Raw genomic sequence first — 51,297 nt, 5'->3', positions numbered from 1 at the left:
AAGGTCACACCCGTTCCCATACCGAACACGGAAGTTAAGCTTCTCAGCGCCGATGGTAGTTGGGGCAGGCGCCCCTGTGAGAGTAGGACGCTGCCGGGCTGTTTTTTTAAACTAAATGTAACAGGAAAATCACGTTGCATTTTGTCTTTAAAGTCATTTTGGCGGTGTAGCTCAGCTGGCTAGAGCGTACGGTTCATACCCGTAAGGTCGGGGGTTCGATCCCCTCCGCCGCTACCAAAATTAGTTTATGATCTTTTTTAAAATATTGGAGGAATACCCAAGTTTGGCTGAAGGGATCGGTCTTGAAAACCGACAGGCGGGTAACACCGCGCGGGGGTTCGAATCCCTCTTCCTCCTCCAGTTTTATTTTATTATATGTGGAGGGGTAGCGAAGTGGCTAAACGCGGCGGACTGTAAATCCGCTCCCTCCGGGTTCGGCGGTTCGAATCCGTCCCCCTCCACCACTTTAGGGGCATAGTTTAAAGGTAGAACTAAGGTCTCCAAAACCTTCAGTGTGGGTTCGATTCCTACTGCCCCTGCCAAATATACGCAAATTTTGATTTCATAGTTCACGCTATGGGATTTTTTTGTTTTGAGGACCAACTTCAGGAAAATTTCATTTTCAAATATCTAAGGAATATCCCGCCATTGCATGCGGGATTTTTTTTTTGCATAGGAATTTCTAAAATAGTTTGCTAATTTGTCAAAAAAAATAAAAGTAATTGTTTCGGATTTCACTTGAATGTAATATACTATATACTAATAAGTATAGCACATTTGTTTAAAACCTGATAAATATAGCACATTAAACGAAAAATGTGGGGGTGATAATGATTAAACATACAGAACGGCAGGATAAAATCCTCCAAATTGTCAAACAAAATGGACCTATTACCGGCCAAGAAATTGCGGAAAAGCTGTCTTTAACAAGGGCTGCATTAAGACCGGACCTCGCGATTTTAACCATGTCTGGCAAATTAGATGCGAGGCCGCGGGTGGGTTATTTTTTCAATGAAAATTATGAAGTAAAGCGTCAAGCTGAAAAGTTTCTCCATCAAAAAGTTATCGATTATAAGGCACATCCAATTGTCGTCGATAAATCAACCGCCGTTTATGATGCGATTGTCCAGTTGTTTTTAGAGGATGTCGGTACGCTATACGCAGTGGATTCTAGAGGTCATTTAGCCGGGGTAGTCTCACGTAAGGATTTGCTCAGGGCAACACTAGGAAATAAAAATCTCCATGAATTACCTGTTAGTGTCATTATGACGAGGATGCCTAATATTTTCACCATCCATCCTGATGCAACCTTGCTCGAAGCAGCGAAGAAAATGATTGATAATCATATTGACTCCCTGCCTGTTGTCAAGGAAGTAGAGGAGCAGAGGAATACATATTTGCTGTTAGGGCGGATCACGAAAACCACGATCACACGCGCCTATTTAGAAATTATGGAAAGATGAGACGAAGAGGAGCTGCTGCCATTTTGGTACAAAAAGAGGTTGTTTATGTTATATCTGATTCGGTTGGGGAAACCGCTGAGTTTGTTGTAAAAGCAGTCGCCACTCAGTTTAACGGCGGCCACGTTGACATCCGCCGAAATTCATATGTGGAAGACATTGAAGATATTGAAGATGTCATTCTATTGGCAAAAAAGGAGCACTCAATCATTGCCTATACAATTGTTATTCCCGCTTTAAAGGACTACTTAGATAGAAGGGCACTAGAAGAAGGAATATTAGCTGTCGACCTGCTAAGTCCATTAATGAATGCTTTCGTCACTAGGTTTAACAAATCGCCCCATCATCGTCCAGGGTTAATGAGAAAGCTAGATGAAGAATATTTTCGTAAAATCGAAGCAATCGAGTTTGCTGTTAAATATGATGATGGCCGCGATCCAAGAGGAGTTACAATGGCAGATATTGTTTTAGTAGGTGTATCAAGGACGTCTAAAACACCGTTATCAATGTACTTAGCACATAAGCGCTTTAAGGTAGCTAATGTCCCGTTGGTTCCAGAAGTCCCACCGCCAGATGAATTGTTCGAAATACCAAGGAAAAATTGTATTGGATTAATCATTTCGCCTGATAAATTAAACGAAATTCGCAAGGAACGCTTAAAGGCATTAGGGTTAGCTTCCAAGGCAAATTATGCAAGTTTTGAGCGCATTCTTGAGGAACTTGACCATGCTGAAAAAATTATGAAGCGCGTTGGCTGTCCAGTCATTGATGTCTCAAATAAGGCAATAGAAGAGACGGCTGGTTTAATTTTAGACATATTGAAAAAAGAGAGGAGTTTTTGATAATGGATAAATTGGTATATTTATTTCACGAAGGTCATGGCGATATGAAAGAACTGCTAGGGGGAAAGGGTGCTAACCTAGCCGAAATGACACGAATCGGCCTCCCGGTCCCTTATGGATTTACAATCACTACACAGGCTTGCAATGCATACTATGAAGCTAGCAAAACGATACCAGCTTTAGTAGAAAAACAGACATTAGAAGCGCTTACCTGTTTAGAAGAAAAAATGGGCAAGAAACTAGGTGACCCGCTAAATCCATTGCTTGTCTCTGTCCGTTCCGGTTCTGTGTTCTCCATGCCTGGAATGATGGATACGATTTTAAACCTTGGCATGAATGATGAGACTGTACTTGGCATGGCTAAATTGACAAATAATCCGCGGTTTGCTTATGATTCTTACCGCCGTTTTATTCAAATGTTCAGTAATGTCGTGCTTGAAATTGATACCTATTATTTTGAGCAATTTTTAGAAGAAACACGCGAACAAAAAGGTTATTCCTCTGACCCGGAAATGAGCGCGACGGATTGGCAAGAGTTGATCATTGGCTACAAAGGAATTGTTAAAAAGCATACTAGAAAAGAGTTTCCACAGAATCCGAACGAACAGCTATTTCTTGCGATTAATGCCGTCTTTAATTCTTGGAATAACCAGCGTGCGATTGTTTACCGCCGCCTGAATAAAATTCCGGACCACCTAGGTACTGCCGTTAACATTCAAAGCATGGTATTCGGAAACATGGGGGATGATTCCGGCACGGGCGTTGCCTTCACACGAAATCCTTCGACGGGCGAGCACGTTCTTTACGGTGAATACTTAATCAATGCCCAAGGAGAAGATGTCGTTGCAGGGATTCGCACGCCACAGCCAATTGCCGCTTTGAAGAATGAAATGCCGGAAGTTTACAAGCAATTTACCGATACTTGCAAACGGCTCGAACAGCATTACCTAGAAATGCAGGACATTGAGTTTACGGTGGAACGCGGACAGTTGTTCATCCTGCAAACTCGGAACGGCAAACGCACAGCGCAAGCGGCCATCCGTATTGCTGTTGAAATGGTTGAAGAAGGAATAATTGATAAGAAAACCGCACTGTTACGTGTGGACCCGGATCAACTAAATCAATTGCTGCACCGCCGCATTGATGACACGTTTGAAAAGAGAATTTTAGCAAAAGGCTTGCCGGCATCACCGGGGGCAGCGACAGGTCAAGTCGTCTTTGACGCCGATGAAGCGGAGCTTTTGGGCAACGAAGGCAAAAAGGTGATTCTTGTTAGACCGGAAACAACACCGGATGATATTCACGGCATCGTTGCTTCGCAAGCAATTTTGACAAGCCGCGGCGGCATGACCAGCCATGCAGCTGTGGTCGCACGCGGGATGGGGAAAGCATGTATTTGTGGATGTGAAGCCGTTAAAATTGATTTGAAAGCAAAACAATTTACGGTTGGTGACACGGTTGTTAACTATGGTGACATCATCACACTAGATGGTTCTACTGGCGAAATCATGCTAGGGGAAATTCCGATGATTGATCCAGAGCTATCGGATGAGTTCCAGCTATTGCTTGCATGGGCGGACCAAGAACGGAAATTAGGTGTCCGCGCCAATGCGGATAATCCGGAAGATGCTAAGAAGGCCTTTGAATTTGGTGCCGGCGGAGTCGGGTTGTGCCGGACTGAACATATGTTTATGGATTTAAAACGGATTCCAATTGTCCAAAAAATGATCCTTGCGGAAAATTATTCGGAAAGAATGGAAGCACTTGGAGAGCTTTTACCAATGCAGCAGGGTGATTTTGAAGGGATTTTTGAAGCAATGGAAGGATTACCGGTTACAATCCGATTACTAGACCCGCCGCTTCATGAATTTATGCCAGATAAAGAAGAACTGTTAGTGGACGTAACGAAACTGCAAATCTTAGATCCGGGATCAGCGGAATTGAAGAAAAAAGAGCAATTGCTGAAAAAGGTCCGCCAATTAGATGAGTTCAATCCTATGCTCGGGCACCGGGGCTGCCGTCTCGGGATGATTTACCCGGAAATCTACGAAATGCAGGCGAAAGCGATTTTCTATGCCGCGGCAAAATTAGCGGAAAAAGGAATAGAAGTGCAGCCGGAGATCATGATTCCTCTTGTTGGCCATGTAAATGAATTAAAACAAATGCGTCAGCTGGTTATTGATGCAGCTGTTCTTGTTCAGGAAGAAACGGGTAAGAATATCGAGTATACAATCGGAACCATGATTGAAATACCGCGTGCCGCCTTAACTGCTGATCAAATTGCCGAGGAAGCCGATTTCTTCTCATTTGGAACGAACGATTTAACGCAAACGACTTTTGGCTACAGCCGTGATGATGCAGAGGGCAAATTCCTGCAAGCATATATCGAAAATAAAGTGCTTCCTGAAAATCCATTTGCGGTACTTGATCAAGAGGGCGTTGGTAAGCTAGTAGAAACAGGCGTGAAACTTGGCCGCACGGCAAAGCCTTCCTTAAAAACTGGTATCTGCGGCGAACATGGCGGGGAAAAGAGTTCAATTGATTTCTGCTACAGAACGGGCTTAGACTATGTCAGCTGCTCTCCATACCGCGTGCCGCTTGCTCGTTTGGCGGCAGCGCAGGCAACGATTCGCCATGAGCAGAAGAAAGAAGAGGTTTTTACGACAGCATAATTTCTTAGTTGGGGACGGTACTAAAGAAGTGCCGTCCTCTATTTTTAATGGTAAATATCGATTCGCAAATAAAACGGTTTAATTCACAAATAAAAAGGTTGGAATCGCAAATAAGACATGAAAGTTCGCAAATAAAACAATTTTCCGCCGAATTTTTCGCGATAAAGGTAAATCTCGTCTAGCATTTCGTCGGATTAGCTTCCAACTTTCTGCTTATACTATAAAAAAATGAAAAAGGGGACTTAAAATGGGGGCTATTGAACGCAGCGGTTATCGGTTTGTACCGGAATACAGTGTCATTCAACAAAATGGAGCCGTCCACGTTTATAATAAAGATCAATTTATCGAAGAAATAAAATTTCAGTTTTCAGGAAAATTTCCGGAACTAGACCAAATCGAAGACCTGGTTGATCAATATTGTATTCAACATGATATTTAAGACCGAATACTCGTTCGGTCTTTTGTTTTGTGTTAGAATAAAATCAAGATAATTTGAAAAGGAGGGACATTCATGAGCAAATTAATAACCATTTACCCTCAAGCGATTGAACATACAAAAACGAAAATATATGAAGATATTGATCGCTATTTAGAAGCGAAAGAAACGCTGCCATCCTTTGAACAATACCTAGCCGACAGGAGCCATTACATTGAACAAATTTGGGTGAATGTTTGGTTGAATAAAGCGACCAACGATGTTCCCAAAAATGAAAAAAAGCAATTCTTAAGCGAAAAAGGGTTTGAAGTACAAGGGGTGGACCGAAAGTTACTGAATAAGCTTTTCCGTTATGAAATGCGGACGTATCAGCCTTTCGATGCAATGGGGTGGATTAACGAAACTTTCGCTGGATATGAAGAAAATTGGGAAAAACGTTATCTGGATGCAAAGGAACAATTTTTAAAGCACGTAGAACAGAAACAGGTTGAAGAACAGAAGCAAGCAATTAGGAGAGAAATTGAAGATACTGCCGTTGGTATATTGGAAGAACAATATGAACTTTTCTACTTATATGTCCGTCACTTCGTTGCCCAACAACTAGCGGCCGACCTGAGAAATAATGTAAAGTTTCAAGCTGTCGATCCTTTTGCCCTTGAGGAAAAATTAGTCGATCAGGGTGCGTTTAATCCGTCCGCTTATATAACGGTTGCTGCTTTTTTTGAAGAATTGACAGGTGGTATTCATAAAACACTAAACTGGGGCCGGAGCACCTATGAATATCAAACCTATTTCTTTGTCTATGAAAGCTTAATTTCTGATTACCTGTCAGAACTTATACCAGAAAAAGTATTAGCGGAACTTCCTTCTGAGCTTAAAGATGAGTTTGTAAAAACCTTTAAGGAAAAGTTATCGGCCTCTTTTGTGAAGGGCAGTATTGCCCAGCTTCTTTACGATGTTGAGGGTTACATGATAGAGGATGTTCAAGCGGAATACCTTTCTGACTTAGTTGGTTTGGCGGAAATTCCATTTGACCCAATGGTGCACAAAGCTAGGTTCGAAAAGGATTTACAGGAGCGGGAAAGAAAACAAAGAGAAGAGCAAGCTGAAATTAAGCGGAAAAAGGAAGCAGAAGAAAGGATGATGAAAGACATCTTTGGTGCGGAGTACGACCCTTCCTTACAACGCCATGTTCGCTATGTCCTTCACATCGGCGAGACAAATACAGGGAAAACGCACCATGCTCTCGAAAAAATGAAGGCTGCAGCTAGCGGCTTATATTTGGCGCCGCTGCGGCTATTAGCCCTTGAAGTTTATGATAAATTAAATGCAGAAGGTACACCCTGCTCGTTGAAAACGGGTGAAGAGGAAAAAATCGTCCCTCATGCTGCCCATATCTCCTCTACAGTAGAAATGTTCCATGAAAAAGAGGTTTATGATGTGGTTGTCATTGATGAAGCGCAAATGATCACCGATAAGGACCGCGGCTTTTCCTGGTATAAGGCAATCACGAAGGCGAGTGCGGAAGAAGTACATATCATTGGCAGCAAAAATTCGAAAACGATGCTGCTCGAGCTATTAGGAGATGCAAATATTGAAATTCATGAGTACAGCCGCGACACTCCGCTCGAGGTCGAAACGAAGGAATTTCATATTAAGCATATTAAAAAAGGGGATGCCCTGATTTGTTTTTCAAGGAGGCGTGTGCTTGAGACCGCCTCACGGCTGCAAAATGACGGTCATTCTGTCAGCATGATTTACGGCAGCATGCCCCCGGAAACACGGAAAAAGCAGATTGAGCAGTTTAATAAAGGAAAAACAAAGGTCATTGTCGCAACGGATGCGATTGGAATGGGCTTAAACTTGCCGATTCACCGGATTGTTTTTCTTGAAAATGAAAAGTTCGATGGAACGCGCAGGCGCCTCTTAACCTCGCAAGAAGTGAAGCAAATTGCCGGCCGTGCTGGGCGTAAAGGGATTTATGATATCGGAAAGGTTGCTTTTACCAGTGATATCAAAAAAATGCGGAATTTGCTGCTTCAGATAGATGAGCCTGTTCACACGTTTTCGATTGCCCCGACCAATTCTGTTTTTGAACGGTTTCAGCGCTATTACCGCGATTTAGGAACCTTTTTTGAGTTATGGGGAAAATTTGAAAGTCCCAAGGGTACAAAAAAAGCCTCGCTTTCAGAAGAAAAGTCTCTTTATCAAGTGATTGCCGGAACAGAGATTGAAGCACGGCTGCCGTTAATGGATTTATATGGCTTTTTACACCTGCCTTTTTCGAAAAATGAGCCCGTCTTAACGAGACAATGGGAAGAAACGATGTATAGCATTATACAAGGAGAAGAGCTGCCTGAACCAATTGTAAAAGACCGGAGCTTGGAAGAACTTGAACTCAGCTATAAAGCCGTTGGACTCCATCTCTTATTTTTGTACCGATTAGGAGAACGAACGGAAGCGATTTATTGGGAACGGCTTCGGGAGAAAATTAGCGACCAAGTTCAGGAACGGTTAAAAACGGATATAAAAAAATTCGTTAAGAAATGCAAGACCTGCGGCAAAAAACTGCCATGGGATCATTCATTTCCAACCTGTGACTCGTGCTATCGGGAGAAATATAGAAGGTATCGGTATGATGAGTATGAATTTTAAAGGACATCATGGACGCGGATGTTCTTAACATCCAAATTCATGTAATTATGGTAAAATAGGACGTAATAATTTTTCCCAATGAAAGTGAAGTGAAAACGATGCAGCTATCATTAACGGTTAGAGGACCTGGAGCCGAAGCGGTTTCCTATTTAGCCGCTAAAAACCCCAACAATTTATATGAACGCAATGAAAAGGGATTAACAGTCCGTCTTGTATATACCGCTTTTTCAAGCGAAGAAGTCCAGTTTCTACTTTATGTAAAAACTGACCCAATTAACTTAGTAAAAAATTCGCCAGATTATTTTGATATTACCCATTATATCAATGACCGGGAGTTTGCAGCCAGCAGCCTCTTTGTTTCTGCAATTCGGAAGGCTTTAGGGACCGCATTGAATGGAAAACCGAATGAAGAATATGCGGCTTGGATCGGGCATCCGTTTGAAATGGAACTTGCCTTTGGCCCGATTGCCTCTGATTTACGGGACCCGGAGCTTGAAGCATTATTCACCCCAATGAGATATAGCGTGGAAATTGAGCGCGGGAAGAGCTTTATTCGGGAAAAGAGCACGGCTAGATTCATTACCATAAAGGGGAACCAAACAGTTCAAAATGCCCTAAAGCATGTTTCTATCTTGATTCCAGTAATCGACAACTATAAACATTATTTTATCGATGAAAGAGAAATTGAGAAGTTTGACCGTTACGGGGAAGGATGGCTGGAGAATCACCCCTTAAAAGCGCTGATCGTAAAACGGTCTTTACGTTTCCAAAACATGATTTCACAATCAAAATTCTTTGAAAAAGTGCCAAAACTTGACGAGAAGGATGTCGTACCAAAGGTGCGGTTAAATGACCTGCGCTATGAAGCGATTTTAAACTATGTCAAGGGATTACCAAAGAGAGAAACCATTGTCGATCTTGGCGCAGGTGAAGGGAAATTATCGGTTCAGCTCGGCTTTGTTGAAGGGGTAAAAGAGATTCTTTCCGTGGAACCGGCTAATAAGTCGCGATTGCGGGCTATGGAGAGATTCGAGCAAGCAAAAGGAAAACGTGGTTTCATCGAGCCAAAGTCTATAGCAGGTTCGTTATTCTATTATGATGAACGGCTAAATAACAAGGATGTCATGATTTTATGTGAGGTGATTGAACACATCGATGAATACCGGTTAGCGCCAATATTCGAAACTATTTTTAAAGATTATCGGCCCAGGGTGCTGATTGTAACCACTCCAAACCAAGAATACAATGTTGTCTATGAAATGGATGATGTGATGCGCCACAAGGATCATCGGTTTGAGTGGACAAGGGATGAATTTCTCCAAAAAGTACAAGAATGGACAAAGGATAATCCCTATCAAGTGAGCATTCAGGGAATTGGTGAAGAATATCAACCATACGGACATCCTACGCAAATGGCCATTTACAGAAGGGAGCAGGAATGATGGTGACCATAAATTTGCCTCATGCGGGTATCGTATTACTCGTGGGCCCTTCCAATTCTGGTAAAACGACATTATTAAATCAATTAATTCAAGAAAAACAAATTCTTGCATCGGAAGTGGTAAGCTCTGACCAATTTCGAATTCTCGTTAGTGATGTTGAATTTATTAACTGGAATCAGCGTCCAAAGGTAGAAGCGGATGCCCTTTTTGATGAATACCAACAAATTTCGAAGGAAGCGTTTGAAGCGATGGATTATTTAGTCGCTAAACGCTGTCGCCTCAATAAATTAACCTTCATTGATGCTACTCATTTACGCGAGGATGAACGTGAGAAATATTTGCAAATGGCAAAGAAGTATCATGTTCCGGCGATCGCGATTGTGCTTAATTTGCCAGAAACTGAATTACTTAGACGCGACTTAGCACGGGATTTCCCGCGGGGTAAAAACCGAATCAAGCAGCAATACCAACATTTCAAAAAGACGCTTCGCTTCATTAAAAAGGAAGCTTTTCGCCGCTGCTACGTTTTTGGGGAAGATGAACTGCAGGTATTAAATGTGAACCGTCTTGAAAATCCATTAGTAATGGACGTTGGCAATGGCATCGATTTTATCGGTGATATTCACGGCTGCTTTGATGAGTTTATCGAACTATTGAGTAAGCTTGGATATGGTGAAAACGAAGAGGGTTATTTTGTCCATCCTGAAGGGCGGAAAATTCTTTCACTTGGTGACGTGATGAGCCGGGGACCGCAATCTCTGGAGACGCTGAAATTTTTCCAAAAGCATGTAGCTGCAGGAAATGCCTATATGATTGACAGCAATCATGGCTGGAAAATTGCCCGCTGGCTTGATGGCAGGAATGTTAAACTTGCCCATGGTGATGAAAATGTCGCGGCTGAGTTTGACGAGTACGAAATAACATTTGGTAAAGAGGAAACACAGCGTTTCAAGGATCAGGTAAAAGACATGCTGCTAGAGGCGAAATCACATTACATTATCCAGCAAAACGGTGTCAACGCTGCTGTTGCTGTTCATGCGGGAATAAAGGACTATTATATTGGCAAGCAATCGCCGCGTATTTCCGACTTTTGCCGCTACGGGGATTCAGATGGCCTCGACGAAAACGGAAAACCAATCCGCAAAGATTGGACGCTCGCACATAAATCTAATGCACTTATTCTTTGGGGACATGATCCGAAACCGCAGCCATTATTGGTAAACAATACGCTTAATATTGACCAAGGCATTGTTTTTGGCGGCAGTTTAACAGCATATCGTTTCCCGGAAAGGCAATTTATTTCGGTTAAAGCGAAAGCGGATTATGCAAATGTGCCCGATAATCCTTTGACGGAATGGGAACGAAAAAGGCTCTCGGCGCCTAATCTTGCAAAATTCATCGAGGGTTATTCCGTGTTAACGGAACAGTATGGGGAGATTTCCATTTATGCTGATGGCGCGAAATCAGCATTGGATGATCTTTCCCATTTCACGCTGCCGCTTGAGGAAATTGTTTATCTGCCGCCGACGATGAGTCCGACCCCGAAATCTTCTAGATTGGAGGGGTACCTGGAGCATCCGTTTGAAGCGTTTGAATATTATCAGGCAAATGGCGTGGAGAGGATGGTTGTTGAGAAAAAGCATATGGGCAGCCGCGGGATTTTGTTCCTTTTTAAAAACAAGGAAGCAGCAAAACAGTATATTGGAAGGGAAACATTAGGGGCCATATATACACGGACTGGCCGGGCCTTTTTTCAAAAAGAACTAGAGGAACGTATATTACAAGTATTAAATGCAGACCTCAGCGGTTATTTTGAAAAATACAACACCGATTTTGTCCTGCTGGATGCGGAAATACTTCCGTGGAATTTGAAAGCAAAAGAGCTAATCTTAAATCAATATGCCCATGTCGGTGAGATGTCGCTGCTTGATCGGCGCAAATTACGAGATCTACTGCAAAAAGCTAGCGAAAATGGAAAAGATGTGGGAAGCTGGCTAGAGGAAACGGATGAAAAGATTAACAACGCCACGGTTTTTAATGAAGTGTACCAAAAATATTGTTGGGAAACGGAAGGGCTGGAAGGAATTCAAATTGCCCCTTTCCATACTTTAGCCCACAGTACGGAGACATTTTTCAATCAACAGCATACATGGCATATGGAGAAAAATAAAGAGTTTAGCGGATTATCGGAATTGTTTGTCGAAACGGAATACCGGGTTGTGGATGATGAGGAATCGATGAATGCCGCTATCAAGTGGTGGGAAGAAATGACCGAAGACGGCCATGAAGGCTTTGTTGTGAAACCTGAAACCTATGTGGCACGGCATAAAGGCAAGCTTCTTCAGCCGGCGATTAAAGTGAGAGGCCGGAAGTATTTGCATATTATCTATGGAATGGATTATTTACAACCGGAGAACTTGTCTAGGTTGAAGCAGCGAAATGCCGGCAAGAAACAGCGTAATGCCTTGAAGGAGTTTTCCTTAGGGGTTGAAGCGGTGAATCGCTTTGTTCGACGAGAGTCGTTGGAGCGGTACCATGAATGTGTGCTCGGGGTTTTGGCGTTAGAAGCCGAACCGATTGATCCTCGACTATAGATAGTTTTAAAAACGAACTTGTCAGGTGGCAAGTTCGTTTTTTTTTACCTCAAGGTCCAAGTATATTAACTTCGTTCGCCCATATGATGGATAGAAAGGAGTGTGAGAGGTTTATGGCAGTTCATGTGGTTAAGAAGGGCGAGACCTTGGGGACGATTTCCACGATTTACGGGGTTTCAATTCAAACGATTGTAGAGATGAATGGATTATTATCAGCAAATACCCTCGTTCCAGGTCTTGCATTATACCTTCCTGGCACCCTGCCGCCAATCCGTCCTTATCAAATAAAAGCCGGCGATCACATTTGGCAGTTGGCACAACAATTCAATATTGATATTCCAACAATCTTAGAGGCAAATCCCGGCATTGACCCGAACAAACTTTATATCGGCCAAATCATCAATATTCCTTCGCCATTAAAATTAGAAATAGCCACACTCGGGTTTTTAGTGCCCTCGTCTGAAAGTGCAAACCTCGAAACGATAGAGAGTCTAGCGGGACAGCTGACGTTTTTAGCAGTTGTTGCTTATTCGTTTACTGAGGAAGGATTTGCGTTTAATGTGATAGAGGATGCAGCCCTTGTTTCAAGATGCAATCAACTGAACATCACTCCGTTATTAATGATACGGAATATTGCCGGAAATGATTTTAGTGCGGAATTGGCAGGGCGGGTGCTCCAAAATCCAACCTATCGTGGAAATTTGATAGCTAGTTTGGTGAATTTAACAAGAAATAGGGGCTTTGGCGGTGTCAGTATCGACCTTGAATTTATTCCGCCGGCCCAACGCCATGATTTTATTACCTTTCTAACAGATTTAAAGAACGCATTAGGCGGGCTTACCCTGCATGTGAATGTTCATGCGAAAACAGCGGATATTCCAACTAATCGAATCATTGGTGCTTATGATTATGCCGCGATTGGCAGTGTGGTCGATCTCGTTGCCGTGATGACAATGGATTACGGCTACCCCGGAGGTCCGCCTGATCCGATTGCCCCAATTACGTGGATGGAACAAGTTATCCGGTACTCAATCACCCAAATCAAATCGCAAAAGCTGCAAATCGCAATGCCGCTTTATGGGTATGATAAGGTTGTTCCTACGAATGCTGCTCATGCCCTATCGGTACTTGGTGCCCAAAATCAGGCTATTTCCACCGGTTCGGCGATTGAATTCGACAATACCGTTAAATCGCCGTGGTATCGGTATTGGCATGGAGTGGAGGAGCACGTTGTCTGGTTTGAAGATATTCGTAGTTTTATAGAAAAATATCGGCTCATCGATCTCTACCAATTGGCAGGCACAACCTTTTGGCAAATCAGCCTCCCAGCACCACAAAATTGGGCTTACCTTAATAAAAATATTCAAGTGGTCAAGAATAGAATTTAGAAATTGCATTCTATTTTTCAAATAGGAAGTGGAAAAGTTCTAAGGAAGGCTGGATATAGATTGATTAAAAAGGTTAAATTTTTCGTGCTTTTTTTATTAATGGTTATCGTCCCCTGCAGTCAAGTTACTGCAAAGAATGATTCTGAAAAATTGGTTCAGCAGCTAAATCAATTGATTAAGAATGACCCGGATTTACAAGGGGCGATCGCAGGTGTGAGTATTCGCTCTGCCGCAAGCGGGGAAATCATTTATGATCACCAAGGTGATGTCCGTTTACGGCCCGCTTCAAATATGAAGCTGCTAACGGCTGCAGCTGCCCTTAATGTTTTAGGAGAAGACTACAGCTTCCCAACTGAAATACTTACGGATGGAGCAGTAAAAAAGAACATACTTCAGGGAAATCTTTTTATAAAAGGAAAAGGCGATCCAACGCTATTAAAATCCGATTTTGATAAAATGGCAGCAGAATTACAGAGGCTGGGCATCAAAAAAATAACCGGGAATCTCGTTGGTGATGATTCCTGGTATGATGACGTCCGCTATTCCCTCGACTTACCATGGAGTGATGAAACGACTCATTATGGGGCGCAGATTTCCGCACTTACCGCTTCACCCACAACAGACTATGATGCGGGTTCAGTCATGGTTGTGGTGAAACCGGGAACAAAAACGGGGGACAAACCCATTGTAGAAATTACCCCTAAAACGGACTATGTAAAAATAGTAAATCATGCTGAAACGGTTTCTGCAGAAGGTAAAAAGGTAATCACCATCGAGCGAGCACATGCTATAAACACGATAACAATAGAAGGAACGATTCCGCTTAAGGCAAATGGTGAAAAAGACTGGATCAGTGTCTGGGACCCAACCCGATTTGCCCTATCCCTAATGAAACAGTCATTATCAGAACAGGGGATTACAGTTATGGGAAAAATTAAAACAGGACTGGTGCCTGACACCGCAGAAATATTGGCGACTCACCGCTCAATGCCATTATCAGAGTTACTGGTGCCATTTATGAAGTTGAGTAATAATGGCCATGCTGAAATCTTGATTAAGGAAATGGGCAAGGTGGTAAAAGGGGAGGGCAGCTGGGAAAAAGGAATCGAAGTGTTGGAAACTGAGATGGCAAAATGGGGGGTCAACACGAAAACAATGGTTATCCGTGATGGATCAGGTGTTGCCCATGTTGAATTAATTCCAGCCAATCAAGTATCACAGCTGTTATTTGCGGTACAAAAGGAAAAATGGTTTCCCAGCTATCTTTATTCCTTACCTGTAGGAGGTTCACGGGAAAAAATGGTCGGCGGAACACTTAGAAATCGCTTGAAAGACCCAGAAGTCCAAGGAAAAGTGAAAGCGAAAACGGGAACCATTTCCACTGTCAGTTCGTTATCAGGCTATCTCGAAACAAAAAGTGGGCAAACATTTATTTTTTCGATTTTATTAAATAATTTGTTGGACGACGAAAAAGGAAAAAAGATTGAAGACCGAATTGTTCGGCTGTTAGCTAATTCATGATTTCCCTCGTATTAAAGGGTTTTAGTATTGATATTTTAGGTTAATAGGTAAAATCGATTGGAAGCGTTTTACCACTTATGAACATTAAGATCATCTGGTACATGACATTTGTCATACCCTGCATATGACACCTGCTACTAACAAGTCCAACTCCCTTCCTTTATAATTCGAATTAACAACAGAAATAAGGAAGGGAATTCGAATAAAATGACCTTACAAAACACGAAAACGTTAAAAAAACAAATTGCACCTTTTGAAAAATCAACGACAAAAGAAAGTATATGGCAGATTATTAATACGGTCGTGCCATTTATAACTTTATGGTTTCTGGCATATTTAAGCCTGTCTGTTTCCTATTGGTTAGCTTTAGTACCGATTGTGTTAGCTGGAGGATTTTTGACAAGAATTTTCATCATTTTTCATGATTGTACCCATCATTCCTTTTTCAAAAGCCGCCGTATCAATCGTATCGTTGGGACAGCCATGGGGGTTTTTACCCTCTTCCCGTTTGATCAATGGGGGCATGAGCATTCCGTTCATCACGCAACAAGTGGGAATTTAGATAAGCGTGGTACAGGTGATATATGGACGCTTACAGTGGACGAATATTTAGCAGCACCACTGAGACTTCGTTTAGCCTATCGTTTTTATCGCAATCCATTGGTGATGTTTGGATTAGGTCCGATTTATGTTTTCCTTTTAAAAAATAGATTTAACCGCAAAGGTGCCAAAAAGAAAGAACGCATGAACACCTATTTAACGAATGTTCTTATCGTTGCTTTGGTTGGCTTGCTTGTGTGGGCAGTCGGCTGGCAGGCATTCCTTTTAGTTCAAGGGTCAATTTTCTTACTATCTGGTTCAGTTGGTATTTGGCTGTTCTACGTGCAGCACACTTTTGAAGATTCTTACTTTGAAGAGGATAAAGAATGGGAATATGTGAAAGCCGCAGTGGAAGGAAGTTCGTTCTATAAGCTTCCAAAACTAATGCAATTCCTAACTGGAAATATTGGTTATCACCATGTGCATCATTTAAGTCCAAGGGTGCCTAACTATAAACTTGAAGAGGCACACTCTAATACGCCACCATTACAAAACGTGCCAACGATTACCCTTGCAACTAGTTTGAAGTCACTGCGTTTTCGCCTATGGGATGAGGAACGAAAGAACTTTGTCACCTTTAAAGACGTTAAAGCTTTAGCGAAAACGAGTATTTCCATTCAAGCCAAACCCGAGTTATAAGTACACTGTTATTGCTGACTCCCTTTTAAAGGGAGTTTCAACTTTGAAAGAAACTGCCAGATAAGGAGAGAACTGGGATGATTCGAATTGTTATTGCTGATGATCAGGAAATGCTGCTAGAGGCAATCGGTTCCCTCCTCAATTTGGAAGATGATATGGAAGTGGTTGGTCAGGCAAGAAATGGAGAAGAGGCCCTTACTCTTGTGTGCCGTTTGCAGCCAGATGTATGTATCATGGATATAGAGATGCCGGAAATGAGCGGACTTGAGGCAGCAAAAGCCTTAAAGCAATTTGGCTGCAAAGTGATCATTTTAACCACCTTTGCAAGGACTGGTTATTTTGCTCGGGTATTACAAGCGGATGTAAGAGGTTATTTGTTGAAGGACAGCCCAAGCGAGAAGCTAGCTTGTTCGATTCGAAGCATTATGAATGGCAAGCGAATTTACTCACCCGAATTAATCGACGAAGAATCCAATCCCACCGACCAGGTCCCGGGTGATGCTCAAGGCCAAAATGAACGCACAAATCAGCAAAGTACCATAAATGGAACCGTAAAAAGTTATTTATCAACCATTATCGATAAAATAAAGTTGCCAACCGGATGAATTTTCATACCATACAAAGGACTGTCCTATTTAAAAGGGCGGTCCTTTCTATTTTTTAGTATACTTTTTTAATTTTTTTAGTATTGATTTTTCTATCGAAATAGTGATTAGATAATATTAAGGAAGAAAAGCACTGTAATAGGAGAGCAAAATGATATGAATAAAAAACAGGGACCATTACTGTCGGAACGGTTTGAGGTAGCTTACAACCAAGTACATGATGCTTTGAAGGATATTGTGCAAATTAATGATGAAAGATTTGTAGTTTTGGTGAAGATTGGGGCAAAAAAATATCAAATCATTGAAACGTATAAAAAAGATCTTGAGCAATATGCTCGACTGCGAAATGCAATCGTTCATGAAAAAATGGAGGTAGGCTTTTATATTGCAGAGCCAAATGCAAAAGTGGTTTCCCATATTGAAAAAATCGCTAATGTGTTTAGCCGCCCTAATTATGCACTTTCCATCGCCACGAAAAATGTGGTTTATTTTGATTATCATGACAGCATTTTGAAAGTGACGGCAGCGATAAAAGAGCATGGTTATTCAAAATTTCCAATCTATAAAAATAAAAAATGTATTGGGCTTCTGACAGCAGGTTCGATTGTTAAATGGATGGCGCAAAATATGGAGAGCGGTCATGTGAATCTATCCGATATCCATGTTTGGGATATCATGAATTATCAAAAAGAACTTCTGATTGAAATCGTTCCAAAAGAGATTAATATTTTTGAGGTTGAAAATATTTTTGAAAAAGCACATAAAAAGAAACGGAAATTAGAAGGCGTCATCATAACCCAAAATGGAAAAAACGAAGAGGTACCGCTAGGGATCGTCACCGCTTGGGATTTGATTGAAATTGATTATACGGTTGATTAAGGAAAGGGAGCATCCAAATGGCATGCTCCCTTGTTTATTATGGACTATTGTCAAAATCAAACTCGCTTAATTGGTCCATGTGGCTGGCAATCATCGCGATAATGGTACTAGCTTCTTCTTTGCTAAAAATAAAATGGGATTCATCCCTAATCAACTCGTCTTCGGTTGTCCAGATTCGGTTGATCCGTTTGAGAACGCCGTCTCCTGTAGCCTGAACAACGCCAAATTGATAGGTAACCTCTACTTCATCGGCATGCTTAAAGGCAGTAACTTCAGGAGTAGACCAGTCAACATCAATTTCTTCAAAAATGTCGTCACTGTTGAGTTGTTCAGCTTGATAATATTCCCCTTCATCATCATCGGCTTCAAAAACCTCCACTTCGTCGAACATTTCATTTGACTGGAGGCAGTCGTCATCATCTGAATAATCATCATCGCCGTTCATGTAATCATGCAGACTCCCATGGACTTCCTCGATAATGTCTTCAATGTCTGAAAGGATGACTTTCGCCGTATGTCCGCTGTCAACATCAAAGGTATCGATATAAAATTCCTCGTTTTGCGGGTCGAAGAACAGCGAGCAGAAATAATCACGGTCAAGTTCTTCGGTATCAACATCTGCTGTATCAACGAAAAACTCAATCCTTGGATGTTTAGCCGCTCTTTCAATTGTCATTTGTCCAACCTGATCATATTCGTCACAAATAGACTCCAGGTGCTCCTGCAATTCTCCACATACTCTGTCAAACCATTCTAACGACATCAAACATCCCATCCTTTCAATGTTAATCGAGGTTATTATTACCAATATTTAAAAATTTATGTTATTCATTGGTTTAAATAATGTAAATACTTGGATACATCTGGTAGGAAGAAATGATATACTCGGGATAAGATTATCGAGATGATAGGAGGTTAAGCGTTTGCTTTTTCTAGTAGATGAACTAAGTCAAATCTGCACTAAATTTCCTCTAAAAGAAAAACTCGTTATCGTTGATTCCCATGCCATCGGGGAACAAATCAATGAGGCATTTGTTAAGGAAGGCCATCTGGCAATTCATTTGAAGTATAAGACTGTCCATGATCTTGCACAAAACCTAGTGGAGCTCCATACGGACCAACCACTAAATATTATCGATCATACCGTCGGGGTCCATTTTACTTCTACATTGCTTACAGAATTGAAGGAACAAGGCAGACTTCGTTACTTCGCGGGAATGGAGATTACGCCTTCCTTTAGCCATGCCATTTATACAACGATTCAAACCTTGCGGCTAGCTGGATTTAGAAGTGACACGTTGAAAAAGGATGCTTTCATAACAGGAGATAAGGCGGAAGATATATATGAAATACTGTCTGAGTATGAAAAGGTCTTAAACAGCCATCACTTTACCGACAAAGCAGCTCTTCTATCGAAAGCACTGGAATTCGCGCAAATCGATGAAAAGGTTATTTTTATTTTACAATCCGGCCTAAATCTCTCACAACTAGAAGAACAACTCCTTGGTAAAATTGTACCTGAGTCTGGATATAAATTGCCGCTCGCACCCGTTTATGGCATCAACACACCGGAGGGGACTAGCATTGGTTCGATTCGCACGGGAGAACCTACTCCGCTAAGTTTTCTCTATCAACAGGAACATGCAAGCGGCGAGCAGGACTTACGTATTTTTACCGCAAAAACAGAGGAAATGGAAGTTAAACAAATCTTAGAAAGGATTAAAACAACAGAGGCTCCATTTGATGATAGCGTTGTTTATTACACCAACGCTGAATCCTACATAACCCTTTTTTATCACCTGTCACAAAAGCTGGATATCCCGATTACCTTTGGAGAGGGACTGCCAGTTTCTTTCAGCCGCCCGGGGCGGTTAGTTTCCGGGTTAATCAGCTGGATTCAGTCCAATTATAGTGTTCAAGCCTTTCTTGATTTGTTGAATGAGGGTTTGATTGAGCTTGGAGATGACGCCCCTTCTAAATCAAAAATCGCTCGAGTGCTTCGGGATTTACAGATTGGCTGGTCGCAGGAACGCTATCTTACACACCTCGATATGGAAATCGAACGGTTGTCTGAAAAGCTATTGCAAGCGGAAGAAATTACTTTTTATGAAAACCGCCTGAAAGATCTTTCCTGGTTAAAGCATTGGTTTGCATCTCTTTTTAAAAAGTTTCAGCCCTTGGATACAACGATGAACTATAAGAAATGCTTAACGGGAACAGCCTATCTTCTGAAAAATAATTGCCTACCGAGTTCATCCCTTGATGAAATTTCAAAAGTTTCCTTGCTGGATGAAATCGATAAGATTCTCCCGTATGCGGATGAATCGTTATCAAGCTACGATTTGTTTGAAAAGGTCAAGGACTTACTGCTATCTGTCCGGATCAATCAGTCGCGTCCAAAGCCAGGTCATCTGCATGTCTCTTCCTATCGAGATGGGATTTACAATAGCCGGTCAACTGTCTTTATCGCGGGCTTAGATAATAAAAAGTTCCCTGGTAATTCCAGTGAAGACCCGTTGCTGCTGGACATGGAGCGGGTTCAGTTAGGAAACAGGCTGCCATTGCTGCGGGAAAAAGGGCAGATAAACTTGTATACGCTATTACAGGTTTTGGCTCAATCAACAGGAACGGTAACATTCAGCTACTGTAATTTTGATATTAATAATAATCGTGTCGTTAACCCGGCGTTTGTTTTTTTGCAATGTTACCGATTAATCACGGGCAATAAAGACGCGGAATTCAAAGAGTTAACATCCTTGCCTTCCGCCATCATTGCTAATGATATTTTTGAAGATAAAGACTATTGGAATGAAAAATTAACCAGTGATGATTCTATCCAACTAGATGAAGAGATTTTAGACCATTTTCAAAATGTTAAATATGGTATCGAAGCAGAAACGGCTCGTAATACGAACAGTTTTTCGGAATTCGACGGACTCGTGCAAATAGATGCTAGGCAATATGATCCGCGTCTTAATCCGGAAAAAACAATGAGTGCCGGCAAACTTGAAACACTCGCGAAATGTTCCTATTCCTATTTTTTAAAAGAAGTGCTGCGAGTAAGGCCGATTGAGGATGTCTCATTTGATGCCAACAAATGGCTTAATCCTGCTGCACGAGGCAGCTTGCTCCACAGCATTTTTGAAAATTTCTATAAGCAATTAAAAGAGACTAAGACTAAGCCTGTTTATGCCTTGCATGAGGACAAAATCTTAGCGATTGCAGCAAAGCTAATCGAACAGCAAAAAGAAATCCAGCCGCCGCCAAATGACAGAGTCTATCTTCGTGAATTAAACAATATTTTGGCCTGCTGCAAAATTTTTCTGAAAGAAGAGGAGCGTCACAGCGAAAATTACGACGCACTTCATTTTGAATATTCTTTTGGTATCGGTGAAAAAGACGCGGCAATCATTACCCTTCCATCTGGGAAAGTGAAAATCTCGGGAATTATTGACCGTATCGATCAAGCAAGCGATGGCAGCTATCACATTATCGATTATAAGACAGGGAGTACCTACAGTTATAAGCAACACGGAGCTTTTAATGGCGGACGTCAACTCCAGCATCTAATATACGCCTTGGCGATTGAACAGCACTTAAATCTTGGCGCCGGCTCAGTAGCGGAAAGCTCGTATTATTTTCCAACTGTGAAAGGGATGGCCGAGCGGTTTACCCGCAAGCAGGATAGCTCCCTTAGAACAAATGGGTTAGACATTCTTGAAAAATTAATAGATGTCATTAAACACGGTCATTTTGAAATGACTGATGATGAAAATGATTGTAAGTTCTGCGAGCTTAAGCTAGTCTGCCGCCGGCATTTTTATGATAAAGATATGCTGAAATTGAAACAATCCAATCGGAAGCTAAAGGGGGTTAGAGCCTATGACTAAGGTCATTCAGGACCAGGGCGCACGTGGTAAGATTAAATCCCAGCTCGGCACCAATTTTTTAGTAGAAGCAGGTGCAGGTTCAGGAAAAACAACGAGCCTAGTCGAGCGAATGGTGAATCTCATCCATACCGGAACCGCCGAAATCCAAGAAATTGTCGCCATCACCTTTACAAGAAAAGCGGCAGACGAACTAAAGGTCCGCTTTCAAGCAAAATTAGAGGAGGCCTGGAAAAAGGAAACGGATCTTGACGCCGAATATCGTTTAGGAGATGCGCTGCAAAACATGGAACGAGGCTTTTTAGGAACGGTTCATGCCTTTTGCGCGAAGCTCCTCCGCGAGCGTCCGATTGAAGCCCAGTTAGATTTGACCTTTAAGGAACTTGAAGAAGCCGATGATTTGGATATTTTAGTTGAAGCATGGCAGCACTATCTGCAGGATTTAATGGATCAGGATTCACCACATTTTCGGGAAATCGCCGAATTAGGGATTAACGTGGATGATATTTTTCCATGGCTGAAGGATTTAAAGGAGTATTCCGATGTTGAATGGGTGACGGAAACAGTTTCGAAACCAGAGCTGCATGAGGATTATAATTACTTCATGCTGCACATCCAGGAAGCGAAAAAGTTCGTTCCAGATGCGGAGCCGCTAAGGGGCTATGACGCCCTCCAGAAAGCGATCGTAACGGCATGTCAAAAGGATAGGTTCATCGACTCAATGGAAGATAAGGACATTATCGGGATTTTTAGTTTATTTGCTAAAAATCTCAAGCCAACCTTTAACCGCTGGGCTTCAAAAGAAGACGCTCAATATTACGAAGAGAAAATCACCACTGCCTTTGAAGAAAATATTAAGCCGCTGATCCAGGCATGGAAAGAATACTGTCATCCGAAGATTGTCAGTTTCCTAATAGGGGCAGTACATTCCTATGAGCAACTGAAAAAGGAACGATCTCTGTTAAATTTTCAAGATTTAATGATGCATACTTCAAAACTGTTAAAAGAAAATCGTGAAGTCCGCAGTTACTTCCAGGGCAAATATCGCTTCCTGCTAGTCGATGAATTTCAAGATACCGACCCGCTTCAAGCGGAAATCATGTTCTATTTAACGAGTGAAGATATAGAGGAAAAAACCTGGACAAGCTGTAGACCGAAACCGGGTTCGCTGTTTGTGGTTGGTGACCCAAAGCAGGCGATTTATCGTTTCCGCCGGGCGGATATTGATACATACAACCGAGTGAAGCAGCTAATGGAAGACCATGGAGGAGAGGTATTGCAGCTGACAACGAATTTCCGCAGCCTCGACACCGTGACGAAACCATTAAATACCGTTTTTGAACAGCAGTTACCGGGAGTAGAAACCGTTTATCAAGCAGCGTACCGTCCGCTGATTTCCCATCATGAGGATGGGGGTGCTGGCTTTTCGGGAGTTAAATTATTATCAGTACCCGCTGATGTTAAAAAGAAAGAAGAGGTTATTGTAAAGGATGCCGAGAACATTGCATTGACGATTCACAATCTTATGGAGCAAGGATATCGAGCTAAAGATTTCATGGTGCTGACAAGGTACAACGACGGAGTCGCTATCTATGCAAAAATGATAGAAGATATCGGGATTCCGGTCAGTATCAGCGGCGAAGTCATCCTTGGGGAGACACGGGAGTTCCAGGATTTGTGGATTCTCTTAAAATCGTTCTTGGACCCGACGGATGAAGTCGGCTTTGTGGCCGTTTTACGCGGGATTTTCTTTGGCATTAGTGATGAGGAATTGTATCAGTGGAAGCAAGCAAAGGGTAGATTTTCGGTTTATGCAGATATACCGGACGACCTAACTGAAAAAGTAAAAGCTAAATTTACACTCGCCCTAAGCAAATTACAGCTCTGCCAAAAGCTGATTCGCACGCTTAGACCAACCGCTGCCATCGAATTTATCATTGAAGAAATAGGATTCTATCCATTACTGTTAAAAAATGGCCGCGGTAAACGAACGTATAAAAGCTTGCTGCAAGTAATTGAAGCCCTTAGGAAGCAGGAGGCCGCAGGAAATACATCCTATAAACAGGTTGTAGAAACCCTTACAGAGATGATTTTTGAAAAAACGGTCGTGGCAAACCTCGAGGAAGAGGCCGATGCGGTTCGCATCATGAATGTCCATAAAGCCAAAGGCCTTGAAGCACCAATTGTCTTTTTGGCCCACCCGGCAAAAGCGGTTAGTCCCGAATCCTTTTTATCGAAGCATATTAAACGGGAAGACTTGTCTTCGAAAGGATTCTTCACGTTTACAGTCGATTCCGGCTTCCAATCAAAAGAAATGGCGATACCGCTTAAATGGGCAGACCATAAAGCGGAGGAATTAATGTACTTAAGCGAAGAAGAGCTGCGGATTGTTTACGTCGCCTCCACCCGGGCCGAGAAGGCATTGATTATCAGCGCAAACGGCGGTAACAAGAAAAACCCTTGGAACATTCTTTTTGAAATGGATACGATTGAAGAACTGGAAATTCCAGAGGTAGATTCATTTGAAAGGAAAATTCTTCAAGGGGAAATAACTTTAAATGAATTTCAATCCAAAACCATTCGTAAACACGAATGGATTGAAGCCGGCAGTGAAAAGAGCTATGATCATTGGACGCCGACAAAGGACAAGAATTATCGTGAAATCACTATAGAACGGGAATCCGGCGGCGGAAAAGACTGGGGGACGCTCATTCATGATGTGTTCGAAAAAGCGGTTCAAGGATACGACCTGACCCATTATCTGAAGATCGCTTTGAACAAATTTAATCTACCGGCAGCGAAAGAAGCGGAGGTTGAAACCTATCTGCAAAATCTTAAGAGGTCGAAGCTTTGGGAGCATTTACAAACAGCAGAGGAAGTGCTGACAGAGGTACCGTTCACGTTGAAGGTCGAAAAGGGTCACAATCTTTATACACTAATCACAAAGAATCCTGAGGATAAGTATCCATTCTTGGTCAAAGGAACGATTGACCTAATCTATAAGAAGAATGGCTCCTGGACTATTGTGGATTACAAAACAGACCGGGCGAAACATGAGGGAGACTATGATAAGCTTCAGGCATTCTATTGCAGCCAGCTGGCGTTCTATAAAGGTGCTTGGGAAGCGGTGACAGGGGAGAAAGTATCGGAAGGATTACTCTATTTCCTATTGCCGGATAGATTGGCGGCTGTTTAAAGCAGCTAAGCATTTGGAAAGAAATAATAATAGTTGGACTAATAGAAGTCATAAATTAGCCCTTAAATAATAGAATTAATTATATAAGCGAATAGAAATCTGTAATACTGCCTTGGTTATAGTCTAGTACTGTCATCAGGGCATCTTTTATTTAGGAGGTGAAGATAGGATGGAAGTCAAACGAATTCCGGCTTTTACCCTGGCAAGTCAAATCATTCCCAACATTGATGATGGTTTAAGAGAGGCCTTTAAGGTACCCGCCAATGTTAAAAGCTTAGGTCTCGTAACTAGCACGAGCGATGATGTCGGCTATACCGCATTAGATGAGGCAACGAAGATGGCAGCGGTGGAGGTCGTTTATGCGAAGTCCTTTTATGCCGGAGCGGCACATGCTTCGGGTCCATTATCGGGGGAGTTCTTAGGTATTTTAGGCGGGGCAACACCTTCTGAGGTAAAAAGCGGTCTTGAGGCGGCGGTTCACCTCATTAATGAGGGACCGGCGTTTTATGCAGTGGACAAGGCAGGGGATCATGCCTATTTTGCCCACACAATTTCACGGACGGGAACATATTTGTCAAAAATGGCAGGCATTAATCCGGGCGAGCCGTTAGCCTATTTGATAGCACCGCCGCTTGAAGCAATGGTTGGCTTGGATGCTGCCTTGAAGGCAGCGGATGTAAGGCTGTGTGTTTTTTATGGACCGCCGACGGAAACAAACTTCGGCGGCGGGCTGCTAACCGGAAGTCAATCGTCCTGTGCCGCGGCGGCAGAAGCGTTTGCTGAAACCGTTAAGAAAATTGCGCTTTCCCCCCATAGTTCATTTTAGCTTTTTAAAAAGGTGTTGAGAAAATTGACGGAGAAAAAGCAGCGCGTCATTCAAGAGTATGTTCCCGGGAAACAGCTGACATTAGCCCATATCATCGCCAATCCCGATGAAGCATTGTACACAAAACTTGGAATCGGGCAGGCCGGTGCGATTGGGATTTTAACGTTAACGCCGACGGAAACCGCGATAATCGCCGCCGATATAGCTACAAAAGCCGCCGCTATCGAAATAGGCTACCTTGACCGATTTACCGGTTCCTTGGTCATTTGCGGAACGGTATCTGACGTGGACATGGCCATCCAAGCCATTAATCAATTTTTAAGCAGGCATTTAAAATTTGAACCAGCAGAGATTACCCGCTCATGAAAACAGGCAAAGTTATGATGATTGGTCCGATTGGATCCGGGAAATCGACGTTAACGAAGTGTCTATTGGAGGATTCGTCGCCTGTGCTAAAAACACAAGCACTTAGTTACAACGAGTGGATTATCGACACGCCCGGTGAATATAGCGAAAACCCGCTGTTTTACCGCTCGCTGCTGGCGACATCGCTTGAAGCGAGGGCAGTGCTGGTGGTCCAAGATGCCACAAGGCTTCAACAGATTCTGCCTCCTAATTTTGCCCAGGGCTTTCCAATCGTGCCTTTAGGGGTGATTACAAAAATAGACCATCCAGATGCGAATTTGGCTAAGGCGGAGAAAATTTTAAGACAGGTTCTCCCACAAAATGAGATTTTTCATGTATCGTCTGTCACTTTAAAAGGGATTTCAGAGCTGCGGACAGCAATCGAGAAATATCTGTAGCGGTATTGTTCAGCACCCTATCATCCATTCTTAGCGAATATTATTTGAATAGTTCGAATAACATGGTACAAACTTCACTACAACAGGTGGGACAAATTTGCGGAAAAAATTTAGACACTGCGATCGGGAGTGAGGTGCGTTGAGCTCGGTGGTAATTAAAAGTGTTGGCATTGATATTGGTACAAGTACCTCCAAATTTATGATGAGTGAATTGACGCTGGGCCGGGTATCGAGCCATTTTTCCCTGCCGCAGTTCGATATCATTGAACGGAAGGTCACATATGTTAGTGAGATTATTTCCACCCCGTTAAAAAATGAAGAGGAAATTGATCTGCCTCTGCTCGTTTCCTGGCTTGAGAAGGAGTATCAGCAAGTGGGTCTAACACTTTCAGATATTAAATCAGGGGCCGTCATCATTACCGGGGAAACGGCAATTAAAAAGAATGCCGACGAGCTGATTCATTATTTAGCAGAACGGTCCGGAGACTTTGTGGTCGCAATAGCAGGTGCTAGTTTGGAAGCGGTGTTAGCAGGAAAAGGTTCAGGGGCGGCCAGGCACTCGCAATCGTCGAGAGCGGCAATTGCGAACATTGATATTGGCGGCGGTACGGCAAATGTTGTCGTTTTTCAGCAGGGGAAAGTGCTTGAAACGATCACTTTTCATGTTGGCGGCCGATTGATCGAGATGAATTCACTAGGCGAGATCTTATCGGTATCACCGTCTTTAAAACCATGGCTTTTTTTTAAAAAGTTTCAAGTAGAAAAAGGGATGCGCATGTCGTTTGCGGAGCTGGTCGAAATCACTTCAGCGCTATGCGGCGATTTGCTTGATGTGTTAGCAGGGGAAAAATCAATTTCCTCACTTGAAAGCTTGGTCCATAGCACATCCTGTGAGGTCTTACCGAGAATTCAGGAGGTAATGGTTTCTGGGGGAGTCGGGCGGCTTGCATTGGAAGCACCCCCTGCGACGTTAGCAGATGTGGCAAAATTTAACGACATCGGTCCGCTGCTGGCGAGTGAGTTAATGAAGGTGGTAAAAAGGTACCATTTTACTGTGGTGGAGGCGGCACAGACATCCAGCGCAACCGTTATTGGGGCTGGAACCCAAACGACAAAGCTAAGCGGAGCGACCATTTCCATTCAACCTGAGCTCCTGCCCTTACGGAATGTTCCTGTAGTGAAGGTGGCCTTTACGGAAATGGATTTTGAAGAGCAGATAGAGCAAGCTTTTTTAAAGGGAAAGGAATGGTTTGGGGGAAATGACCGCTTACCATTTGCAATTGGTTTAGGCGGTACACTCTACTTATCATACGTAAAGCTTAAGGAATTTGCAGATATTATTGGCAATCTGTATTCGAAGCATTTCCCGCGTGCGGAGGTTCTCGTCGTCGTCTGTGAAAATGACATGGCTAAGGCCCTAGGGCAGGCGTTGCGGCTGCAAACTAAGTATCAAGTGATTTGCATTGATCAAATTGGGATAGGACATGGTGATTATATTGATATTGGCGCGCCATTGAATGATACATTGGTGCCGGTAGTCGTCAAAACTTTGGCGTTTTCTTAGGGTGTTTAAATAGGAGGTGATAATTTGAAATCATCGATAACTTTACTTAATAAAACCTATCAATTCCGTGATTTGAAAGACATTCTTGCGAAAGCGAATGAGGAAAAGTCTGGCGACCAGCTTGCTGGTATTGCCGCAAATGATGCCCAGGAGCGGCTCGCCGCACGGCACCTGTTATCCGAATTAACCCTTAGCGATATTCGCAACAACCCTGTGCTGGCACCAGAAGAGGACGAGGTTTCACGCTTGATAGAGGAATCCATCAATGAAAAAATCTTTCAATCTATCGCCAATTGGACCGTAAGTGAGCTCCGTGAAACCCTACTCTCTGATAACACGACAAACATTGAAATCAGCCGTATCCGCAGAGGGCTGACAAGTGAGATGGCCGCTGCCGCCGCCAAAATTATGTCCAACCTCGATTTAATTCAGGCAGCTTCAAAAATAGAAGTCGTTACCCAGTGCAATTACCCAATTGGCCACAAAGGAACTCTTGCTGGCAGGGCACAGCCGAACCATCCAACAGACAGCATCCAAGGAATCAAAGCCTCCCTCTATGAAGCCTTAAGCTACGGAATCGGCGATGCTGTTATTGGTATCAACCCGGTTATTGACACGGCTGAAAGTGTGAAGCAAATTTTACAAATGACAAGAGAGGAAATAGACAGATTCCAAATCCCGACGCAAAACTGTGTATTAGCCCATGTGACGACACAGATGCGGGCGATAAAAAATGGCGCTCCCTCTGATTTGCTTTTTCAAAGCTTAGCGGGCACGGAGGCTGGGAATAAGGCATTTGGAATTAGCATCGATCTCCTAGATGAAGCAAATGAGTTAATTCAAAAAGAAGGCACCTCCCATGGGCCGAATCTTTGGTATTTTGAAACCGGACAGGGCTCAGAGCTGTCCTCCGATGCCCATCACGGCATTGACCAAGTGACGCTCGAATCGAGATGCTATGGCCTCGCGAAAAAATATAAACCATTTATTGTGAACACGGTTGTTGGTTTCATTGGACCAGAGTACCTATACAACAGCAAACAGGTCATTAGGGCGGGGCTCGAGGATCATTTTATGGGGAAGCTCCAGGGGATTCCGATGGGGGTTGATGTTTGTTATACGAACCATATGAAAGCGGATCAAAATGATATGGAAAACCTCGCTATCTTACTAGGTTCTGCCGGGGTAAATTTCCTCATTGGCGTGCCGATGGCGGATGACTGCATGCTTAATTATCAGTCTACGAGTTTTCATGATATTGCCTCAGTACGCAGTGTTCTCGGCCTCAGACCGGCGCCTTATTTTGAAAAATGGCTCGAAAAAATGGGGATTATCGAGGGCGGGAGATTAACAGGACGGGCAGGGGACCCGACCATATTTATGTAGATTGAGAAGTGGTATTGGTGGCTTTACTGTCGGAAAGAATGCCCCAACTGTCGCAAAGGATGCTCCAACTGTCGAGAAGGGTGCCGTAACTGTCGCAAAGGGTGATCCAACTGTCGCGAAGGGTCTTTCAACTGTCGATATAGATGTCCAACTGTCGCAAAGGGTGCGCCAACTGTCGCGAAGAGTGCCCCAACTGTCGCGAAGAGTGCTCCAACTGTCGCAAAGAGATGTCCACCAATAAGATAAGCCACTATTACTGTCGAACAAGGCATAATTATCGAAAGGAGGCGAGCATTTTTGAAGGAAAAACAAATTGAATTGATTGTTCAAAAGGTAATGGAGCAGCTGCAAGCGAAATTTCCAATAGAGAATAGAGCAGATCCAGATGACAAAGGACTCATATTTACCGAACAAGACTGGAAAACCTCGATTCCGAAGCCTGATTTTCAGGAAGGAGTCGCGGAATTGACTGCTTCCACCCCGGCCCGGATTGGCGTCTGGAGAACAGGCACCCGCCCGCTTACGAAAACGATGTTAAAGCTGCAATTCGACCATGCGGCCGCTATCGATGCAGTCGGCGGCGAGGTGCTCGAAAACTACCTGGAGGAGTTCGCTTTATTCACGGTGGAGACATGCTATGAGACCAAGGAAGTTTATTTGAAAAGGCCGGATAAGGGAAGGGTGCTAACAGATGCGGCCGTCCAAACGATAAAGGAGCGGTGCCGGCATCGACCGCAGGTGCAAATTGTCGTCTCAGATGGGCTTAGCGCCAGTGCCGTAGAAACCAATTTGAAGGATGTATACCCCGCCTTACTAGATTCATTGAAACTTAACAATCTGAACTACGGAACGCCTTTTTTTGTGAAAGGGGGCAGGGTCGCGTGTATGGACCATATCGGCGAAATTCTTGAGCCAGAGGTACTTGTTCTCCTAATCGGCGAACGGCCCGGGCTTGTTTCGGCAAGTTCAATGAGTGCCTATATGTGTTATCGGCCCCGAAAAGGGGTTGTCGAATCGGACCGCAATGTCATCTCGAATATTCACCCGCTGGGCACTCCGCCCGTTGAAGCGGGTGCCCATATCGGCACCGTTTTACAAAAAATGATGGACCAAAAAGTAAGCGGTGTGAAACTGGAATTATAGAAAAAACAATAGGAAGGGGGTTAGTTAAATGGAGGTATTTATCGGTTTTGCTTTAGTAGTGATTACGCTTTGCGTCGGAACGGCGATTGGCTTGAATGCCAATAAAAACGTCCGTGCCTTTAAAGAGGAGGAACATGAAATTTTTGTTGATAAGGATGTCAGAAATTAAACAGGAGAGGGGAGAAAGGAATGAAAAATAAAGACCAACAAATGTTGGAGGATCGAAAGCAGCTAAACCGGTATGGCTATGCCCAAGAGCTGCTGCGTGACATGGGCGGATTTTCAAACTTTGCCATCTCGTTTTCGATTATTTCTATTTTAACTGGCGCCGTTTCATTATATGGCCATGGATTAACCTACGGCGGACCTGGAATGATGGGCTTTGGCTGGACGATTGTCGCCTTTTTCGTGCTACTGGTTGCCGCCTCACTTGCTGAACTTGCGTCAGCGATTCCCACCGCTGGTGCCCTATACCACTGGGCTGCCACTCTAAAAGGGAGAAGGATTGGCTGGTATACCGCTTGGATTAATCTTATTGGTCAAATCGGAATTGTCGCGGGAATTGATTACTCATGCGCCTTATTCGCCGACCCACTCTTAGCAACAGTCTTTGGTTATACTTCCACCGATACTACCATTCTAATTGTCTTTGGCGTAATTCTTCTATTACACGGAATCCTCAACCACGTCGGAATTAAAATCGTTGCCAAATTAAATGACTTTTCAGCCTGGTATCATATGCTTGTCGTCGCTATTTTGGTTGTCAGTTTGGCTTTTTTTACAAAAAACGGTTTGCAGCCAATTGATTACTTATTCCAGGTCGGGCAAACTTTTTCCGATAAGCCCTATTTCTTGGCCTTTTTAATTGGTTTATTGCAGGCGCAATGGACCTTTACCGGCTATGACGCTTCGGCACATACGATTGAAGAAACCGTTCATCCGCGTGTCAGGGCACCGTGGGGGATCTACAATTCAGTGGCTTTTTCCTTCGTCTTTGGGTTTATCATGCTTGCCTTCGTGACCCTTTCGATTCACGATGCGGCTGGTGCAGTGAACTCTGACAATGCCTTTATCTATGTCATTAGCCAAGCGTTGGGCGGTACGTTTGGATCGATCGTTCTCTGGCTCGTCACTTTTGCGATGTTCTTCTGCGGTCTCTCATCGATTACCTCATTCTCACGGATGATGTATGCGTTTTCGCGTGATAAGGGCATGCCTTTCAGCCGTCATTGGGCAGAAATCAGCCGCAAATTCCGGACACCGGCAAAGGCGATTTGGCTGGCCGTAATTCTTTCCTTTGCCTTAGCATTAATTGATTATTTCACAAAAATTCTAAATCCAAATGCCGGTTATTCAACCATTGCATTCTTAACCGGGGTAAGTGTTGTTGGCTTGTATGTTGCTTATGGGATTCCAATCTATCTTAAATTAGAAGCCGAAGCGAAAGGAATCTTTTTACGAAAGCATTACGGTCCTTGGAGTCTTGGAAAATGGAGCAAGCCGATTAATATTCTCAGCATCATCTGGATTCTCTTCATTTCGATTATGATGGTGATTCCGCCAAACCAAATGGCCGCCTATGCCTTGGGCGGGATGTTTATTATCTTGATAATCATGGACTTAAGCTATTACAAGAAACATTTCAAAGGTCCGCAAGCAGCCCTTGAAAAATCAATCGAAGAGATACAAAGGTTGGAAGATGAGTTTGAACATGAAAAGCAATAGCAGGTAAAAATCATAAAAGTGCCCGTAAGAATCGTACAGGGCACTTTTTAGCGTTTTTTCTTTAGGCAACTTTTCATGTTTTTTAAGCACCTTGTGGTACTATAATAGCTAAACGTAGAAAAATGAGGTGTGTTGAGTTGAAAATTGAAGTTTGGTCAGATTATGTTTGTCCATTTTGTTATATCGGGAAAAGAAGGTTGGAAGAGGCGTTAAGTCAATTTCCAGATAAGGATCAAGTTGAGGTTGAATTCAAGAGTTTTGAGCTCGATCCAAATTCGCCAAAGAATAGTGGAGAAAATATTCACGAAGTATTAGCCAAAAAATATCGCATGAGTCTTGAGCAAGCTAAACAAGCGAACCAAGGTGTTGGGACTCAGGCTGCAACAGTGGGCTTAACCTTCAATTTTGATGAAATGAAGCCTACCAATACCTTTGATGCTCATCGTTTGGCCAAGTTTGCAATAACGTTGGGGAAAGAAGCAGTGGTCTCTGAAAAACTCCTTCATGCCTACTTTACAGATGGAAAGGATCTTGGCGATTTGGAAACGTTGGCGGACATTGCCGAGGATGCAGGTTTAAACCGGCAAGATGTAGTAACGCTCCTTCATGATAAAAATGCCTTTGCCGCTGATGTCCGTCAAGATGAATCCCTGGCACAGCAATACGGCGTTCGCGGTGTTCCCTATTTTGTGCTAAATCAAAAATATGCAATTTCCGGTGCCCAGCCAACGGAAACCTTTATCGGAGCCCTTCAAAAAGTATGGCAGGAAGAATCTGCTTCTCCCATGTTCCAGGATCTTTCCACTACCGATGATGCCAGCTGTGCCGATGGGAACTGTGTGATTCCAGAGAAAAAATAAAATTCCAGAATTCATAAATTTGAAGAATTTAAATGGGTGAATAAACCGAGAACAATAAAAATGGGAAAGGATTCTCGTGTCCTTTCCCATTTTTGTCTGAATAATTAAGATGTTATCTGCTTTTCATCCTAAAGTAGGACTGGTTACTGTCATCCCAACATCTTTCAATTTGCCAATTGCCTTGAAAAGTGGTTTTGCAGTTTCTGCGCCTGATTGTATTCCTTCTTGTCGTCCTGCGTCTAGAAGTTTTACGTCTAGAAGTGTTCTTTCTTGATGTGTTACGTTGTCCGGATGTATTGCGTCTTGAAGTATTCTTTCGTGAAGTCGTTCCACGACTAGAAGTTCGTTGTTTGGTTGTTCTCCTCCGTGAAGCACCACGGTTAAAGCCAGGATCTCTAAACATGAAATCCCCAAAACCACCGCGTCTTGCCTCATCTGCTGCACTTTGAATCTTCTCCGGTGTAATTTCCTCCATTTTAGCACCTCCTTTAAATATAGAAAAGGGAGTACGAAAACTTAATTGACCATTTGTCTATAAAACTCACTCTTCTTTTACCAATTTACGTATCCAGGTCTGTTTTTGTATGGGACATAAGCCTAGTAGCAGAAAAAATGCTTTTTCAACGTGACATCCTTCTTTTTTCTTTCATACGAATAAAGGAGGAGGGATTGAAAATGGACGAGGCTGAGAAATTACCACACTATAAGCTGTTTATAAAACCCAATGATGTAAGAGAGCTGAGAAGAGATATTTGGATTGATGATCCGATTCCAGCTCAGTTAACGTTGGATGGGAAAAGGCTTGAAATTGATTTAAGCTACCGCGGCTCCCATATCCGTGATTTTTCGAAAAAGTCTTATCAAATTTCTTTTTATAAACCGGCAAAATTCAAAGGATCGAAACAAATTCATTTAAACGCCGAATTCAAGGACCCATCTTTGATACGGAATAAATTATCATTTGATTTCTTTGCGGAAATAGGTGTATTAGCACCACAATCACATCATATTTTTTTAACGCAAAACGGAAAAGCAGAAGGGGTCTATCTGGAAATCGAATCGGTGGATGAAAACTTTTTAAAAAGAAGAAGCCTCCCCGATGGAAGTATTTTTTATGCAGTCGATGGGGATGCCAATTTTTCATTAATGAGCGATTTGGATAAGGAAACAAAAAAATCGCTGGAATTAGGGTATGAAAGAAAATGTGGAGCCGCAACAGAGGATTTTTATTTACAGGAATTTATTTATAAAATCAATACAATCCCCCAAAATGAATTTGAAAAGGAAATTTTGAATTTTGTCGATGTCGACAAATACCTTCGCTGGATAGCGGGAATTATTTTCACCTCAAACTACGATGGGTTCGTCCATAACTATGCGCTTTACAGGAATGGAGATACTGGTCTGTTTGAAGTCATCCCGTGGGATTATGATGCCACCTGGGGCCGTGATGTAAACGGAAAGGTAATGGAAGCGAATTATGTCCCGATAGACGGCTTTAATACCTTAACGGCTCGGCTCCTAGATGTGGAGAGTTTTCGCAAGCAATATCGAACCCTGCTTGAAGCCATCATGAATCATCAATTTACGGTTGACTTTATGATCCCTAAGGTCGAAAATCTGCTTCAATTGGTGCGCCCCTATGTATTACAGGATCCCTATAAAAAACAAACGATTTGCGACTTTGACAAGGAGGCAGCGGTTATCGCGAAATATATTGAAGAAAGAAGAAGGTATCTGCAGCGGAAATTAGCAAAATTAGAGTAGAATTTAATAGTTGGAAGAAATCTGAAAGGACATCTAGTCCTTTTTATTTTTCAATAACAATGGTGAAGTTTTGCTATTTCTGGTATTTTTGTAATATAGAAAAGATTTGCCGCAGCCAAATAACTACGTTTGTTTCATCATCATCGGCATTATTATGGCTATCACAGTAGGTGCTATCTAATCGTTAGATGGGCCTTTCTTTTTTAATTGGAAGAAGTAGGGTTTTTTGTGTGAATGTCGAAATTCTACATAATAGGAAATTTTATAAAAAAATAGGTAAGAGGGAGAGCATACTTAAGTGGCTAAATTTTGTACGAATTGTGGAAATGAATTAAAGGATGGACAAATTTTTTGCACTGGCTGTGGAACAAAGATGAGGGTTCAAAGGACTGAGTATCCCGGGAATTTTTCGGCAACAGAGAGAACAACCTACGTTAAACAAATTAAAAACAAACAGAATCGCAATCTATTAATAACTGTATTATCAATTGTCGGCGGGTTAGCAGTATTGGTTGGTGCCTATTTTATTGTAACAGGATTAAAAGAAACGAAGCCACAAGCGGTTTCTCATAATATGACATCTGGAGCAAAAGCTGGGGGAAGCGACTCAGTAAAGGCCGGCACTAAGGAAGAAAAGGCAGGAGAAAATGATGAGGAAACGATTATTAAAAACTATGCGGGAAAATTGAACAATTTGAAAATCAATGCCTCGGGGGCGGCTATTTCGCTAGGTAAGTGGGACATTACGAACCGGAATGGTACTTTATTTTTGGAAGCCAATAATATCCCTTCGAGAAATTTGACTCGTATTTTTGATCTCTATGATAGTGGGGACTTATCGCCTTTAAAAGATTGGGCAAAAGAAGTGTACTTCATTGCTGATGACTTATCGGGGGAATTAAAGACAAAATGGGACATTGAAGTTGGTAATGGATGTGTGTCTGACTATCCGATTACTCTTTCCCAAGCGGATTTAATGGCGTACTCTGGTTCATGCGGTTATTCGATACCAGTATTATCGGGTTCTGATAAGGGAAGTTTATCATTAGTGATTCATAGTAAGGTATTTGGCTCCACTAAAAATTCCACTGTTTCCGGAACTAATGAGTTTATTTTTCCTCATAGTGATGTTAACAGATTAACAGAAAGTGAGATTGCCCCGCTTTCTCTTGAAGAGCTTGGCTTGGCGAGAAATGAAATCTTTGCACGACATGGTCATGTGTTTACCAAAGAGGAGCTGCGTGCTTATTTCGACCAGAAATCGTGGTACTTCCAAGACCCATCCTATAACGACACATTAAGCCCGATTGAAAAATACAACATAGATTTGATAAAGAGTCGAGAGGAGTACCTAAAGTGAACGCAAGAGCAGTCAAGATAGGAATTGCCCTTATCATTCTATTAGCGATGATCCCTCTTTATTATTTTTTCAATCCTGCTGCGGCAAAAGAAAAGGCTGGCACTAGTAAGAATGAAAAATCCGAGTTGGCAGCGAAAGAGAGTGCGGCTGAAAAATCACAGGACGAAAAGAAAGAAACGGCAAACGAATATTCGAAAAAAGACCCGGAAGCCGCAGTCGCAGCAAATAACGTCGAAGAATCAGTAAAAGAGGACTCAGTGACGTCGGAAACGGCTTCTTCTGAAGAAACAAAGGTGATTCAAAGGGACTTTTTGGTTGTCATCGACCCCGGTCATCAAAGGCATGCAAATTTAGGAAAAGAGCCTGTAGGACCAGGGGCAGCTGAGATGAAGATGAAGGTTACAGGCGGTACATCCGGTGTTGCAACGGGGAAGCCAGAGTATCAATTAGCATTGGAAGCCTCGCTTATTTTAGGGGATCTATTGGAGAAGCAAGGGGTAAAAGTCATTTATACACGGACAACTCACGATGTCAATTTGAGCAACAAGGAAAGGGCGGAATTCGCCAATCAAAATAAAGCGGATTTATTCATTAGGATTCATGCGGATGGGTCAACCGATAAAAACGTTAGCGGTTTATCTGTGTTGACTCCCGCTCATAACGACCGGTACAACAAAGCGATTTACGAGGACAGTTTAAAGGCTTCAGAGTTGATTTTAGCTGAAACGAAAAAAAATACCGCTGTTAAGGTGAATGGAATATCGTTTCGAAGTGATTTGTCAGGATTTAACTGGTCTCAGGTGCCAAGCACATTAGTTGAAATGGGTTTTATGAGCAATCCTGTGGAAGACAGAAACCTTTCAGACCCAACGTATCTAACGAATCTTCTCAGCAACGTTGCCGATGGAATCTTACAGTATGTGAGCCTTAAAAAGTAGGGGGCTGCGAGTGTCTAGTGGAATAATAATAAAAAAGATGCCGATTGGCATCTTTTTTATTATTATTCCACCGTTGTTAGGATAGACTTAGCTCCTATTTGGCAGCCACATGTTACGGCTTCTATAATACCCTTCCATTTCGAATTTATCATTTGGTGTTGTGCTCCAGCCCCAATTTCCTTGTCCAACATTGCTCCTGCCTGGACGATTACAACATCTTGATCGTCTCCGTGATCTATTACGCGAAGTAACCCTTCTAGATGTGTTTCTGCGTGAGGTATTCCGTCTGGATGTATTTCTCCGGGAAGTATTGCGTCTAGAAGTATTCCGTCTGGATGTATTTCTCCGGGAAGTATTGCGTCTGGATGTGTTTCTCCGGGAAGTATTGCGTCTAGAAGTGTTTCGTCTGGATGTGTTTCTCCGGGAGGTATTGCGTCTAGAAGTGTTTCGTCTGGATGTGTTTCTCCGGGAGGTATTGCGTCTAGAAGTGTTCCGTCTGGATGTATTTCTCCGGGAGGTATTCCGTCTAGAAGTCACCACGACTGAGGTTTGGCGATTACTGGTGGTATTTCGTCTAGATGTGACGATGGCGGCAGTCGGCTGCTGTCTCGAAGTAATTCGTCTAGAAGTCACCCTTAAGGAAACCGGCTGCTGTCTCGAAGTAATTCGTCTAGAAGTCACCCTTAAGGAAACCAGCTGCTGTCTCGAAGTAATTCGTCTAGAAGTCACCCTGGAGGAAACCGACTGCTGTCTGGAAGTAATTCGTCTAGAAGTCACCCTTAAGGAAACCGGCTGCTGTCTCGAAGAAATTCGTCTAGAAGTCACCCTGGAGGAAACCGGCTGCTGTCTGGAAGTAATTCGTCTAGAAGTCACCCTGGAGGAAACCGGCTGCTGTCTGGAAGTAATTCGTCTAGAAGTCACCCTTAAGGAAACCGGCTGCTGACTGGAAGTACTCCGCCTAGAAGTCACCCTGGAGGAAACCGGCTGCTGACTGGAAGTAATCCGCCTAGAAGTCACCACGATTGAGGTCTGGCGATTTCTGGAAGTGTTCCGTCTAGTAGTTATGATAATGGAAGTTTGCCGATTTCTAGAAGTATTCCGGCGTGAAGTTTTCCGGCGTGAAGTTTTCCGACGCGAAGTTTTCCGGTGGTGTGGGAGGGGCGGTTTTTTTCTGCTATGTTTTTTATGATGTGATTTGTGCTTTAAACCCGGATCCCTAAACATGAATTTGCCATGCCCAGATTTTTTAACTTCTTCCGCAGCCCTTTGAATATCATCTGAAGAAAAGTTTCTCATTTTTTCACCTCTGTTTTTCTTGAAAAGGAAGGTCGAACACATAATAACCAATAATGGCTTCGCACCTCCTTGTCTCCTATTAATCTACGTCGGCGCTTTTTTTTTGTATAGGGAAATTGCTTATAATGGAAAAAAGTTTGTCCAAACTGGGTACTTAATGAGCCTTACCAACTAGGTGGGGGCTCTTTTTGAGGTTTTCTATACGGTTCGTTCAATAATTATGTTAAAATATGAAGGGTGAAAAACATTATCATTGGGAATCATTTAGAACCTAGATTCAGGAGAGGATTATAATTGAAAAATGATTGGTTACCTTCCTCACAGAAGGATGGGACAGTTTTATTAGCGAAAAGGCAAAATACGTCAACTCTTTTATCTGATTTAAAAGCACTTTTTAAGGCAAATGTTTTATTTGCTAATGTGCTTCCAGTTTTTACAGGCTACTGGTTAGCGCTCTATTTTTCTGGTACTGCATTTAGCGCAAATTGGGACGTTTTTTTGCTAACGATGATTGGAAGTACACTGGTTATGGCCGGGGCACTGGTTATTAATAACTGGTATGATGTTGATATTGATACGGTGATGGACCGAACGAAAAACCGCCCAACCGTTACAGGGACTATTTCTTTAAAGACCGTATTAACGCTGGGAATAGCCTTATCTGTTCTTGGCTTTATCCTGCTGCTGTTTGCAACGATTGAAGCAGCCATTTGGGCGTTCGTGGGCTGGCTCACCTATGTAATCTTGTATACAATGTGGTCAAAACGCAGATATACACTTAATACCGTAATTGGCAGTGTTTCAGGTGCCGTATCACCTCTTATCGGCTGGACGGCAATTGAATCTGGCTTTCATATCGTCCCGATTATCCTATTTCTAATTTTGTTTGTTTTTCAAATGCCCCATACATTTGCTATAGCAATGCGGAAATATCACGAATATAAAGCCGCAGGGGTAGCGATGCTTCCCGTTGTTCACGGCTTTGCCATGACGAAAAGGCAAATATTTGTTTATGTTGCCTGTTTACTGCCGCTGCCATTTTATTTAACGTCACTTGGTACCACATTCATCGTAATTGCCACCGTTCTAAATATCGGCTGGTTTGCTCTAAGTATCTACGGGTTTTTCACGAAAGATGATCAAGGATGGGCTCGAGTGGTTTTTATTTATTCAGTCAATTATATTACTATCTTGTTTGTTTTGATGGTTATTGTTACCTTGCCTCTTTTTGATTAGGTAGATTCAGAAAAAATTAGTTAGGGTCAGTCTTTTGCACAGTTGTGCCGAAAAGACTGACCCTTTCTTCGTCTATGGACCGCTAGAAAAATCAAGCCCGTGACATCGTTTACTTTTATCCGGTATGGGAGGCGTAAACAGGACTATCGTTTTAAGCGTTTAAGGACATGTTCTTCAAAATCTGAATGGTTTATATCCAATCCCAAAATTTCATTTCTAAAGGGCTTGAACCGTCCATTTTCCACTTCTAGGGTAAAATATCCCCGCTCACTTAACAGGTTAATATCCCCGATGATTTTTTTTCTTTGGACCGGGTCAAATAAATGAACTAAATTTGGGTTGCTTGGATGCGCTTTAAACACGCATCCTTTTTCCACACATACTCTTACAATATTTCGTACCTTTGGATGAGCGATACTCTCAATTTTCTTGCTTGTTTCAACATTGGCCATACGTTTTAATCTCCTTTCCCATCATAAAACAATATGCCGAGAAAAAAGGATATATGAAAACCAGCCAATGATTATCTTTACAATTAAAAGAGTACTTAATACAGGAGGAACAGTTAAATGAATGATTTTGAAGACGTTTGAATAGAGTTTTTAAGAAAAAGTCCATAAAAAGGAAGTGGTAGAGAATGCTATCCAACCAGAATATAACTGAACGATTATCAACTATGATAAAAAGCAATCAAAAGGGGGTTTTGGCTTCTGTTGTTTCGGTACAAGGATCTGCCTATAAACGGGAAGGAGCAAAAATGATTGTCGAAGCGAATGGGGAACACCATGGGATGATTTCCGGAGGCTGCCTTGAGTCTGATGTCTTGGCGATAGCAGAGCAAGTCGAAGTCACGGGAAAACCGCTGATAAAGAAATATGAGTTAAATGAAGAGCTCGTTTGGGGGCTTGGATTAGGCTGCCCCGGTACGGTTGAAATACTAATTGAGCCTATTGGTTTTTCTGCTGTATGGAAACATTTAGCTGAAGCCTGCGTGAACTCTGAGGCAATGGTAGTCTGTAAAGTTCTTCAAAAGCGGGAAGCCTGTGATCCATTGCTCATCATAAACAACTTTGAGGTTTACGGGGAATGGACTGATGAGGTTTTACAAGAAAAGGCCGTGACGATTGCTCAGCAGAAATTATGTCAACATGCAGCTGACTCCGAAAGGATCTGTCTGAAAACGAAAAATGGAGAAGAGGTTTTCGTTTTCTTTGATGTTCACTTTCCAGCGCCGCAGCTTGTGATATTTGGGGCAGGTGATGATGCCATACCGCTCGCCCATTTAGGTGCCATGCTTGGTTTTCAAACAACTGTGATTGACCCAAGACCTGCCTTTAACAATAAAGAGCGCTTTCTTCTTGCTGAAACCTTGATAGCAGTACCGGAGCAATACGAAAAAATATCGAACATTTTTGCTCGCAGCTATATTGTGATCATGAACCATCAGTTTGAACGGGATTCAAATGCGTTGACCCTTGCATTACATTCAGCTGCCTCTTATGTTGGGATGTTAGGACCAAGAACGAGACGCGAAAAAATTATCGCTCATTTGCATAACCAAGGAATTGTTTTTTCAAATGAAGAGATGAAAAAATTATTTAGCCCCATTGGCCTTGATATTGGCGCTGATACATCGGAAGAGATAGGCTTAAGTATTATGGCAGAAATCATCGCTTTTCGTAATCGGCATCAAGGCGGATTTTTAAGGGAGCAATATTTTATTCACCAAAAATCTCGAGTCCCTATAAACAAGGCATAAATGAAAAAGCCGGGTGCGATGATTTTAGCGGCAGGAAATTCATCGAGAATGAACTTTCCTAAACCACTGCTGCAATGGCAGGATCAAACTTTACTGGAATATCAAATCAATCAGCTGACAATGCTTCCATTTTCAGAAATTATCGTTGTCCTTGGCCACGAGGCAGAAGCGATTCTCAATAAGGTTTCGATTGGGGATCCAAGGGTTACTTTTCTCAATTGCCAGACTTATCGGGAGGGATTAAGTTCCTCCTTGAAATTTGGTTTGGAGTACGCCGCTGATAAACATGATGCTGTGTTGTTGATGCTTGTCGACCTGCCGCTAATCCAGTTGAAGACAATCAAACAAGTTTTTGAAGCCGGAGTTACTCTTTTAAATGGTGTCTGCGAGCCGTTTGCCATTCAGCCGCAGTACGAGAATCAAAAGGGACATCCCGTGTTTATCGGCCATTTTCAGGGGCTAAACTGGAGCGGCCTCGACGGGGATATTGGTGCAAAACCGCTTATCGGGCAATTGAAAAATCGTGAATGCATAGATACGAATGATATTGGTGTTATTTTTGATATTGATACGCCACAGGATTATGAGAAAGCTTTGTCCATTTATACACGAAGAACAGGAAATCCAAAGAACTAGCTTCTTCAAGTGGCTAGTTTTTATTTTGGTAGATTTGACCTAGGTAAATACTAGAGAAATTTGCCCATTTGAACTATCTCTCTCCTGGTATCGTCCTTCGCCAATTTCCGACATAAAATAGTTCGATTTAATTATTTCGAGAATCGAAACTATTAAATGAACCTCTAGATATCCTTCATAACTCATAGGAAGAGACCATTTCATAGAAATTCAGTCCTAGTCAGTATTGTTTGCGAGATAATTCCAACTAATCATGCAATTGTGAATAATAAAAAATATACTAAGTGAGAATAAATCTAAAGGAGGTAATAATTTGAAGAAGAAACTAATTGCACCAGTCGTTTTATCTACTGCGCTTCTTGCTGGGAGCCTTCCATTTAGTAATGTTCTAGCGAAACAATCGGAGGAAACCGCAACAATTTCGCTAACAAATAAGTGGAATGAAAAGGCGAATGTTCCTATTTTTGTTCGCGAGAAACAGCTAGAAAAACGAAACGCTAGTAATGCTAGTGATGCCCTAAACTATTTAGAAGAAAAAAAGAGTAAGGTAAAAATCAAGAATCCGAAAGCGGATTTAAAAGTTAAAAAAACGAATAAAGATGAACTTGGAATGACGCATGTCCGTTTTAACCAAACGAAAAATGGTGTACCGGTAGAAGGTGCTGAAGTACTTGTCCACTACAACGAAAAGAATGAGATAGTTGCTGTCAATGGTTCCGTTAGCACCGATGTAGACGAACTGAACCTCAACACTAAACCTAAACTAAATAGTGAAGAAGCCTTGGCGGCGGCAAAATCATCCGTAGATGCTCCATCTCAATTACAATACAATCCGACCACAGAACTTGTCGTCTATCCATTTGAGGGAGAAAGTAGTTTAGCATATAAAGTTAATGTTAATTTTCATGGAGACGAACCTGGAAACTGGTATGTTTTTGTCGATGCCCATTCAGGTGAAGTGATTGACAAATATAATGCAATAATGGACGCAGATGAAATTAAATCACAAACTGGTACGGGAACGGGTGTGCTTGGGGCACATAGGCTTCTACATATCTCTCAAAGTAAAAATCCGAAAGAGGGCACCGTCTTTCAATTAGCAGATTACGGCCATAAAAACTTAAGTGGAATTTTCACCTACGATGCTCCGACAGGTTCTTTATTTACTAGTGATAGTGCTTCATTTAAGAAGGATTACGACAGGGCTGCTGTTGATGCTCATTATAATTCAGAAAAAGTATATCACTACTACCTTGATGAACACGGCCGAAACTCACTGGATGATAAAGGAATGGCAATCAACTCTTACGTTCACTATGGGACGAACTACAACAATGCTTTTTGGGATGGCCGGCAAATGACTTATGGCGACGGGGATGGATCATACATGATCTCTCTTTCTGCCGGACTTGATGTCGCAGCCCATGAAATGACCCATGGTGTGACGACAAATACAGCGAATTTACAATATCGCTTCCAGCCTGGAGCACTAAATGAAGCGTTTTCTGATATCTTCGGTGCATTAATTGATGATGCCAATTGGGAAATTGGCGAGGATATTATGGGCCCTGGTGCGAAAGCGGATGGCCGTGAATCTTTACGGAGTTTAAGTGACCCAAGTAAATACCCAGTAGGCGCATCATATGTTCCATACGGGAATGGAAAAGGTAAATATCCTGCCCACATGAATGAGTTCTATGACCTTCCACGAAATTTAGATAATGGCGGTGTTCATATTAATTCTTCCATCATCAATCATGCTGCCTATACCACAGCACAGGATATTGGACGTGAAAAATTAGGGAAAATCTACTACCGTGCACTGTCTGTTTATTTAACACCAACATCTGATTTTAGCGACGCTCGGAAAGCTATTATTCAATCAGCTGTTGACCTTTATGGGGATGGCAGTTCAGAGGCTGCAGCTGCAGCAAACGGATTTAATAAAGTAGGAATTTTGGAATAATTAAGCTGTCCTGATTGAATAGCCTTGATGAATTGTGCTATTATCCTATCATTAATATCACTTTTTAAAATGGGGGATAAAAATGGCGAGAAAGGCTTATAGTGCAGAAGGGGCCGTGTCAGTGGGACCATACTCTCATGCTGTCGATGCCGGAAAATTGGTTTATTTATCAGGTCAAACACCATTGGACTCATCTACGGGGGAACTAGTGAAGGGCGGCATAGGTGACCAAACGAAGCAGTGCTTTATCAACTTATTCGAAGTGTTAGCGGCGGCAAATTTGACTCCGGATGATGTTGTAAAAGTAAATGTTTATTTAACGGATATGAATCATTTTTCTGCGATGAATGAGGTTTATCAAACGTATTTTTCCAAACCATTTCCCGCGAGGACATGTGTTGCAGTTTTAGCTCTGCCGCTTGGCGCAGATGTTGAAATTGAAATGATTGCAAAAAGACCATAAATAAGGGAAAAACAGGGAAATTCCGAGTGGGGGAAATTCCCTGTTTTTTTTATAAGTGTTTAAGAATCAATAGAAGCAAACTGCTCCAACGATGATTAAAAGAATAAACAAGACAACGATTAAGGCAAATACACCGGCGCCGCCAAAACCAACGCCTCCGCCGTAGCCATATCCACCACCACAACCACAACCACCAAAGCCATATCCACCGTACATAGTAATCTCTCCTTTTATGGTTTTATTTTATTAATAGTAGCCGCCGTACCCGCCATAGCCTCCGCCCAAAAAGGAAGCACCTACAATTATTAGCAGGATAAACAAGACAACAATCAAAGCAAAACCTCCACCTGCACCATCAGACATTCCACAAACCTCCCTTGCCCTTATTTATTTATAAAATATGTGAAAAATGTAAAATGGGAAGGGCACAAACCTAAAATTGAAGACAACAGACCAAATCATTGATCATCAATAAACTGGAAAAAGCCTTGTTTTTAAGTGAAAAAAATAAAACCGTATCAAAAAATGGTAAACTATTAAATAAAAGATGATTAAAGAGGTGTTCATAATGATAAAAGCAATTTTTTTCGATTTAGATGATACACTCCTTTGGGATCAAAAAAGTGTCAAGGAAGCGTTTGCGGCAACCTGCAAATTTGCTGAAGACCGCTGCGGGGCAGACCCTGTTCAACTCGAAGAAACAGTACGCCAAGCAGCTAGAAACCTATACTCTTCCTATGAAACTTACGCTTTTACGCAAATGATCGGGATTAATCCGTTTGAAGGATTGTGGGGTAATTTCTTCGATGATCACGATGAATTTAAAAAAATGAAAGAAATTGTTCCCGGTTATCGAAAACAAGTATGGACTAGAGGGCTAAAGGCATTAGGCGTGGATGATCCCGAATTGGGATCCGAATTAGCGGAGCGGTTTCCAAATGAACGGAGAAACTTGCCGTATGTGTATGAAGAAACCTTTAAAACGCTGGACTTGCTAAAAGAAAATTATCAACTTCTTCTGTTAACCAATGGTTCACCGGACTTGCAAAAAACGAAACTAGACCTGTCACCTGAGCTTGTCCCATACTTCGACCAAATTGTCATTTCGGGAGATTTTGGCAAAGGGAAGCCAGATCCAGCTATTTTCGAATATGCCTTGTCACTTATGAACCTGGAGAAAAATGAGGTTATCATGGTCGGGGACAATTTAATGACAGATATTCTCGGTGCGAATCGTGCCGGAATCCAATCGGTTTGGATTAACCGCGGTCAGAAAGAGCGAAATGAAGTAATACCCGCTTATGAAATTCAGCATTTGGAAGAGCTGTTTAGCCTATTAGAGGAATTAAAGGCGGAGGGGTAAACATATGGCTGAAAGACGAGTCTTCTTGCCCAGGAGACTCGTTTTTCGGCTCTATTAATCAATTAGTAGTTCCGCTCAATGACAAAATGGGCCAAATCACCGCGATAGATTGTTTTTGAATATTCTATGATGGTTCCATCTGAAAGGTAGGCAAGGGTATCGAGTGCAAAGCATGGATTGCCGATTTTAATTTGCAGTTTTTCAGCTGAGTCTTCATCCGCGGTAAACAATTCAAGACTTTCGATCGTTTTGTAAATTTTTAAGCCGTATTGAGTATCCAAAAGGTTATATAATGATTTCTCACAAGCTTTTCTATTTAACGCGGGAGTTTTATACCACGGTAAATAGGCAATTTCATATTGGAGCGGTTCTTCATTAACAAAACGGACTCTTTCCAGCATATTGACGGGCTCGCCCTCCGTTATTTTTAGCTGCTCACTTAGATATTCATCTGCGGGAATTACATCGAGTTGCAGTACTTTAATTAGCGGTTTTTTTCCTTGCATCGTAATTTGTTTCGAAAAATGTTCCACAGTGGTAGTTAGGATTTGTTTTACTTTGTTCGCTTCAACAAAAGTTCCGCTTCCTCTTTTACGATAAATATAACCTTCCATTGTTAATTGCTGTAAGGCAGTGCGGACGGTTGTCCTGCTGACACCATATTTATCGCAAAATTCTGCCTCAGTCGGCAGCTGCTCTTCCGGCTTATATTCTCCATCATTAATTAATTGAATGATTGCATCCTTTACCTTAAGGTGAAGTGCACTGCCATCTTTTGTTTCTACTAACAATTTTTATCCCTCCCTCATTACTATAGTTAATCAAAAAAACTAAATATAATGTCTAAAATGTACAAATAATAAAATTTGTAGTAACAAATTGATAAATTGTATTATAAATATTCTGAATCGTTAATACAATGATAATGCAGTATGCTCAAATTATTTTGAGAGGAGGACCAACCAGGGCTTTTTGGTAAAAAGACATTCGTTTCATTGGCCACATTTGTTGCTGCTCTTATTATTTTATTTTGAAATCGCTTTCATTATCAATGGGGGGTTGAGGATGAATATCTTATTATGCTGCTCCGCCGGTATGTCTACAAGTCTTTTAGTTTCAAAGATGGAAGCTAGTGCGAAGTCGCAAGGCATTGACTGTAAAATTTGGGCAGTCGGTTCAACGGAAATAAATGAACAAATCAATCATGCGGATGTCCTGCTTCTAGGGCCACAGGTTCGCTATTTACTCACACAGCTAAAGAAAGCTGGAGAGAAAAAGGGGATTCCTGTTGATTCCATTAACCCAAGACATTATGGCCTATGCAATGGTGAGGAAGTTTTGAAGCAAGCTCTAAATCTACTTAAAGGGGAGTGAGGGACATGATGAATTTTGTTGATAAATTTATTATGCCGTTCGCAAATAAGCTTGGCAGCAATAGGCATCTTCTCGCCATTCGTGACGCTTTGGTCGGAATGATTGCGATTACTATGATTGGTTCTTTATCCGTATTAGTAACAAACTTAGGTGCAGTACCAGGTGTTGGAAAATATTACGAAAAGTTTATGATATCTATCTTTGGTGAAACTTGGAAAACACTAGGTTCAGATATTTGGTGGGGAACACTTGCCTTTATGACCATCTTTGCCGTTTTCGGGATTGCTAATCGACTGGCAAGGTCATACGGTGATGATGGATTCGAGGCGATGCTTGTTTCCGCTGCTTCCTTTTTTGTCCTCATTCCACAAGTTGCGAATGTCTCACTTACCCCTGAGGGTGGAGAAGCAGTAACCGGAGGTGCTTGGGGGTTTATTAGCTGGAATTATTTCAATGCTACTGCCCTTTTCACAGGAATTATCGTCGCCCTCGTAGCTACGGAAATATTCGTTCGGCTGGCAAAGGTAAAATTCCTTATTATTAAATTGCCTGATGGAGTTCCACCGGCAGTTTCCCGTTCTTTTGCGAAGCTCTTACCGGGCATGGTGACCATATTTACGGTTGGTTTGTTCGGATTATTGCTACGAAAATTTATCAGTGATGGTGCCTATCTAAACGACTGGTTAAATAAGGTACTCGTTTCGCCGCTCACGGGTGCCGTAGACACGCTGGCTTTTGCGATTCTAATCGTATTCTTAGTACACTGCTTCTGGATTCTAGGTCTTCACGGTCCAAATATTCTTGGAGGCATTACAACACCTTTAATGACTAAGCTGGGTCAAGATAATATCAACATGTATGCACAGCATGTCGATGATTTAAGCAAGTATCACGTTCTATCCGGATCATTCCTAGATGCGTTCGTCTATCTCGGCGGTTCAGGTGCCACATTAGGTTTAATTATTGCGATGTTTATCGCCGGGCGAAAACGCTATAAGCAATTACTCGCCTTGGGAACACCGCCGGGAATATTTCAAATTAACGAACCGATTTTGTTCGGACTGCCAATCGTATTGAATCCAATCTGGTTTATTCCCTTTATCCTTAGTCCAATTATTATGACAATTGTAGCCTATTCATCTATTAGTCTAGGCTTGGTTCACCCAGTTGTCGCAGACATTCCTTGGGTAACGCCGGCGATTGTCGGTGGATTACTGGCAACGGGCGGCCACGTATCAGGAGCCATTTTAGCGGCAGTGAATTTAGTTATTTCGATCGTTATTTACCTGCCGTTTGTTTTTGTAACCGGAAGAATAGATGCAAGGAAAGCAGAAGATAAGCCGATAGCATAGTCATTTTCAAATGATTTTAACTGTAAGCCCTGGGACATTCAAAATTCATCTGGACTGTCCCCAGGGTCATACTTACTTTCTCTTAGAATGTTAATCACATATAAAAAGATAATACAACCAGAGGTGTGATGGAATGAAAACAGGCTTGAAAATTGTCACGATTGGCGGGGGCTCAAGCTACACCCCTGAACTAATTGAAGGATTTATTCATTATCATAATGAACTGCCAGTTCGAGAAATATGGCTTGTGGACGTGGATGAAGGGAAGGAAAAACTTGAAATTGTCGGCAATTTAGCGAAAAGGATGGTGAAAAAGGCCGGAGTTCCAATTGAAATCCATTTAACTTTAGATCGAAAAGAGGCGTTAAAATCTGCAGATTTTGTCACTACGCAATTCCGGGTCGGTATGCTTGACGCGAGGGGGAAAGATGAACGGATTCCCTTGAAGCACGGCGTTCTCGGGCAGGAGACCAACGGGCCAGGCGGCTTATTTAAAGCGCTGAGAACCATCCCTGTCATCCTTGATATTTGCCTGGAGATGGAGGAGCTATGTCCAAATGCCTGGCTGATAAACTTTACGAATCCAGCTGGTATGGTGACGGAGGCAGTGCTTCGTTTCAGTAATGTTGAAAAAGTCGTTGGATTGTGCAATGTGCCGATTGGGATGGAAATGGGCGTCGCCGCGCTCTTAGGCGTTGATCCTACCAGAGTTCGGATTGATTTTGCCGGCTTAAACCATATGGTGTACGGATTGGATGTTTTTGTCGATGGGCTATCTGTGAAAGAGCAAGTGATGACGTTATTAACAGACCCGGAAAAGAATATTACAATGCAAAACATCCATGCGATGGGATGGGAGCCCGAATTTTTAAGGGCATTAAATGTTCTCCCATGCCCTTATCACAATTACTATTATAAATCAGGAGAAATGCTGGCGGAGGAACTGAAAAAATATCAAGAAGGCGGCACACGAGCAGAGGTAGTCAAAAAACTAGAGGATGAGCTGTTTAAGTTATACAAGGATCCTAATTTAGCCATTAAGCCGCCGCAGTTAGAGAAGCGGGGAGGTGCTTATTATAGTGAAGCCGCCGTTAGACTGATTCACTCCATATATACGGATAAACGAGATATCCAGACTGTGAACACTCGGAACAACGGTGCGATTTCAAACATTCCTTCGGATTCTGCGGTTGAAGTCAGCTGCATTATTACTAGTGTTGGACCAAAGCCAATGGCGGTGGGGGAGCTGCCTATGCAAGTGAACGGTCTTGTCCAGCAAATAAAATCATTTGAACGGGCAGCTATTGATGCTGCCATCAGCGGTGATTACGGTACGGCCTTACTAGCGATGACCATCAATCCGCTTGTTCCAAGTGATCGAATTGCGAAGATTATTTTAGACGAAATGCTGGAGGCACACAAAAAATATCTTCCACAGTTTTCAATGAAGGGGGAGTAATACTATTGGAAAACCAAGAAACAGTGATTTTTCAAATAATCCTTCATGGCGGGAACGGAAGAAGTGCGGCGATGGAGGCAATCCAGGCAGCAAGGCAAGGTGACTTTGAAGGCGCAAAGGATAAATTAAAGGAGTCCGCTGATGCCTTGAATGAGGCACATCATATTCAAACATCGTTGATTCAAGGAGAGATAAGGGGCGAAAAAACGGAAATTTCTCTACTAATGGTGCATGCGCAGGATCATTTAATGAATGCGATGATGGTTAGGGATTTGGCTGTAGAAATGGTTGAACTTTACCGCAGAATCCAATGATTGATCAAATGGTTGTGCCCCTCGAACAAAAGTGAAGGCAATCCGATAAGGGTGATTAGAAATGATTAAATTAATCATCAATGCAGATGATTTTGGGTTAAGCAGAGGTGTAAACCACGGAATCATCGATAGCTATTTATATGGAGTAGTCAATTCAACGACGATGATGATGAATATGGCGGGAACCGGCCATGCGATTCAATTGGCCAAAAAAACCTCAGGACTAAGGGTTGGCATTCATCTAGTTCTGACGAGCGGGAAACCGATTGCAACGGATGTGCCGACATTGATTGGTAATAATGGCTATTTTAAGTCCTTGGCTGCTTTTAACAATGGCAGTGATATCTCATTAGCTGAGGTAGAAAGAGAATGGACTGCGCAAATCGAACGATTTATCGCTTCTGGTCTTACCCCTACTCATTTCGACAGCCATCACCATGTCCATACGCTGAAGGAACTGGAGCCGGTGGTCAAGAAACTAGCAAATAAATACCAGCTTCCGGTACGCAGAAATGGCTCGATTACGATAGATGGGGTAGATTCCTACTCCGACTTGTCGCTGTTCGATTTTTACGGAGAAGGGGTTACTGAGGATTATTTTTCAATGCTATCAACACGGATTAAAGATGGGACGACCGTTGAGATCATGTGCCATCCAGCCTATGTAGATCATACCCTTATTAACGGGTCTTCCTATACGTTTAAGAGAATAACGGAGCATAAGATTTTGACAACGGTCACCTTACCAGAAGAAATGGTTTTATTATAGAGGCTGTGTTAAAAGAGAATGTTGATCTCCGTTCCAGGCGCTTCGCTTTCCGCGGGGCGGGCGGTGAGCCTCCTCGGCGCTAAAGCGCCTGCGGGGTCTCACCTGTCCCGCTGCTCCCGCAG

45 protein-coding genes, 4 tRNA genes, 1 rRNA gene and 1 pseudogene are annotated in these 51,297 nt (G+C 42.4%); 44 read left to right on the top strand and 7 right to left on the bottom strand.

Annotation, left to right across the window (positions count from 1 at the left end; translation table 11 throughout):
* From rrf to ACFVSW_RS25410, 17 genes are all read left to right on the top strand, one after another.
* Positions 1-99, top strand: a 5S ribosomal RNA gene (gene rrf, locus ACFVSW_RS25490); the annotation flags it as partial.
* A gap of 61 nt (positions 100-160) precedes the next feature.
* A tRNA-Met gene (locus ACFVSW_RS25485) sits at positions 161-237 on the top strand.
* Between the two features lie 30 nt (positions 238-267).
* A tRNA-Ser gene (locus ACFVSW_RS25480) sits at positions 268-360 on the top strand.
* Positions 361-379: 19 nt separating this feature from the next.
* Positions 380-464 (top strand) — tRNA-Tyr (locus ACFVSW_RS25475).
* Between the two features lie 4 nt (positions 465-468).
* Positions 469-542 (top strand) — tRNA-Trp (locus tag ACFVSW_RS25470).
* A 288-nt stretch (positions 543-830) separates the two neighbouring features.
* Positions 831-1,463, top strand: a complete 633-nt coding sequence (gene ccpN, locus ACFVSW_RS25465; RefSeq protein ID WP_387319410.1) for a transcriptional regulator CcpN — start codon at positions 831-833, stop codon at positions 1,461-1,463.
* 23 nt (positions 1,464-1,486) lie between these two features.
* Positions 1,487-2,302 (top strand): pyruvate, water dikinase regulatory protein, encoded by an 816-nt coding sequence (locus ACFVSW_RS25460; RefSeq protein WP_387319409.1) that lies wholly within the window; start codon positions 1,487-1,489, stop codon positions 2,300-2,302.
* Positions 2,303-2,304: 2 nt separating this feature from the next.
* Positions 2,305-4,974 carry a pyruvate, phosphate dikinase gene (gene ppdK, locus ACFVSW_RS25455; protein ID WP_387319408.1) on the top strand — a complete coding sequence of 890 codons (2,670 nt, stop codon included), beginning with the start codon at positions 2,305-2,307 and terminating at the stop codon, positions 4,972-4,974.
* Between the two features lie 247 nt (positions 4,975-5,221).
* A complete protein-coding gene (locus ACFVSW_RS25450) occupies positions 5,222-5,413 on the top strand; it encodes a YbxH family protein (protein WP_024028264.1) in 192 nt (63 codons plus the stop codon).
* 72 nt (positions 5,414-5,485) lie between these two features.
* Complete coding sequence (locus tag ACFVSW_RS25445; protein WP_387319407.1) at positions 5,486-8,065, top strand: DEAD/DEAH box helicase; 2,580 nt, start codon at positions 5,486-5,488, stop codon at positions 8,063-8,065.
* 98 nt (positions 8,066-8,163) lie between these two features.
* Positions 8,164-9,507, top strand: a complete 1,344-nt coding sequence (locus tag ACFVSW_RS25440; RefSeq protein ID WP_387319406.1) for a 3' terminal RNA ribose 2'-O-methyltransferase Hen1 — start codon at positions 8,164-8,166, stop codon at positions 9,505-9,507.
* Positions 9,507-12,101: a polynucleotide kinase-phosphatase gene (locus tag ACFVSW_RS25435; RefSeq protein ID WP_387319414.1), complete on the top strand. Its 2,595-nt coding sequence runs from the start codon at positions 9,507-9,509 to the stop codon at positions 12,099-12,101. The genes ACFVSW_RS25440 and ACFVSW_RS25435 overlap by 1 nt, the downstream gene beginning before the upstream one ends.
* A gap of 113 nt (positions 12,102-12,214) precedes the next feature.
* Entirely contained in the window at positions 12,215-13,489 is a 1,275-nt protein-coding gene (locus ACFVSW_RS25430) for a LysM peptidoglycan-binding domain-containing protein (protein ID WP_387319405.1), read from the top strand.
* Between the two features lie 99 nt (positions 13,490-13,588).
* Entirely contained in the window at positions 13,589-15,010 is a 1,422-nt protein-coding gene (gene dacB, locus ACFVSW_RS25425) for a D-alanyl-D-alanine carboxypeptidase/D-alanyl-D-alanine endopeptidase (RefSeq protein WP_387319413.1), read from the top strand.
* A 207-nt stretch (positions 15,011-15,217) separates the two neighbouring features.
* Positions 15,218-16,249 (top strand): Delta(5) desaturase DesA, encoded by a 1,032-nt coding sequence (gene desA / locus ACFVSW_RS25420; RefSeq protein ID WP_387319404.1) that lies wholly within the window; start codon positions 15,218-15,220, stop codon positions 16,247-16,249.
* 77 nt (positions 16,250-16,326) lie between these two features.
* Entirely contained in the window at positions 16,327-16,854 is a 528-nt protein-coding gene (locus tag ACFVSW_RS25415; protein WP_387319403.1) for a response regulator, read from the top strand.
* Positions 16,855-17,010: 156 nt separating this feature from the next.
* Positions 17,011-17,733, top strand: a complete 723-nt coding sequence (locus tag ACFVSW_RS25410; protein WP_387319401.1) for a CBS domain-containing protein — start codon at positions 17,011-17,013, stop codon at positions 17,731-17,733.
* A 37-nt stretch (positions 17,734-17,770) separates the two neighbouring features.
* Here ACFVSW_RS25410 and ACFVSW_RS25405 read toward each other — a convergent pair whose 3' ends face one another.
* Positions 17,771-18,496 carry a hypothetical protein gene (locus ACFVSW_RS25405; protein WP_387319400.1) on the bottom strand — a complete coding sequence of 242 codons (726 nt, stop codon included), beginning with the start codon at positions 18,494-18,496 and terminating at the stop codon, positions 17,771-17,773.
* A gap of 160 nt (positions 18,497-18,656) precedes the next feature.
* On the opposite strand from ACFVSW_RS25405, the gene ACFVSW_RS25400 reads away from it, so the two are divergent.
* The 12 genes from ACFVSW_RS25400 (at position 18,657) to ACFVSW_RS25345 (ending at position 33,123) form a co-directional block, all read left to right on the top strand.
* The gene (locus ACFVSW_RS25400) at positions 18,657-21,623 is read left to right on the top strand and encodes a PD-(D/E)XK nuclease family protein (RefSeq protein ID WP_387319399.1); all 2,967 of its coding nucleotides are present in this window, start codon (positions 18,657-18,659) and stop codon (positions 21,621-21,623) included.
* A complete protein-coding gene (locus ACFVSW_RS25395) occupies positions 21,616-24,816 on the top strand; it encodes a UvrD-helicase domain-containing protein (protein WP_387319398.1) in 3,201 nt (1,066 codons plus the stop codon). Before ACFVSW_RS25400 ends, ACFVSW_RS25395 begins: the two co-directional genes overlap by 8 nt.
* Positions 24,817-24,985: 169 nt before the next feature.
* Entirely contained in the window at positions 24,986-25,642 is a 657-nt protein-coding gene (gene eutL, locus ACFVSW_RS25390) for an ethanolamine utilization microcompartment protein EutL (RefSeq protein WP_387319397.1), read from the top strand.
* Positions 25,643-25,666: 24 nt separating this feature from the next.
* Positions 25,667-26,008, top strand: coding sequence for an ethanolamine utilization microcompartment protein EutS (eutS, locus tag ACFVSW_RS25385; protein WP_024028253.1), 342 nt, complete (start codon positions 25,667-25,669; stop codon positions 26,006-26,008).
* Positions 26,005-26,445: a EutP/PduV family microcompartment system protein gene (locus tag ACFVSW_RS25380; protein WP_387319396.1), complete on the top strand. Its 441-nt coding sequence runs from the start codon at positions 26,005-26,007 to the stop codon at positions 26,443-26,445. The genes eutS and ACFVSW_RS25380 overlap by 4 nt, the downstream gene beginning before the upstream one ends.
* A gap of 148 nt (positions 26,446-26,593) precedes the next feature.
* On the top strand, positions 26,594-28,009 hold the full coding sequence (locus ACFVSW_RS25375; protein ID WP_387319412.1) for an ethanolamine ammonia-lyase reactivating factor EutA: 1,416 nt from the start codon (positions 26,594-26,596) through the stop codon (positions 28,007-28,009).
* Between the two features lie 24 nt (positions 28,010-28,033).
* A complete protein-coding gene (locus ACFVSW_RS25370) occupies positions 28,034-29,395 on the top strand; it encodes an ethanolamine ammonia-lyase subunit EutB (protein WP_387319395.1) in 1,362 nt (453 codons plus the stop codon).
* A 1-nt stretch (position 29,396) separates the two neighbouring features.
* Complete coding sequence (locus ACFVSW_RS25365) at positions 29,397-29,636, top strand: hypothetical protein (protein WP_387319394.1); 240 nt, start codon at positions 29,397-29,399, stop codon at positions 29,634-29,636.
* A 56-nt stretch (positions 29,637-29,692) separates the two neighbouring features.
* On the top strand, positions 29,693-30,538 hold the full coding sequence (eutC, locus tag ACFVSW_RS25360; RefSeq protein WP_387319393.1) for an ethanolamine ammonia-lyase subunit EutC: 846 nt from the start codon (positions 29,693-29,695) through the stop codon (positions 30,536-30,538).
* Between the two features lie 28 nt (positions 30,539-30,566).
* Positions 30,567-30,707 (top strand): hypothetical protein, encoded by a 141-nt coding sequence (locus ACFVSW_RS25355; protein WP_387319392.1) that lies wholly within the window; start codon positions 30,567-30,569, stop codon positions 30,705-30,707.
* 20 nt (positions 30,708-30,727) lie between these two features.
* Positions 30,728-32,263: an amino acid permease gene (locus ACFVSW_RS25350; RefSeq protein ID WP_387319391.1), complete on the top strand. Its 1,536-nt coding sequence runs from the start codon at positions 30,728-30,730 to the stop codon at positions 32,261-32,263.
* A 137-nt stretch (positions 32,264-32,400) separates the two neighbouring features.
* Positions 32,401-33,123, top strand: a complete 723-nt coding sequence (locus ACFVSW_RS25345; protein ID WP_387319389.1) for a DsbA family oxidoreductase — start codon at positions 32,401-32,403, stop codon at positions 33,121-33,123.
* A gap of 112 nt (positions 33,124-33,235) precedes the next feature.
* Here ACFVSW_RS25345 and ACFVSW_RS25340 read toward each other — a convergent pair whose 3' ends face one another.
* Positions 33,236-33,598: a CotG/ExsB N-terminal domain-containing protein gene (locus ACFVSW_RS25340; RefSeq protein WP_387319388.1), complete on the bottom strand. Its 363-nt coding sequence runs from the start codon at positions 33,596-33,598 to the stop codon at positions 33,236-33,238.
* 200 nt (positions 33,599-33,798) lie between these two features.
* On the opposite strand from ACFVSW_RS25340, the gene ACFVSW_RS25335 reads away from it, so the two are divergent.
* From ACFVSW_RS25335 to ACFVSW_RS25320, 4 genes are all read left to right on the top strand, one after another.
* Positions 33,799-34,890 (top strand): CotH kinase family protein, encoded by a 1,092-nt coding sequence (locus ACFVSW_RS25335; protein WP_387319387.1) that lies wholly within the window; start codon positions 33,799-33,801, stop codon positions 34,888-34,890.
* A 298-nt stretch (positions 34,891-35,188) separates the two neighbouring features.
* On the top strand, positions 35,189-36,250 hold the full coding sequence (locus tag ACFVSW_RS25330) for a YARHG domain-containing protein (protein WP_387319386.1): 1,062 nt from the start codon (positions 35,189-35,191) through the stop codon (positions 36,248-36,250).
* Positions 36,247-37,188 (top strand): N-acetylmuramoyl-L-alanine amidase family protein, encoded by a 942-nt coding sequence (locus ACFVSW_RS25325; protein ID WP_387319385.1) that lies wholly within the window; start codon positions 36,247-36,249, stop codon positions 37,186-37,188. The genes ACFVSW_RS25330 and ACFVSW_RS25325 overlap by 4 nt, the downstream gene beginning before the upstream one ends.
* Positions 37,189-37,750: 562 nt before the next feature.
* Entirely contained in the window at positions 37,751-38,131 is a 381-nt protein-coding gene (locus ACFVSW_RS25320; protein ID WP_387319415.1) for a hypothetical protein, read from the top strand.
* Between the two features lie 278 nt (positions 38,132-38,409).
* Here ACFVSW_RS25320 and ACFVSW_RS25315 read toward each other — a convergent pair.
* Positions 38,410-38,484, bottom strand: a pseudogene (locus ACFVSW_RS25315) (CotG/ExsB N-terminal domain-containing protein); the annotation flags it as partial.
* Positions 38,485-38,778: 294 nt separating this feature from the next.
* Here ACFVSW_RS25315 and cyoE point away from each other — a divergent pair.
* Complete coding sequence (cyoE, locus tag ACFVSW_RS25310) at positions 38,779-39,720, top strand: heme o synthase (protein WP_387319384.1); 942 nt, start codon at positions 38,779-38,781, stop codon at positions 39,718-39,720.
* A gap of 143 nt (positions 39,721-39,863) precedes the next feature.
* On the opposite strand, the gene ACFVSW_RS25305 is transcribed toward cyoE, so the two are convergent.
* A complete protein-coding gene (locus ACFVSW_RS25305; protein WP_387319383.1) occupies positions 39,864-40,172 on the bottom strand; it encodes a hypothetical protein in 309 nt (102 codons plus the stop codon).
* Between the two features lie 185 nt (positions 40,173-40,357).
* On the opposite strand from ACFVSW_RS25305, the gene ACFVSW_RS25300 reads away from it, so the two are divergent.
* The 4 genes from ACFVSW_RS25300 to ACFVSW_RS25285 all read left to right on the top strand — a co-directional run bounded on the left by ACFVSW_RS25300 (position 40,358) and on the right by ACFVSW_RS25285 (position 44,544).
* Positions 40,358-41,479, top strand: a complete 1,122-nt coding sequence (locus ACFVSW_RS25300; protein WP_387319382.1) for an XdhC family protein — start codon at positions 40,358-40,360, stop codon at positions 41,477-41,479.
* Positions 41,480-42,115: a nucleotidyltransferase family protein gene (locus ACFVSW_RS25295; RefSeq protein WP_387319381.1), complete on the top strand. Its 636-nt coding sequence runs from the start codon at positions 41,480-41,482 to the stop codon at positions 42,113-42,115.
* 313 nt (positions 42,116-42,428) lie between these two features.
* Complete coding sequence (locus tag ACFVSW_RS25290; RefSeq protein WP_387319380.1) at positions 42,429-44,081, top strand: M4 family metallopeptidase; 1,653 nt, start codon at positions 42,429-42,431, stop codon at positions 44,079-44,081.
* A gap of 82 nt (positions 44,082-44,163) precedes the next feature.
* Positions 44,164-44,544, top strand: coding sequence for a RidA family protein (locus ACFVSW_RS25285; RefSeq protein WP_387319379.1), 381 nt, complete (start codon positions 44,164-44,166; stop codon positions 44,542-44,544).
* A gap of 66 nt (positions 44,545-44,610) precedes the next feature.
* Here ACFVSW_RS25285 and yjcZ read toward each other — a convergent pair whose 3' ends face one another.
* Positions 44,611-44,760, bottom strand: a complete 150-nt coding sequence (gene yjcZ, locus ACFVSW_RS25280) for a sporulation protein YjcZ (RefSeq protein WP_387319377.1) — start codon at positions 44,758-44,760, stop codon at positions 44,611-44,613.
* 30 nt (positions 44,761-44,790) lie between these two features.
* Positions 44,791-44,907, bottom strand: a complete 117-nt coding sequence (locus tag ACFVSW_RS25275; RefSeq protein WP_387319376.1) for a YjcZ family sporulation protein — start codon at positions 44,905-44,907, stop codon at positions 44,791-44,793.
* 205 nt (positions 44,908-45,112) lie between these two features.
* On the opposite strand from ACFVSW_RS25275, the gene ACFVSW_RS25270 reads away from it, so the two are divergent.
* Positions 45,113-45,907 (top strand): HAD family hydrolase, encoded by a 795-nt coding sequence (locus tag ACFVSW_RS25270; protein ID WP_387319374.1) that lies wholly within the window; start codon positions 45,113-45,115, stop codon positions 45,905-45,907.
* A 62-nt stretch (positions 45,908-45,969) separates the two neighbouring features.
* Here ACFVSW_RS25270 and ACFVSW_RS25265 read toward each other — a convergent pair whose 3' ends face one another.
* Positions 45,970-46,698, bottom strand: a complete 729-nt coding sequence (locus ACFVSW_RS25265; RefSeq protein WP_387319373.1) for a GntR family transcriptional regulator — start codon at positions 46,696-46,698, stop codon at positions 45,970-45,972.
* A 274-nt stretch (positions 46,699-46,972) separates the two neighbouring features.
* Here ACFVSW_RS25265 and ACFVSW_RS25260 point away from each other — a divergent pair, with 274 nt between their 5' ends.
* From ACFVSW_RS25260 to chbG, 5 genes are all read left to right on the top strand, one after another.
* Positions 46,973-47,281 (top strand): PTS sugar transporter subunit IIB, encoded by a 309-nt coding sequence (locus ACFVSW_RS25260; RefSeq protein WP_387319371.1) that lies wholly within the window; start codon positions 46,973-46,975, stop codon positions 47,279-47,281.
* A gap of 5 nt (positions 47,282-47,286) precedes the next feature.
* On the top strand, positions 47,287-48,633 hold the full coding sequence (locus ACFVSW_RS25255; RefSeq protein ID WP_387319370.1) for a PTS sugar transporter subunit IIC: 1,347 nt from the start codon (positions 47,287-47,289) through the stop codon (positions 48,631-48,633).
* Positions 48,634-48,766: 133 nt separating this feature from the next.
* Complete coding sequence (locus ACFVSW_RS25250) at positions 48,767-50,092, top strand: 6-phospho-beta-glucosidase (protein ID WP_387319369.1); 1,326 nt, start codon at positions 48,767-48,769, stop codon at positions 50,090-50,092.
* A gap of 5 nt (positions 50,093-50,097) precedes the next feature.
* Positions 50,098-50,406 carry a PTS lactose/cellobiose transporter subunit IIA gene (locus tag ACFVSW_RS25245; RefSeq protein ID WP_387319368.1) on the top strand — a complete coding sequence of 103 codons (309 nt, stop codon included), beginning with the start codon at positions 50,098-50,100 and terminating at the stop codon, positions 50,404-50,406.
* A 61-nt stretch (positions 50,407-50,467) separates the two neighbouring features.
* Positions 50,468-51,175 (top strand): chitin disaccharide deacetylase, encoded by a 708-nt coding sequence (gene chbG / locus ACFVSW_RS25240; protein ID WP_387319367.1) that lies wholly within the window; start codon positions 50,468-50,470, stop codon positions 51,173-51,175.
* Positions 51,176-51,297 lie beyond the last annotated feature (122 nt).

It is taken from the genome of Neobacillus sp. NPDC058068 (assembly GCF_042885335.1).
In the GTDB taxonomy this organism is placed as follows: Bacteria; Bacillota; Bacilli; order Bacillales; family Cytobacillaceae; genus Neobacillus.
This window is presented reverse-complemented; position numbering and strand designations above follow the sequence as displayed.

What these genes read in the sequence shown, in the direction of transcription:
- ACFVSW_RS25275 (WP_387319376.1), bottom strand. Translation starts at nt 44,907, where the DNA reads ATGTCTGATGGTGCAGGTGGAGGTTTTGCTTTGATTGTTGTCTTGTTT.
- ppdK (WP_387319408.1), top strand. Translation starts at nt 2,305, where the DNA reads ATGGATAAATTGGTATATTTATTTCACGAAGGTCATGGCGATATGAAA.
- ACFVSW_RS25410 (WP_387319401.1), top strand. Translation starts at nt 17,011, where the DNA reads ATGAATAAAAAACAGGGACCATTACTGTCGGAACGGTTTGAGGTAGCT.
- chbG (WP_387319367.1), top strand. Translation starts at nt 50,468, where the DNA reads ATGATTAAATTAATCATCAATGCAGATGATTTTGGGTTAAGCAGAGGT.
- ACFVSW_RS25355 (WP_387319392.1), top strand. Translation starts at nt 30,567, where the DNA reads ATGGAGGTATTTATCGGTTTTGCTTTAGTAGTGATTACGCTTTGCGTC.
- ACFVSW_RS25450 (WP_024028264.1), top strand. Translation starts at nt 5,222, where the DNA reads ATGGGGGCTATTGAACGCAGCGGTTATCGGTTTGTACCGGAATACAGT.
- ACFVSW_RS25350 (WP_387319391.1), top strand. Translation starts at nt 30,728, where the DNA reads ATGAAAAATAAAGACCAACAAATGTTGGAGGATCGAAAGCAGCTAAAC.
- ACFVSW_RS25250 (WP_387319369.1), top strand. Translation starts at nt 48,767, where the DNA reads ATGAAAACAGGCTTGAAAATTGTCACGATTGGCGGGGGCTCAAGCTAC.
- ACFVSW_RS25380 (WP_387319396.1), top strand. Translation starts at nt 26,005, where the DNA reads ATGAAAACAGGCAAAGTTATGATGATTGGTCCGATTGGATCCGGGAAA.
- ACFVSW_RS25395 (WP_387319398.1), top strand. Translation starts at nt 21,616, where the DNA reads ATGACTAAGGTCATTCAGGACCAGGGCGCACGTGGTAAGATTAAATCC.
- ACFVSW_RS25285 (WP_387319379.1), top strand. Translation starts at nt 44,164, where the DNA reads ATGGCGAGAAAGGCTTATAGTGCAGAAGGGGCCGTGTCAGTGGGACCA.
- ACFVSW_RS25440 (WP_387319406.1), top strand. Translation starts at nt 8,164, where the DNA reads ATGCAGCTATCATTAACGGTTAGAGGACCTGGAGCCGAAGCGGTTTCC.
- ACFVSW_RS25340 (WP_387319388.1), bottom strand. Translation starts at nt 33,598, where the DNA reads ATGGAGGAAATTACACCGGAGAAGATTCAAAGTGCAGCAGATGAGGCA.
- ACFVSW_RS25405 (WP_387319400.1), bottom strand. Translation starts at nt 18,496, where the DNA reads ATGTCGTTAGAATGGTTTGACAGAGTATGTGGAGAATTGCAGGAGCAC.
- ACFVSW_RS25305 (WP_387319383.1), bottom strand. Translation starts at nt 40,172, where the DNA reads ATGGCCAATGTTGAAACAAGCAAGAAAATTGAGAGTATCGCTCATCCA.
- yjcZ (WP_387319377.1), bottom strand. Translation starts at nt 44,760, where the DNA reads ATGTACGGTGGATATGGCTTTGGTGGTTGTGGTTGTGGTGGTGGATAT.
- ACFVSW_RS25295 (WP_387319381.1), top strand. Translation starts at nt 41,480, where the DNA reads ATGAAAAAGCCGGGTGCGATGATTTTAGCGGCAGGAAATTCATCGAGA.
- eutL (WP_387319397.1), top strand. Translation starts at nt 24,986, where the DNA reads ATGGAAGTCAAACGAATTCCGGCTTTTACCCTGGCAAGTCAAATCATT.
- ACFVSW_RS25445 (WP_387319407.1), top strand. Translation starts at nt 5,486, where the DNA reads ATGAGCAAATTAATAACCATTTACCCTCAAGCGATTGAACATACAAAA.
- ACFVSW_RS25435 (WP_387319414.1), top strand. Translation starts at nt 9,507, where the DNA reads ATGGTGACCATAAATTTGCCTCATGCGGGTATCGTATTACTCGTGGGC.
- ACFVSW_RS25430 (WP_387319405.1), top strand. Translation starts at nt 12,215, where the DNA reads ATGGCAGTTCATGTGGTTAAGAAGGGCGAGACCTTGGGGACGATTTCC.
- ccpN (WP_387319410.1), top strand. Translation starts at nt 831, where the DNA reads ATGATTAAACATACAGAACGGCAGGATAAAATCCTCCAAATTGTCAAA.
- dacB (WP_387319413.1), top strand. Translation starts at nt 13,589, where the DNA reads ATGGTTATCGTCCCCTGCAGTCAAGTTACTGCAAAGAATGATTCTGAA.
- desA (WP_387319404.1), top strand. Translation starts at nt 15,218, where the DNA reads ATGACCTTACAAAACACGAAAACGTTAAAAAAACAAATTGCACCTTTT.
- ACFVSW_RS25300 (WP_387319382.1), top strand. Translation starts at nt 40,358, where the DNA reads ATGCTATCCAACCAGAATATAACTGAACGATTATCAACTATGATAAAA.
- ACFVSW_RS25255 (WP_387319370.1), top strand. Translation starts at nt 47,287, where the DNA reads ATGATGAATTTTGTTGATAAATTTATTATGCCGTTCGCAAATAAGCTT.
- ACFVSW_RS25260 (WP_387319371.1), top strand. Translation starts at nt 46,973, where the DNA reads ATGAATATCTTATTATGCTGCTCCGCCGGTATGTCTACAAGTCTTTTA.
- ACFVSW_RS25415 (WP_387319403.1), top strand. Translation starts at nt 16,327, where the DNA reads ATGATTCGAATTGTTATTGCTGATGATCAGGAAATGCTGCTAGAGGCA.
- ACFVSW_RS25270 (WP_387319374.1), top strand. Translation starts at nt 45,113, where the DNA reads ATGATAAAAGCAATTTTTTTCGATTTAGATGATACACTCCTTTGGGAT.
- ACFVSW_RS25335 (WP_387319387.1), top strand. Translation starts at nt 33,799, where the DNA reads ATGGACGAGGCTGAGAAATTACCACACTATAAGCTGTTTATAAAACCC.